Consider the following 57671-nt stretch of genomic DNA (forward strand, 5'->3'; position numbering starts at 1 on the left):
CAAAACCCCCTCCCCCACCGCCTCCCCCCCCACTATTTCGGCCGGGGGGGGGGGGGGCGCCGGGGGCGCGGCCCCCCCCCCCCCCCCCCGGCGGGGGGGGGGGCGGCCCCCCCCCCCGGCCCCCCCCCCCCCCCCCCGCGGGAGGCACTACGCGTCGAGCGAGGTCATCACGTGCTTGATCCGTGTGTAGTCCTCGAACCCGTACGCCGACAGGTCCTTGCCGTACCCGGACTTCTTGAACCCGCCGTGCGGCATCTCCGCCACCAGCGGAATGTGGGTGTTGATCCACACACAGCCGAAGTCCAGCGCCTTGGACATCCGCATCGCCCGCGCGTGGTCCTTCGTCCAGACCGACGAAGCCAGCGCGAACTCCACGCCGTTCGCGTACTCGACCGCCTGCTCCTCGTCGCGGAACGGCTGGACGGTGATGACCGGCCCGAACACCTCGTTCTGGACGATCTCGTCGTCCTGCTTCAGCCCGGAGACCACGGTCGGCGCGTAGAAGTAGCCCTTGTCGCCCACCCGGTGGCCGCCCGCCTCCACCTTGGCATGCGCCGGGAGGCGGTCGATGAAGCCGGTGACCTGCTTCAGCTGGTTGGCGTTGTTGAGCGGGCCGTACAGCACGTCCTCGTCGTCCGGCTGGCCCGTCTTCGTGTCCTTCGCCGCCTTCGCGAGCGCCGCCACGAACTCGTCGTGGATCGACTCGTGCACCAGCACACGCGTCGCCGCCGTGCAGTCCTGGCCGGCGTTGAAGTAGCCGGCGACGGAGATGTCCTCGACGGCCTTGGCGATGTCGGTGTCCTCGAACACGACGACCGGGGCCTTGCCGCCCAGCTCCAGGTGGACACGCTTGACGTCCTTGGCCGCCGACTCGGCGACCTGCATGCCGGCCCTTACCGAGCCGGTGATGGACGCCATGGCCGGGGTCGGGTGCTCGACCATCATGCGGCCGCTGTCGCGGTCGCCGCACAGCACGTTGAAGACACCTTTGGGCACGACCGAGCCGATGATCTCGGCCATCAGCACGGTGGACGCCGGGGTGGTGTCCGAGGGCTTGAGGACGACCGTGTTGCCCGCGGCCAGCGCCGGGGCGAACTTCCAGACGGCCATCATCATCGGGTAGTTCCACGGCGCGACCTGTGCGCACACACCGACCGGCTCGCGGCGGATGATCGAGGTCATCCCCTCCATGTACTCACCGGCGGAGCGGCCCTCGAGCATCCGCGCCGCACCAGCGAAGAAGCGGATCTGGTCGATCATCGGCGGGATCTCTTCGGTGCGGGTGAGCTCCAGCGGCTTGCCGGTGTTCTCCGACTCGGCCGCGATCAGCTCCTCGGCACGCTCCTCGAAGGCATCCGCGATCTTCAGCAGGACCTTCTGGCGCTCCGCCGGAGTGGTGTCGCGCCAGGCCGGGAAGGCGGCGGCAGCGGCGGCCATGGCGGCGTCGACATCCGCCTGGCCGGACAGCGGTGAGGTCGCGTAGGCCTCGCCGGTGGCCGGGTTGACCACCTCGATGGTCCGCCCGTCCGCGGCGTCCCGGAACTCTCCGTCGATGTAGTTGCGCAGACGACGCAGTTCGGTGGTCACAGCCACTCCTCCTGTCAGATGTCCAACGGGTGAGATGTCCAAGGGGTGAGACACCTCAACTCACCCCAACCATACGTCCTTGAGGGTAGTCCGCCAGGCGACGCTTTCGACAGACCAGACGCCCCGTAGCTACGGAATCAGTGAGATTGGGAAGGTCGAACAACGAATTTCATCGCAGATGGGTTGCGGGATGGCCGACTCCAGTGCACAGTGTGCTCGTGGCCAGTCGAAGCGCAGAGTCCAGGACCGGAAACAGCTCGTCGCCGACGATCGACGCCGTCTCCCTGGCGATCATCGAGCAGTTGCAGGAGGACGGGCGCCGCCCGTACGCCGCGATAGGCAAGGCCGTCGGCCTTTCCGAGGCAGCGGTCCGCCAGCGCGTCCAGAAGCTGCTCGACCAGGGCGTCATGCAGATCGTTGCCGTCACGGACCCGCTCACCGTGGGTCTGCGCCGGCAGGCGATGGTCGGGATCAACGTCGAGGGCGATCTCGACCCGGTGGCCGACGCGCTGAGCGCCATGTCCGAGGTCGAGTACGTCGTGATGACGGCGGGCTCGTTCGACCTCATCGTGGAGATCGTCTGCGAGGACGACGACCACCTGCTTGAAGTGATCAACCGGCGCATCCGCACCCTGCCCGGTGTGCGCTCCACCCAGAGCTTCGTCTACCTCAAGCTGAAGAAGCAGACCTATATGTGGGGAACCCGATAGCCGTGAGCAAGGACCGCAGCGACCTCTCCCAGTCCGCCTACGACCACCTGTGGATGCACTTCACCCGCATGTCGTCGTACGAGAACGCACCCGTCCCCACCATCGTGCGGGGTGAGGGCACCTATATCTACGACGACAAGGGCAAGCGCTATCTCGACGGGCTCGCGGGCCTGTTCGTGGTACAGGCAGGCCACGGTCGCAAGGAACTCGCCGAAGCCGCCGCGAAGCAGGCTCAGGAGCTGGCCTTCTTCCCGGTGTGGTCGTACGCCCACCCGAAGGCCGTCGAGCTGGCGGAGCGCCTCGCCGTCGAAGCCCCCGGCGACCTGAACAAGGTCTTCTTCACCACCGGCGGCGGCGAGGCGGTGGAGACCGCATGGAAGCTCGCGAAGCAGTACTTCAAGCTCGTGGGCAAGCCGACCAAGTACAAGGTCATCTCCCGCGCCGTCGCCTACCACGGCACCCCGCAGGGCGCCCTGTCCATCACCGGGCTGCCGGGGCTCAAGGCCCCGTTCGAGCCGCTGGTGCCCGGCGCGCACAAGGTGCCCAACACCAACATCTACCGCGCCCCGCTGTTCGGCGACGACCCGGAGGCCTTCGGCCGCTGGGCCGCCGACCAGATCGAGCAGGAGATCCTCTTCGAAGGCCCCGACACCGTCGCCGCGGTCTTCCTGGAGCCTGTGCAGAACGCGGGCGGCTGCTTCCCGCCCCCGCCCGGCTACTTCCAGCGGGTCCGCGAGATCTGCGACCGGTACGACGTGCTGCTGGTGTCGGACGAGGTCATCTGCGCCTTCGGCCGCCTCGGCAAGACGTTCGCCTGTGACAAGTTCGGCTATGTGCCGGACATGATCACCTGCGCCAAGGGCATGACATCGGGCTACTCCCCGATCGGCGCCTGCATCGTCTCCGACCGGCTGGCCGAGCCGTTCTACAAGGGCGACAACACCTTCCTGCACGGCTACACCTTCGGTGGCCACCCGGTCTCCGCGGCCGTCGCGCTCGCCAACCTCGATCTGTTCGAGCGCGAGAAGCTGAACCAGCATGTGCTCGACCAGGAGAGCGCCTTCCTGAGCACCCTTCAGAAGCTGCACGACCTGCCGATCGTCGGTGATGTGCGCGGAAGCGGCTTCTTCTACGGCATCGAGCTGGTCAAGGACAAGAACACCAAGGAGAGCTTCAACGAGGAGGAGACCGAGCGCGTGCTCTACGGCTTCCTCTCCAAGGCGCTGTTCGACGCGGGTCTCTACTGCCGCGCCGACGACCGCGGCGACCCGGTCATCCAGCTCGCGCCGCCGCTGATCTCCGACCAGTCGACCTTCGACGAGATCGAGCAGGTGCTGCGGTCCGTTCTCACGGAGGCCTGGACCAAGCTGTAATCCCCGAAATCCCACTTTTCGCGGCCCGGATGAGCCTGTTCGAGTGAGAACAGGTGCACCCGGGCCGCGTGCCGTCCGCGCACCCGGTTCCGAGTGCCTACGGTGCTGTGACGTATCGGCCTCGACGTCCTTTCCCCCGTACGGGGGAAGGACCACGGATCTGAACCGAGGTGTACGCCATGGTGGCTCCGCCGGACAACGACGTGCTCTGGGCGCGCTCCCTGCACCACTCCCTCGGCGGCTCGCCCGCCCTGCGCGGGGTCTCGCTCGGGGTGCGCGACTGCGAGATCCTCGCCGTGACCGGCCCGCGCGGCAGCGGCAAGACCACCCTGCTGCGCTGCCTTTCGGGCCAGCTCGTCCCGAAAGAGGGCGAGGTGTGGTTCAACAGCACCCCCGTCCACACCATGAGCGCGCTCGCCCGCGAGCGGCTGCGCCGGGACCGCTTCAGCTGGCTCGGCACGGAGCCCCAGCTGGTCCCCGAGCTCAACGTCTGGGAGAACGCCGCCCTGCCGCTGATGCTGCGCGGCTGTTCCCATCGCAAGGCCAAGAGCGCCGCCATGGAATGGCTGGAGCGGCTCGACCTCGGCCCGCTCGCCCGCAAGCGGCCCCGCGCGCTGCCGCACGCCCAGCGCCAGCGGGTCGCCATGGCCCGTGCCCTCGTCGCCGCCCCTACGGTGCTGTTCGCCGACGAACCCACGGCCGCCCTGCACGTCACGGACCGGGCCCAGGTGCTGCGTACGCTCACCACAGCCGCACGCTCCCACCGGATCACCCTCGTTCTCGCCACGCACGACGCGGAGGTGGCGACGTTGGCCGACCATATGGTCGCACTGGTCGACGGCCGTCGTGTCGCGCCCGCGGACGGCTCCGGTACGGAAGGCCGGGCGGCGTGCTCTCTCTCCGTCTAGCCCGTGGCGCCCACGCCCTGGTGCAGCTGCGGCGGCTGCTCGTCGCCGCGGCGTCGGGCGGTGTCGGGTTCCTCTTGCTGTGCACTCTGGCGGACGCGGCGGCCCGGTCGGAGCCTTCCCCTGAACCGGTGGCGCGACTGCTGTGGTGCCTGCTGCCGCTCGCCGCGACGGTGCAGTTCGCTGTGGCGGTGGCCCGTACGGATCCCACCACCCGGCCACGGCCCGGGCTGTCCGCAGTCGGTCTCGGCCCCGCCCGGCTGACCGTGCTGGCCGCGGTGTCGACCGCCGTCTCCTGCACGCTCGGCAGCGCGCTGGCCCTGCTGGTGTTCCTGCATTTGCGGGGGGATCTGACGGGGCTTCCGTTCGACGGGGCGGCGGGGCCCCTGCTCGCGGCCGGACAGCCGCTGCCGCTGGGAGCGGTGCTCACCCTGCTCGCCCTCGTACCCTTCGCGGCCTCGGCAGCGGCGGCACTAGCGCTGCGCCCGCGCGGTACGAAGCGGGAGGAGAGCTTCGAGTTCGAGGGCGGCGAGCCCCGTTCGGAGGCCACGCCCGCCGGGCTGCCCTGGGGTGTGGCGCTCACCGCCGCGGGACTCACGCTGCGGTCGTACACGGGCCCCGTCGCGACCGTCGACGCGGGCACTCATGCCCCGGCCGGAGTGATGGCGGGCTGGGCCCTGACCGTACTGGGACTGGCGGTGGCAGGGCCGGGGATCGTCTATGTGTGCGGGATCGCGGTCCAGTCGCTGCGGCCCGGAGCGGTACGGCTGCTCGCCGGACGGGCCCTGATGGCGGACGCCGTCCGGATCGGACGGCCCCTCGGGCTGCTCTGCGCGGTGTCCTCCGCCGTCGTCGCCGTGACCGTACTCGCCCAGGGCGCGAACTGGCCGCGTCCGTTCGGCGAGCTGACCGGTCTCGGCGCCACGCTCGTACTGGCCTGCACCGTGGCGACGCTGCTCACCTCGGCCCTGGAGGCCAGACACGCCCGCGCGGTCATCAGGTCCGGGCTGCGGGGCCTCGGGGCCCGGTGCTCGACTCTGCGCGCGTCGGCGGTGCTGCGGACGGTGGTTCTGCTCGCCGTGTTCGCACCGCTCACCTGGGTGGTGGCGCAGCTCGCGACGATGCCGCTGCGGCCCTGACCCCGGTCGGGGCTGCGCCCAGGCTGAGCCCTATCGTGTGCGGATGGCGCTGGGACAAAGGCACAAGCTGGGGTCGTCCCACGACGACGACCGTGAGATAGAGACCATCGAGGAATTCGACCAGGTGGTCGGCCGCAGCACCCTCGCGGGCCGGCGCGTCCAGTCCGTCGATCTGACCCAGCGCACCTTCGCGCTCCTGTCCAGCGACACCAGCGGTGCCGTGTTCCTCGGCTGCGCCATGGAACCGGACGCGTGCACCAAGGTGCGCGGTGATGGCGCGCTGGTCTTCGCGCCGATTCCCGATCTGCCCTTCGACCCGTACCGCGGGCTGCTGTACTCCCCCGACGAGCTCTTCGCCGGGCTCGCCGAGGCCGGTTACGAGGGCACTCCCGACGCCTTCGCGTACGAGTGGTTCCAGCAGACCAAGGACGACCGCGACATCTACGCCTCGATGCTCCGGGCGATCCATGACGACGCCGTATCCGACGCCCTCGACGAACTCGTCGCCGATGTCCCGGTCGTGGGCGTGATGGGCGGGCACGCGATGCACCGCGGCACCGACGCGTACACGGGCGCCGCCCGGCTCGGGCGCGCCTTGTCCCGCAGCGGACTGCTGGTCGCCACCGGTGGCGGACCGGGTGCGATGGAAGCGGCGAACCTGGGCGGATACGCGGCTCCGTTCGAGGACGAGATGCTCGACGAGTCCCTTGAACTGCTGGCCAAGGCACCCTCGTTCACCCCATCCGTCTCGGACTGGGCGTCGGCGGCCTTCGATGTCCGCTCGCGCTGGCCGCGGGGCGGCGACTCGATCGGCATCCCCACCTGGTTCTACGGCCACGAGCCGCCGAACCCCTTCGCGGGCCATATCGCCAAGTTCTTCGCCAACGCCACGCGCGAGGACGGGCTGCTCGCCCGCTCCACCGCGGGCGTGGTGTTCCTGCCGGGCGCCGCGGGCACCCTCCAGGAGATCTTCGACAAGGCGACCCCGAACTACTACGAATCCCGCGGGGAGCCCACCCCTATGGTGCTGGTGGACCGCGCCCACTGGACGGAGCGGCTCCCCGCCTGGCCCCTGCTGCGGTCACTGGCCGCGGGCCGCTCGATGGAGTCCCGCATCGCCCTCGTCGACTCGGTGGACGAGGTGCCCGAAGCCTTGGCCGCCGTGCGGGCCGGATAGCCGGAAGCAACTTCCGGGCCCCGGCTCACGTCTGGCAGTCGGAACATACGGGGCCGCACAGCCGCCCCGCCGACCAGCGTGAAAAGGGGGCCCTCGGTGCTCATAGGACTGCTGACCGCCGTGGCGGCGTCGATCTGCTACGGAACGGGGTCGGTGCTGCAAGCCGTGGGCTCCCGCAAGTCCGCCCGGCGGGAGGCCGCCGGGGGTGTCACCCAGCACGGCGGCCCGAGCCTCTCGTCGACCGCTAAGGCCGCGATGACCTGGGAGTTCATCGTGGGCACGATCCTGGACTTCGTCGGGTTCGGGCTGGGGGCGGTGGCGGCGCGGCTGCTGCCGCTGTTCCTGTCGCAGACGATCATCAGCGCCAATCTGGTGATCACCGCGGTGCTGAGCATCCGGCTGCTCGGAATCCGGCTGACACGCGCCGAGTGGACGTCCATCGCCGTGGTCTGCTCCGCCCTCATCCTGCTGGCCTCGGCTGCCGGTCCGGAGGGGAGCGGACACACCCCCGTCGCCACCCACTGGTGGCTGCTGGCGATCTCGCTGCTGCTGATCGTGGGCGGCACCGTCGTGGTGCGGCTGCTCGGCGCCAGGGCCGCGATCCTCGCGGGGCTGCTGTCGGGGATGGGCTTCGGTGCCCTCGGCGTCGGTGTGCGGGTGCTGAACGGTATCGACCCGTTCGACCCGGTCGCTCTCGTCTGCGACCCGGCGTTCTACGCGATCCTGATCGCGGGCACCGGCGGTATGTATCTGCACACGGTGGCGCTCCAGATCGGTTCGGTCAACGGGGCCACGGCAGCCCTGGTGGTGGGCGAGACCGTGCTGCCCGGCGCGGTCGGCGTGCTCTGGCTCAACGACACCTCCCGTGCGGGGTTCGGCTGGCTGGCGGTCGCCGGCTTCGTGCTGGCCGTGGCGGGGGCGGTGGCGGTGGCCTGGTTCGGACGGCCGGAGACCGAGGACCTCGTTCCCGTGTCCCTTCCCGATCGGGAGCCCGCCGGAGTCCGGTGAGACCGTCCGCCCGGGTGACACCGACTCGGGGAGCGTCCGGGCCGCTGAGACCGACTCAGGGAGCGTCCGGGCCGGGAGCGGGAAGCAGCACCACGTCGTCCGCGGTGAAGCCGGCGCCGACGCGGGTCCCCGGCTCGGGGGCGTCGGTCAGGCGGCACTCGGCTTCCAGCGCGGGACCGCTCGCGGGCCGCAGCCGTACGGCGGCGTGCGTACCCCGGAAGGTGCGGGAGACCACCTCGCAGTCCAGGCCGTCCCCCGGGCCGGCCAGCCGGACACCGGCGGGGCGGACCAGCAGAGCACACGGTCCCTGGGGAGAGCCGTCCGGTACCGGAATCCTCCCCCAGGGGGTGTCGGCGGCCTGGCCGTTCACCTCGCCGGACACGATGTTGTCGAAGCCGAGGAACCGTGCGACGAACGAGGAGGCGGGGCGCTGCCACACCTCGCGCGGGGTGCCGCTCTGGGCGATGACCCCGTCCCTCATGATCACGACACGGTCGGCGAGCGCGAAGGCCTCGCCCTGGTCGTGCGTCACGGCGAGCACGGTGGTGCCAAGTTGCCCGAAGAGAGAGCGCAGTTCCACGACGAGCCGTTCCCTGAGCGTACGGTCGAGCTGGCCCAGGGGTTCGTCGAGCATCAGCAGCCTCGGCCGCGGGGCGAGCGCCCGGGCAAGGGCGACCCGCTGCTGCTCACCACCCGACAGGGAGGCGACGGCCCGCTGCCCGGCGCCCGGGAGTCCCACCAGGTCGAGCAGCTCCGCCAGCCGGCGCTGCTGCTCCGCGCGGGGCACGCCGTGCATACGCAGGCCGAAGGTGACGTTCCCGGCGACATCGCGCTGCGGGAAGAGCTGATGGTCCTGGAACATCAGCCCGACCCCGCGCCGGTGCACGGGTACACCCGTCTGGTCCGCTCCGCCGAGCAGGACCCGGCCGCCGGACAGCGGCTGGAGTCCGGCGACGGCACGAAGAAGCGTGGACTTGCCGCAGCCGCTCGGACCCAGGACACAGACGATCTCCTGGTCGGCGACTTCGAGGTCCACCGTGTCGAGCGCCGCCCGCTGCCCGAACCGTACGGTCGCGGCCTCCAGCGTCAGCATCAGAACTCCCCTGCGGAACGGTCGGGCCGGATGTGTTCGAGCAGCAGCAGCGCCGCCGCGCAGACCAGCATGAGGATGGTGGACAGCGCCATCGCCTGCCCGTAGTTGAGCTCGCCCGGGCGGCCGAGCAACCTGGCCACGGCGACCGGCAGGGTGGGGTTGTCGGCGCGGGCGATGAAGACGGTCGCCCCGAACTCACCGAGTGAGACGGCGAAGGCGAAGCCCGCGGCCACCAGCAGCGCCCGGCGCACCAGCGGCAGATCGACCTCGCGCCAGGCCCGCAGGGGCGAGGCGCCGAGAACGGCCGCCGCCTCGCGCAGCCGTACGTCCACGGCGCGCAGCACCGGCAGCATCGTACGCACCACGAAGGGCACCCCGACCAGGGCCTGGGCCAGCGGCACCAGGATCCAGGTGGACCGCAGATCGAACGGCGGCTCGTCGAGGGTGATCAGAAAGCCGAAGCCGACGGTGACGGCGGAAACCCCGAGCGGCAGCATCAGCAGGGCGTCGAAGCCGCGGATCAGCCGTCCGGCCCTGCGGGTCAGGGCTGCTGCCGCCAGCCCGCCGATCAGCAGGGCGATGGCCGTGGCGGCGAGCGCGTACTGCAAGGAGTTCCAGACCGCCTCCAGTGGCGGCACCAGGAAGGTGCCGCCACTGGCCTCCGCCGACCGGAGGGCTTCGTAGAAGGCGAAGCCGTAGCCGCCCGGTCCGTCCAGGGACCGTTCGACCAGTACGCCCAGCGGGACCAGGATCAGCAGCGCGACGGTGGCGAGTACGCCCGCGAACATCGCCCACTGGCCCACACCACGCGGCCGGTGCGCGGTCAGCGCGGGGTCGACCAGCTTCAGGGCCGTCTCACGCCGCCGTACGGTCCACGCGTGCACGCCGAGGATGGCGCCGACGGCGGCGAACTGGAGCAGTGTCAGCACCGCGGCCGTCGGCAGGTCGAGCCGGTCGGCCGTCTGCCGGTAGATCTCCACCTCGACCGTCGAGTAGGCGGGGCCGCCCAGGATCTGGACGATGCCGAAGGAGGTGAAGGTGAACAGGAACACCATGAGCGCCGCCGCGGCCACGGCCGGTGTGAGCGCGGGCAGGGTGACCTTCCGCCAGGCGGCGAACCGTCCGGCGCCCAGCACCCGCGCGGCCTCTTCCTGGCGCGGGTCGAGCTGCGACCACAGTCCCCCCACGGTCCGTACGACCACGGCGTAGTTGAAGAAGACATGCGCGAGGAGGATCGCCCACACGGTGGTGTCGAGGCGCACGCCCCACAGCTCGTCGAGCAGCCCGCCGCGCCCCAGCAGCGCCAGGAAGGCGGTACCGACCACCACGGTCGGCAGCACGAACGGCACGGTGACGACCGCGCGCAGCAGTTGTCTGCCCGGGAAGTCGAAGCGGGCGAAGACGTAGGCGCCGGGCAGTGCCAACAGCAGGGTGAGGCCGGTGGAGGCCAGCGCCTGCCACAGGGTGAACCAGAGGACGTCCAGGATGTCCGGTCGGCTCAGCACCTCGCCGATGTGGCCGAAACGCCAGACGCCGTCCGGTCGGAGCCCGCGGCCGACGATCCCGGCCACCGGGTACGCGAAGAAGACCGCGAAGAACGCGACGGGCACCGCCATCAGGGCGAGCCGCGCCGCGTCCCCCCCTCGCGTCCCGGGCGGCCCGGGCGACTCGGGTGTCCTGGGGAGCTCGTCTACTTCAGGACGAGTGAGGACCACGACTGGATCCACTGGTCGCGGTTGTCGGCGATCTTCTGGGGTGCCATGGTCTCCGGCTTGTCGACCACGGCACCGAACTGCGTGAAGAGCGCGGGCAGTTTGGCGTCGTTCACGACCGGGTTGACGAACATGTTGAGCGGCATGTCCTCCTGGAACTTCTTGCTGATCAGGAAGTCCAGCAGGGCCTTGCCCCCGGCCTCGTTCTTCGCCCCCTTGAGCAGACCCGCGGCCTCGGTCTGGCGGAAGCAGGTGCCGGTGGCGACTCCGGTGGGCGCCTCCTTGGGCTGCGGCTCGGAGTAGAGCACCTCGACCGGCGGGCTGGAGGCGTACGAGACGACGAGCGGCCGGTCGCCCTTGGCCTTCTTGCCGCCTGCGGAACCGGAGAACTCCTGGTTGTAGGCGAGCTCCCAGCTGTCGACGACCTTGACCCCGTTGGCCTTGAGCTTGGCCCAGTAGTCCGGCCAGTCCTTGTCCCCGTACGTGGCGGCGGTGCCGAGCAGGAAGCCGAGGCCCGGCGACGAGCGTTCGGCGTTCTCGACCACGAGGAGGTTCTTGTAGGCGGGCTTCGCCAGATCGTCGAAGGTCTGCGGCGGGGCCAGCTTCTTGTCGGCGAAGTACTTCTTGTCGTAGTTGACGCAGATGTCGCCGGTGTCGACGGGCGTGACCCGGTGCTCGTCCTTGTCGAGCTGCCGGTCCTCGGGGACACGGTCCAGGCCCTTGGCCTCGTACGGCGTGAAGACGCCGTTGTCGAGGGCCCGCGACAGGGTGGTGTTGTCGACGCCGAAGAACACGTCGCCCTGAGGGGATCCCTTGGTGAGGATCTCCTTGTTGAGGGCCTCGACGGCGTCGCCGCTCTTCAGCACCTTGACCGTGTAGCCGGTCTGCCGGGTGAACTCCTTGAGCACCGCCGGGGTGGCGGCGAAGGAATCATGGCTGACGAGCGTCACGGTCTTGGATGCCCCTGAACCGCTGTCCTCGGACTCCCCGCCGCAGGCCGTGAGCGTGCCGGCGCCGAGGGCCGCGACCAGGGCCGCGACCGTGATCTTCTTGGTGGTGCTCACTGAGCTTCCTCCTGGAGTGACCAGGAAGAGACGCGGCCCTGCCACGTCGGCGGATCCCGGGGATCCGGAGCCGGGCAGGGCGCAACAGCTTGAGTCTCGTCCGAACTTCCTACCCGGAATGACCCGGGCGAGGTTCAGAGGGTCTGCGGTCTGACGATCACCGCACTCTCAGCGCTGTGGCGCTCCCCTGTCGGAATATGTGAATGTTCGGGGCCCAGCGTACATGGGCCCCCTGGAGGCCCGGCCCAAGGCTCAGCGCTCGGATGCTGCGAGCTGACCGCAGGCCCCGTCGATCTCCTGCCCCCGGGTGTCGCGCACGGTGACCGGCACCCCATGAGCGGCGATCGCCTCGACGAACGCCTTCTCGTCCTCGGGACGGGAGGCCGTCCACTTGGAACCCGGCGTGGGATTCAGCGGGATCAGGTTGACATGCACCCGCTTACCCTTGAGCAGCCGTCCCAGGAGGTCTCCACGCCATGCCTGGTCGTTGATGTCGCGGATGAGGGCGTACTCGATGGAGATACGGCGGCCCGACTTCTCGGCGTACTCCCAGGCGGCGTCCAGCACCTCCCGCACCTTCCAGCGGGTGTTCACCGGCACGAGGGTGTCGCGCAGCTCGTCGTCGGGAGCGTGCAGGGAGACGGCGAGCCGGCATTTGAAGCCCTCGTCGGCGAACCGCTGCATGGCCGGGACGAGCCCGACGGTGGAGACGGTGATGCCCCGCTGCGAGAGCCCGAGGCCGTCCGGCTCGGGGTCCGTGAGCCGGCGGACGGCTCCCACGACCCGGTTGTAGTTGGCGAGCGGCTCGCCCATGCCCATGAACACGATGTTGCTGAGCCGCGCCGGGCCGCCGGGGACCTCACCATCGCGCAGCGCCCGCATACCGTCGACGATCTGGTGCACGATCTCGGCGGTCGACAGATTGCGGTCGAGGCCCGCCTGGCCGGTCGCACAGAACGGGCAGTTCATACCGCAGCCCGCCTGCGAGGAGATGCACATGGTGACCCGGTCCGGGTAGCGCATCAGCACCGACTCGACCAGCGTGCCGTCATGCAGCCGCCACAGCGTCTTGCGGGTGGTGTCGTCGTCGCAGGAGACATGCCGCACGACGGACATCAGCTCCGGCAGCAGCTCCGCCGCGAGCCGCTCCCGCGACGCGGCGGGGATGTCGGTCCACTGGCCGGGGTCGTGCGCGTACCGCGCGAAGTAGTGCTGCGACAGCTGCTTGGCGCGAAACGGCTTCTCGCCGATCGCAGCCACCGCTTCCTTGCGCTCGGCGGGCGAGAGGTCGGCGAGGTGCCGCGGGGGCTTCTTGGCTCCGCGGGGCGCGATAAAAGTGAGTTCTCCGGGCTTAGGCATGGCCGTACCAGTGTCGCAGATCGAATCCGGTGCCCTGGCTGCACGCTGTGCACGGTCGTCGAACACCGCTGTCGCGCATTCGTCGCTCCGGGGTCAGGCTGGAATTCCGCGCGTCGTAGTCCCGAGGGGTGCGCCCATGACAGCCGTGGCCGATTCCGCAGCGGGCAAGTGGCTCGCGGGCTTCCTGGAGCAGCCGGTCGTGGGGATGGCTCCGTGGATCGTCTTCGCCGTTCTCTCCGGCCCCGGGCGCTTCGAGGTGGCGGTGCTGATCGCCCTTGGTATCTCGGTCGTCTTCGTCGTCCTCGGAAGGGTCCTGCACCCGGGCACCTCGTTCAAGATCCTCGAAGTGGCCGACGTGGTGTTCTTCGCGTCACTGGCGATCATCGGCGTGACCGCCAGTGACGCGACCCACGAGTGGCTGGAGACGTACGCCGACGAGGCGGCCAACGTCGCGCTCGCGCTCATCGCCTTCGGCTCCATGGCGGCCCGGGTTCCCTTCACCGTGCAGTACGCCCGCGAGCAGGTGGACCCCCAGTACTGGAAAACCCCCGCCTTCATGCGGACCAACTACGTGATCACGGCCGTCTGGGGGCTCACGTTCCTGGTAGCGGCCGTCTCGGGCGGCATCGGTGATCTCGTCCTGCGCGAGCCGGACAACATCTGGACCGCGTGGATCTTCCCGGTCCTGGCGATCATCGTCACGATCCGCTTCACCGAGTGGTATCCGGACTACGTACGGGCAAGAGCGCGCGGCAGCGCGAACGTGCCGACGGCGAGCGGTCTGATCTACCCGCTGGTCGGACTGCTGATCCCGCTGGGCGTCGTCGTCCTGATCGTGGAGGACGCGACCTGGCTGGGCATCGCCCTGATCGTCGTCGGCCTGCTGGGGGCCAGGGCCCTGAAGCCCGACTCCACGGAGGAGGAGGCGAAACGCCCCGTCGAATAGGTCCCGGACGCGCCGAGGGGGCTCACCCTGGTCGGCTGGACCGGTGAGCCCCCTCGGTGTGACGACGGCGGATCCTCAGCCGGTGCCCACGAACAGCACGAACAGCAGCCAGGCGACCGGTGCAGTCGGCAGCAGCGAGTCCAGGCGGTCCATGATCCCGCCATGGCCGGGCAGCAGGGTGCCCATGTCCTTGATTCCGAGGTCTCGCTTGATCATCGACTCGCCCAGATCGCCCAGGGTGGCGCTGGCGGCGATCGCGAGACCCAGCAGCAGGCCCTGCCACCAGGTGCCGCTGTCGATCAGCAGCGGCATGCAGAGCGCACCGGCCGCCATCCCGAAGGCCAGAGCGCCGAACAGGCCCTCGCGTGTCTTTCCGGGGCTGATGCGGGGCGCGAGCTTGTGCTTGCCGAATCGCCAGCCGATCGCATAGGCGCCGGTGTCACTGACCACGGTCAGCAGCAGAAACGTGAAAACCCGCTGCGGCCCGTCGTCGGCGGTGAGCATCATCGCCACGAACGTGGCCAGGAACGGCACGTAGAAGGTGGCGAAGAGCCCCGCCGTCACGTCCTTGAGGTAGCCCTCGGGGGACTCGGTCATCCGCCAGACGAGCACGGCCAGCGCGGTGAACGCCGTGGCCACCCACGCGCCCTCCGCACCGCGCACATAGCCGGCCACGACCATCCATGCCCCGCCCACCGCGAGCGGCACCAGGGGCGCGTTGATGCCCTTGCGCTCCTTGAGGCGCGAGGTCAGCTCCCACAGGCCGACGACCACGGCAGCCGCGATCACGGCCACGAAGACGGCCTTGACGATGAAGAGGGATGCGATGATCACCGCGCCGAGCCCCACACCGACACCTATCGCCGCCCGCAGATCCCGGCCGGCACGCTTCTTCTGCGGCGGCTGCGAGGGCTGCGGCGGCTCGGAAGCCGCAGACGGCGGGGGGATGGGCATGGGCTCCTGCGGCATCTCTGCGCGGACCGGGGAGCCACTCCATCGAGCAGCCCCCCGGTAGCGGTCGTCGCGGTCTTCTGCGTCTCTACCTGTGTCGGGAACGTCCGGCACGACGGGCATGGGCCGCGTCTGACGGGCGTCATGCACATCGTATGCGGGACCCGCCGAGGCGGCCCGCTGGTCGGGCGGCCCCCAGTGGTCGGGGCTGTAGCCCGCACTCGGCGGGGCTCCCCAGGAAGAGTCGTTCATCAGACCTCGAGCAGCTCGGCTTCCTTGTGCTTGAGCAGCTCGTCCACCTGCGCCACGTACTTCGCGGTGGTGTCGTCGAGCTCCTTCTCCGCCCGGCGGCCCTCGTCCTCGCCGACCTCGCCGTCCTTGATCAGCTTGTCGATGGCCTCCTTGGCCTTGCGGCGCACGGAACGGATCGAGATCCGGGAGTCCTCGGCCTTGCCCTTGGCGACCTTGATGTACTCGCGGCGGCGCTCCTCGGTGAGCTCGGGGAACACCACTCGGATGATGTTGCCGTCGTTGCTGGGGTTGACGCCCAGGTCGGAGTCCCGGATCGCCTGCTCGATGTTGCGCAGCGCGCTCTTGTCGAACGGGGTCACCACGGCCATCCGCGGCTCGGGCACCGAGAAAGAGGCCAGCTGGTTGATCGGTGTCAGCGCACCGTAGTAGTCGGCCACGATCTTGTTGAACATCGCCGGGTGCGCACGCCCGGTGCGGATCGCGGCGAAGTCCTCCTTGGCGACCACGACGGCCTTCTCCATCTTCTCCTCGGCCTCGAGGAGGGTCTCTTCGATCACCACTTGCTCCTGCGTGTCTTGAGTGGGCCCGGCGTGTACGCGTGACGGTTCACTCTACGAATCCGCGTGACGACTGCGCCCGCGAGTCCGGTTTCCGAGTGCGCGTTACGAGTACGAGGCCGGAGAAACTTGGCGTCGCGTTCCCCTGCACGGTGTCCGACCGGCAGGGCTTTGTCCATCCCGCCCCCCTTGAAGGGAGGGCGGACCGGGTCAGCCCCGGGTGCCCTGGTCGCTCACCAGCGTGCCGATCTTCTCACCCCGGACGGCCCGCGCGATATTGCCCGCGGCGAGCATTTCGAAGACGAGGATGGGCAGCGAGTTGTCACGGCACAGGGTGATGGCGGTGGCGTCGGCGACCTTGAGGTCGCGGGCGATCACCTCGCCGTACTCCAGCGCGTCGAACTTCACCGCGTCCGGGTTGCTCTTGGGGTCGGAGTCGTAGACACCGTCGACACCGTTCTTGCCCATGAGGAGCGCCTCGGCGTCGATCTCCAGGGCGCGCTGGGCCGCGGTGGTGTCGGTGGAGAAGTACGGCATGCCCATACCGGCGCCGAAGATCACGACGCGGCCCTTCTCCAGGTGGCGTACGGCCCGCAGGGGGATGTACGGCTCCGCGACCTGGCCCATGGTGATGGCCGTCTGGACACGCGAGTCGATGCCCTCCTTCTCCAGGAAGTCCTGGAGGGCGAGGCAGTTCATGACGGTGCCGAGCATGCCCATGTAGTCGGAGCGGGCCCGGTCCATACCGCGCTGCTGGAGCTCGGCGCCGCGGAAGAAGTTGCCGCCGCCGATGACGACCGCGATCTCCGCCCCGTCACGGACGACCGCGGCGATCTCCCGTGCGATGGCGTGTACGACGTCGGGGTCGACGCCCAGACCGGTGCCGCCCGAGAAGGCTTCACCGGACAGCTTCAGCATGAAGCGGCCGGCTTTCATGCCGGTGTGGTCGCTTTTGTCGTCGGCTGCCTGGTTGGCGTCCGCGCCCTTGTTCATGGAGATCTCCTCGTGCACATACGAAGAAGGCCATTGCCGATGGGTGCTGGTGTCCCTGCGGCAATGGCCTCCTCGTCAGATCTGCGGTCGTCGTCCGGCGTCTCGCGGCCTACGACTGCTGGGAAAACCCTATCGGGCTCCCGTGTAGCTCGCGTACCGGCTCAGATGCCGACCTTGATGCGCGAGAAGCGCTTCAGGGTGACACCAGCGTCGTCCAGGATCTGCTGGACGGACTTCTTGTTGTCGAGCGCGTACGGCTGGCCAAGGAGGGTGGCGTCCTTGAAGAAGCCGTTGATGCGACCCTCGACGATCTTCGGCAGCGCGGCCTCGGGCTTGCCCTCGGCGCGGGTGGTCTCCTCGGCGACGCGGCGCTCGGACTCGACGACCTCGGCCGGGACGTCCTCGCGGGCGAGGTACTTCGGCGCGAAGGCGGCGATGTGCTGCGCGATGCCCTTGGCGACCTCGGCGTTCGGCTTGTCGAGCTCGACCAGCACACCGATCTGCGGGGGCAGGTCAGGCATGGTGCGGTGCATGTACGCGGTCACGAAGGCACCGGAGTACTGGGCGAAGCGGTCCAGGACGATCTTCTCGCCGAGGTTGGCGTTGGCCTCGTCCACGTACGCCTGGACGGTCTTGCCGGGCTCGATCTCGGAGGCGAGCAGCGCCTCGAGGTCGGCCGGGCTGGTGGCGGCGACATGGGCGGCCAGGGTGTTCGCCACGGCCAGGAACTTCTCACCCTTGGCGACGAAGTCCGTCTCGCACTTCAGCTCGAGGATGACGCCGGAGGTGTTGTCGTCAGCGATCAGGGAGACCACGGCGCCGTTCTCGGCGGAGCGGCCCTCACGCTTGGCGACACCCTTCTGGCCCTTGATGCGCAGCGCCTCGACGGCCTTGTCGACGTTGCCCTCGGCCTCGTCCAGGGCCTTCTTGCAGTCCATCATGCCCGCGCCGGTGAGCTCGCGGAGCTTCTTTACGTCAGCGGCGGTGTAGTTCGCCATGTCTGTGAATCTCTCTGAAGTCGAAGAGTCGAACGATCTACGGGTGAACGGCGGGGGCTTCTTGGGCCCCCGCCGTCAGCTTCCGGACCTGAGGTGTCAGGCCTGCTCGGCGTCCGCGGCCGGAGCCTCGGCAGCGGCCTCGGCCGGCTTCTCGGCCTCAGCAGCAGGAGTCTCGTCGTCGGCCTTCTTCTCGGCCTCGGCGGCCGGAGCCTCGGAGGCCGGGGCCTCGTCGGCCTTCTTCTCGCCCTCGAGCAGGTCGCGCTCCCACTCGGCCAGCGGCTCGCCCGCGGCCTTGTCGCCCGGCTTCGAGTCACCGGTGGCCACGCCGGAGCGGGCGATGAGGCCCTCGGCGACAGCGTCGGCGATCACACGGGTGAGCAGCGTGACGGAGCGGATCGCGTCGTCGTTGCCCGGGATCTTGTAGTCGACCTCGTCGGGGTCGCAGTTGGTGTCGAGGATCGCGACGACCGGGATGTTGAGCTTGCGCGCCTCACCGACGGCAATGTGCTCCTTCTTGGTGTCGACGATCCAGACGGCGCTCGGCACCTTCTGCATCTCGCGGATACCACCAAGGGTCTTCTCCAGCTTGGCCTTCTCACGAGAGAGGACCAGGAGCTCCTTCTTGGTGAGGCCGGAGGCGGCCACATCCTCGAAGTCGATCGCCTCAAGCTCCTTCAGACGCTGAAGGCGCTTGTAGACGGTGGAGAAGTTGGTGAGCATGCCGCCCAGCCAACGCTGGTTGACGTACGGCATCCCGACGCGCGTCGCCTGCTCGGCGATGGCCTCCTGGGCCTGCTTCTTGGTGCCGACGAACATGATGGAACCGCCGTGGGCGACGGTCTCCTTGACGAACTCGTAGGCGCGGTCGATGTACGACAGCGACTGGAGCAGGTCGATGATGTAGATACCGTTGCGCTCGGTGAAGATGAAGCGCTTCATCTTCGGGTTCCAGCGACGGGTCTGGTGACCGAAGTGGACGCCGCTTTCCAGCAGCTCCCGCATCGTGACGACGGCCATGGCCGTATCTCCTTGAGTTTCTCGGTTGTGTCCTGACGCCCCGGCGCGCCGTGCCGCGAGGACCGAGGGGCGCGACCACCGACCGCTGAAAGGGGTGGTGGCGGGGCGTGCGAAGTCGACCCGGTGGCCCGGATCGCCAGAAGAAGTGTACGGGACCCGCGCAGTGCCGGGTGACGGCACTGTCCACAACCGGTCGGTCGTCCACAGATCCCGGCCATGATCAGCGGGGTTGACGCGAATCCGGCACGGTCGCGGCATGAGACGCGTAGCGAAGTCCGTGAGGGTCGCGCTGCTCGCCAGGGTGCTCGCCGTGGTGGTGTTCGTGTGGGTGAGCTTGGTGAGCGCGGGCGCCGAGGCCCGGGCCGGGGCGCCGGGGCCGGAGCCGGCCGGGACCTGGCCGGTGAGGATGTGGGGACAGCCGCGGCCGGTGGTGGTCCGGGGCTTCGAGCCCCCGGCCGGGCCCTATGGGCCCGGGCATCGCGGCGTCGATCTGGCCGCGCCGCCCGGCGCGGAGGTGCGGGCTGTGATGGCGGGGCGCGTTTCGTTCGCGGGGCCGGTGGCGGGGCGGGGGGTGCTGTCGATCGTTCTGGCGGGCAGCGGGGAGCCTCCCCTGCGCACCACCTACGAGCCGGTGCGCCCGCTGGTCCCGCCGGGCACCGAGGTCACCAGGGGGGAGGTGGTGGCCGTCCGCGCCGAGGTGCCTTCGCACTGTGCCCAGGGGTGTCTGCACTGGGGCCTGCGGCGCGGGGACGCCTATCTCGATCCGCTGTCGTTGCTGCCCGCGTCCGAGCTGCGGCGCGGTCCTTCCCGGCTGCTGCCCGTCTTCGGAGTGCCGCTGCCCGGGTCGGGATCCGGGCATCTGATGGCTGCCGCGGCGCGTCCGGCGCGGGCCGGGGCCGACGTGATGCAAGGGGCGGCCCTGGCCGCGGTGGCGGTCTGGTCGCACCGCGCGCTACGGGGCCCGCCGCCGCTCGTACGGGTCAGTCGCCCCGGACGCCCCTCAGAGCCATGGACACCGCGGCTTCGGCGATCTCGGTGGGATCCTCGGCGGCGCCGAGCTCGATACGGCGGACCGCGGCGTCCACGATGCCCTGGAGCAGCATGGCGGCGAGACGGGGCTGCTGGTGACCGAGCTCCTCAAGGGCCTTGACGATCATCGCGACAAGGCCGCCGTGCGCGGCGCGGATCTTCTCGCGGGCGCCGTCGTCCAGTTCGCTCGCGGAGATCGCGACCACGGCCCGGTGACGTCGGTCCCCGACCAGATCGAGCTGGCGGCGGACATAGGCCTCGACCTTGCCTCCGGGCGTCGCGGACCGCTCCATGGCGGTTTCCACCTCGGCGGCCCAGACCGGGAAGTCGACGGCGCACAGCTCCTCGACGACTGCGGCCCGCGAGCGGAAGTACTCGTAGACCGAGGACCTGGCAAGCCCGGTGCGCTCGGCAAGGGCGGGGAAGGTCAGTGCTTCCGTACCGCCTTCGGACAGCAGGGAGCGCGCGGCATCAAGGAGGGCGCCGCGCTGCATGGTCCGGTGCTCGGCCACAGAGGCCGCTCGAATCCTTGGCACGGAACCACTGTACGGGCGGCGTGGTCCCGGCGGACATGGACGAAGAGTATTGGGGCGTGGACCACGGCGACCGCGCGCGAGGCACGTGTCAGCGGCCGACGTCCGCGAGCTTTGCCCGGAGCTGGAGGACCGACTTGGTGTGGATCTGGCTGACCCGGCTCTCGGTGACGCCGAGGACGTTGCCGATCTCGGCGAGGGTGAGGCCCTCGTAGTAGTACAGCGTGACGACGGTCTTCTCACGGTCGGGCAGCGTGTTGATCGCCCGGGCGAGGAGCCGTCTCAGCTCCCGGCCCTCCGCGACCTCGACCGGGTTGTCGGCGGCGGTGTCCTCCAGAGTGTCCATGAGACTGAGCCGCTCACCGCCCTCGCCTCCGACGTGCAGCAGCTCCTCCAGGGCCACCACATTGGCGAGGGACAACTGGCTGAACACCGCGTGCAGTTCTTCGAGCCCGATGCCCATCTCATCGGCGACCTCGCTCTCGGACGGCGTGCGTCTCAGCTGCGCCTCCAGCGTGGCGTAGGCACGCTCCACGGCCCGGGCCTTCTGCCGGACCGAGCGCGGGATCCAGTCCAGCGCCCGGAGTTCGTCGATCATCGCGCCTCTGATGCGGGTGATCGCATATGTCTCGAACTTGATCGCCCGCTCGATGTCGAACTTCTCGATGGCGTCGATGAGTCCGAAGACCCCGGATGAGACGAAGTCGGCCTGCTCCACGTTGGACGGCAGTCCGACGCTCACTCGCCCCGCGACGTACTTCACCAGCGGCGAGTAGTGCAGGATCAGCTGCTCCCGCAGCCGTCCGTCACCGGTGGCCTTGTACGACCGCCACAACTCGTCGAGCGACGAGGGCGCCGGCGGGCGCACAGGGCCACGGGCGGCGGGGGGCACCGCCGCGCGGTCAGACCCGGAGGTGTGCTGGGGCATGCGTTGCCTTGAGCCGTTCTGCTGTGGGGTGTGAGGGGCTGTCGGTGGGTTGGCCGGTGAGGGAACCTGGAGCGTAGCGTGACTGAACGGTTGCGGTGCGCGAACATCGGCGGATCGCGCCTGTGTGGGTAAGGGGCATCGGGCAGACCTTCGATTAGCGCGCCCACCCTCTTCCGCGCCGGTGTCCAGGGGGCCTCGGGGGCACGGCGAAGGTCGTCGGCATCACCCTTTCACCCGAATGCTCCAGGTCAAGCACCGCCTCGCCGGGAGTTCGCCGTCTGGGGCGCGCCCCACGCCAACTGCCAGCCTGAGCCCAGTCGTTCGACGAAGCCGAGCGACTGGAGTTCGTACAGCCTGCCGAGCGCCTCATCCGGGGTGGTCCCCGCCCTGAGGGCGATATCCCGCCCGTTCAGCACGCCTCGTGCCGGGAGCGCCTCCAGGACCCTGGTCTCCTCAGGGCCCAGGAGATCCCGTGCGAGCACCGGGCCGCGCCGGACGGGTGCGAGCTCACCGATGTCCCCGACCATCTCGACCACCTCGTCGGTGTCGGTCACCAGCACCGCCCCCGCACGCAGCAGTTCATGCACTCCCGCGGAGAGTCCGCTGGTCACCGGGCCGGGTACCCCCATGGTGCAGCGTCCGAGCCGCTGGGCGGCGCGGGCAGTGACCAGTGAGCCGCTGCGCAGTTCGGCCTCCACGACGACCGTGCCCCGGGTGAGGGCGGCGATCACCCGGTTTCGCAGCACGAACCGGCTGCGTGTCGGATGGGCGCCCGGCGGCAACTCGCCAACCACCAAGCCCTGTTCGGCGATGCGGCCGATCAGCCCGGCGTGGGAGCGTGGATAGGCGACATCGACCCCGCAGGCGAGCACGGCGACGGTCGCCCCCTCGGACGCCAGGACACCGCGGTGAGCGGCTCCGTCGACCCCGTGGGCCGCTCCCGAGACCATGACCCAGCCGCGCTCGGCAAGCCCTGAACCGAGGCGTGCCGCCATGTGCGCCCCGTAGGGGGTGCAGGCCCGGGCCCCCACCACCGCCACCGACCGCAGGGCCCATTTCCGCAGGTCTGCTCCTCCCCGCAGCCACAGGCCGACCGGTCTGGTGTCTCCGAGGTCATCGAGCTGGGTGGGCCACTCCAGGTCGCCGGGGCAAAGGAAACGGCCGCCGAGCGCCGCCACCGCCTCGAGGTCCTGCTCGGGGCGTGCCGCCTGGGCCCGTATCCGGTATCCCTCGATCCGCTGGTCTCCGGCTCCGGAGCGCGCGAGGTCAGGGCCGCCGCGGGAGCACAGGCGCTCCATGAGCCCCAGCGGACCGTGGTCGCGCAGCCACCGCCCGCCGTGTTCATCACCCGGTTCGACGACCCTGGTCAACGCGATCCGCGCCAGCCGCTCCTCATCGCTCACGCCGGCTGCTGTCCGGGTGCTCATGGCCAGCCTCCGACAGTGGCCGGAACACCCCGGGAGATACCCGTGCGCAGTTGCAGGGCCAGATCGACGTCCTCGGCAGCGGGGCGGTCACGGCCGCGGAGGTCGGCGACGGTCCAGGCGACCCGCAGGACCCGGTCCAGTCCCCGGGCGGTGAGCAGCCCCCGCTCCATGTCCCGCTCGGCCGCGCCGAGCGCGCCGGGCGCCGCGCGCCAGCGGACGCGCAGCTCATGTCCCGGCACCTCGCTGTTCACGGTCCACGGTGTGCCGTCCAGCCGGGCCGCCGCCCTGGACCTCGCCTCCTGGACACGGGTGGCGACCGCCGCACTGGGCTCTCCCCGCCCCTCCCGTCCTTCGCGTCCCAGCAGGTCGAGGCGGCTGACCGGCTCCACCCCCACCCGCAGGTCGACCCGGTCGAGCAGCGGCCCGGACAGCCTCGCCTGATAGCGGCGGATCACCGCGGCGGGGCATTCACAGCCGGTACCCAGCAGGGTGTGCTGTCCGCACGGACAGGGGTTGGCGGCCAGCACCATCAGAAAGCGGGAGGGAAGCCGCACCACACCAGCGCTGCGTGCCACGACCACATGCCCGGACTCCAGCGGCTGGCGAAGCGCGTCGAGGACCTTGGCCGAGAATTCGGGGGCCTCGTCCAGAAAGAGGACCCCACGATGAGCCAGCGAAACGGCCCCGGGTCTCGGCAGGCCCTGCCCGCCTCCCACAAGTGACTGCATCGTCGCGGAGTGGTGGGGCGCGCAGTACGGAGCCGAGCGGACCAGAGGTTCACCCGGGGGGAGGATGCCCGCCACCGAGTGGACGGCCGTGACCTCGAGGGATTCCCGCCTGGTCAGCGGCGGGAGCAGCCCGGGGAGCCGCTCCGCCAGCATGGTCTTGCCCGCTCCTGGCGGGCCCTGGAGGAGCAGATGGTGCGCTCCCGCGGCGGCGACCTCCAGCGCTGTGCGAGCGGTGTGCTGACCGACCACCTCCGCCAGGTCGGGGGTGTGCCCCGCACCGGCCCGCCTGTCGCCCGCCAGCCCCGTGCCGACGCCGGCTCCGGGCACCAGCAGTCCGGCGAGCATCGCGTCGGGCCGTCCCTCGTCCTCCGGCTCCTCCTGAGGCACCGGTTCCTCGCAGAGCACGGCGATCAGCTGGCGCAGGCTGCGCACACCCAGCACGGACACCCCTGGCACCAGCGAGGCCTCACCGGCCGTCTGCTCGGGGACGACCACATGCCGGTATCCGGCTTCGGCCGCCGCGAGAACCGAGGGCAGCACTCCGCGCACCGGCCGGGCCCTCCCGTCGAGGCCCAGCTCGCCGATGAGCACCAGATCGGCGATCGCCGCGGGGTCGATACGCTCCGCCGCGCCGAGCACGGCGCAGGCGACCGCCAGATCGAAACCGCTGCCGCTCTTGGGCACGGAAGCGGGGCTGAGGCCCACGGTGAGCTTCTTCTGCGGCCACTCGGCCCCGGAGTTGACGACGGCCGCCCTGACCCGGTCCCGGCTCTCCACGAGGCTCTTGTCCGGCAGGCCGACCAGGGTGAAGGCCGCGACACCCGGCTCCAGATCGGCCTGGACCTCGACGACCACGCCTTCCACGCCGACCAGCGCCACGGAGCATGTGCGCGCGAACCCCATCAGGCCACCCCCCGCACATGCTCGACGAGCGGCGCACCCCTTCGGGGCACGAGCACCCCGACGAGATCGATCCGCACCCCGCCCTGCGGTGGTGGCGCTCCGCATCGGTGCAGCCAGCAGGCGGCCAGCCGTCTGAGCCGGTCCGCCTTGGCCGGGGTGACCGCGGCCATCGGATGCTGGAAGGGTCCTCCGCCGGAACGGCCCGATGGGCCCGGACCGCCCGGAGGCGCCCCCCTGCGGGTCTTCACCTCGCAGATGACGGTCGCGTCGCCGTCGCGGGCGACGATATCGACCTCACCAGCCCGCCCGCACCGCCAGTTCCTCGCCAGCACGACCATGCCGACCTCGACCAGCCGACGTGCCGCGAGCTCTTCGCCATAGCGTCCCAGTGCCCGTGTCGCGTTCATCCCGGTACCACCTCCGGCACCGACTCTGACGCGTCACTCCCCCGCTGGTGGATCTTGGTGATTCTCGGTGGACAACCGGTTCGCTGTGGATATCCCCATCACCCGGAAGGGTGATGGCTCAGCCGCTCGGAAGCTCGAGGTCGCTCTTGTTCAGCTCCTCGATGTTCACGTCCTTGAAGGTGAGCACCCGGACCTGCTTCACGAACCTCGCGGGCCGGTACATGTCCCAGACCCACGCGTCCGCCATCGAGACCTCGAAGAACACCTCACCCTGCACCGAGTGCACCTGCATCTCGTAGTCGTTGGTGAGGTAGAAGCGTCGTTCCGTCTCGATCACGTATTTGAACAGCCCGACGACGTCTCGGTACTCCCGGTAGAGCTTCAGCTCCATCTCGGTCTCGTACTTCTCGAGGTCCTCGGCGCTCATGGCATGTTCCCCTTCAGCCGTGCGTCTCCCCATTGTGCGCCAGGCTCACGCGCCCCCAGGCAATTTCCGGACCTCAGGCGTGGGTCGTCACCCGGTCACGCGCCTCGGGTGCCTTCCGCTGCCCGAAAAGCCGGGCCACGGGCCCGTAGGCCGCGCCGCCCAGGATCAGCACCGCCCCGGCCGCCACGGCCGCGAGGATCAGCTTCACCGGACCCGGCTGGGAAACCCCACCCGGCAGTGTCGCGAAGCCCTGCGGACGCGCCACGAGTCCGCCGGTCAGTGGCCAGGCCACCGCGTCCACGCGCGCGCTGACGTCGCTGCGTGACACCGCGCCGCGCCCTGCGTCCTGCAGGTGCTCCCGGGAGTCCAGGGAGCCCATGCGCTCGTCACCGAGCAGGAAGAGCTTCCCTTCCGGCACCTCGACGCTGAACTCCGTGGGCGAGGCCTGGCCCTTGGTGAGCAGATAGGGCTCATCGACCGCCTTGCCGTTGACGGTGAGCCTGCCCTGAGCGTCACAGCACGCGACGGTGTCGCCGCCGACCGCGACGACCCGCTTGACCATGGGCGTATCGCCCCACAGCCTGTCGGTGAAGACCACGACATCGCCGCGCCGCACCTCGGAACCGTCGATCCGCTCCGCCAGCACCCGGTCGCCGGGGTGGACCGTCGGCGACATGGAGTCCGTCGGCACCGTGTAGGGCTGGTAGGCGATGGCTCCCCACGCGAACCCTCCGAGGAAGAACACACAGCCGACGGCCACGGCCAGCCCCGACAACACCCTGCCGACACGGCCGTGACCGCCCGCTATGGATCCTGTTCCGCTCATACCAGCGCCTCCCTCCGGAGTCGACAATCGCTGATCTGAGTCGGCACCTTACCCGGCGGTACGGCGATCAGTCAGCCTCCGCCTGCGGCGGATCACCAGCGGAAGTGCGCCCGCGACACCGATGGCACCGGGTGCCACGGTCGTCGCCGCCGCGGCGAGGCCCGGCTGGTCAAAGGTGTCCGGCACCGGCAGTGTCGACCAGCGGTCGATCGGCCAGGCCACCACCACGGCCCGCCCTACGACCTTGTCCACCGGCACGAAGCCCTTGTTGGCGTCCTCCATGTGGTAGCGGGAGTCCCGGGAGTTCTGCCGGTGGTCGCCCATCACCCAGATCCTGCCCTCGGGCACCTTCAACGGCCCGAACGGCGCGTCGTCGCACGGCGTGTTCCCCGGATAGATGTACGGCTCGTCCAGCGCCTTCCCATTCACCTTCACCGGACCACCCGCCTTGCACTCCACCGTGTCACCACCCACCGCGATCGTCCGCTTGATCAGATCCTTCTCCTCGGACGACGGCATCAGACCGATGAAACTCAGAAACTGCTGCACCGCATTCGGCTCAGGAGTCGGCTCCCCGTCCAGCCACCCACCCGGATCATGGAACACCACCACCTCACCCCGCTCCGGCTCCCCGCCGAACCACGGAGTCAGCTTGTCCACCAACACCCGATCACCACGCTGAAGCGTGTCCTGCATCGAATCGGACGGAATCGAGAACGCCTGCACCAGAAACGTCTTGATCAACAACGCCAGCAACAACGCGATACCGACCAGCAGCGGCAGCTCCTTCCAGAACGAACGCTGCTTCCTGACCTGAGGGCCGTCCCCATCGGGGTGATCTACGGGACCTGCGGATCCTGCGGGATCGGAGGCAGACTCGGCGGGCTGCTCGGGCCTCTGCTCGGGGTCTCCATGTCCAGACTGTGCACCGACGGCCACGTCGCTCACATCCACTCCTCTATCTGCTGCGCCAACGCCTGCCCCTGGGCACTGCCGATCACAGGCCCATTACTCCGAACAACGAGCGGGAGTTCCGCACGGCTACTGCCATTCTCCGATCGCCTGCCGACCGGCGGCTCACGGTGCGCAGCCCCACCCGCCGTGCGCCCCATCGGCAAGCGCCCCCCGGTCGCTCAGCGTGCTCGCCGGGCGGCCGGGGGGCGCTTCGTCAGCTTCGTCATCCGTCAGCATTGTCAAGCGGGTCCTTCTGGCACCCGCGAGCGGGACCGGCCTCCATCATCGCGCAACGGAGCGCCCGGGGCCGCCCGGCGCGTCCGCGTGTCAGCGGCCGGATGCGCTGTCCGGCGCCGACAGTGTCGACCAGCGGTCGATCGGCCAGGCCACCACCACGGCCCGCCCCACGACCTTGTCCACCGGCACGAAGCCTGCGTACGGCCCGTTCTGGTTGTAGCGGGAATCAAGAGAGCTCTGCCGGTGGTCGCCCATCACCCAGATCCTGCCCTCGGGCACCTTCAACGGCCCGAACGGCGCGTCGTCGCACGGCGTGTTCCCCGGATAGATGTACGGCTCGTCCAGCGCCTTCCCGTTCACCTTCACCGGACCACCCGCCTTGCACTCCACCGTGTCACCACCCACCGCGATCGTCCGCTTGATCAGATCCTTCTCCTCGGACGACGGCATCAGACCGATGAAACCCAGAAACTGCTGCACCGCATTCGGCTCAGGAGTCGGCTCCCCGTCCAGCCACCCACCCGGATCATGGAACACCACCACCTCACCCCGCTCCGGCTCCCCGCCGAACCACGGAGTCAGCTTGTCCACCAACACCCGATCACCACGCTGAAGCGTGTCCTGCATCGATTCCGACGGAATCGAGAACGCCTGCACCAGAAACGTCTTGATCAACAACGCCAGCAACAACGCGATACCGACCAGCAGCGGCAGCTCCTTCCAGAACGAACGCTGCTTCCTGACCGGGACGATCTGCCCGTCATCCTCAGCGGGGCGTTCCTCGGGTCCTGCGGACGCTGCGGGCTCTGCCGGTCCCCCGGACCGCTCGTCTCGCCCGGGTCCAGATCGTGCGTCGACCGCCACGTCCCCCACATCCACTCCTCGCTCCGCGCCACGCCCCGTGCCGGAGACGGTGCAGCCCCACCACCCCCATCGCCAGCGGAAGTTCCGTGGCGTCCGGGAGGCCGAGCATCGCGTTCAGATTCTGAGTGGACACACTATGCGACGGGCTTGTGGCGGTGGTCGCGGCACCCCGCGCGTCGGGTACCGACGCGTAGGTCCCGCGTTGTTCGAGGCCCTTCCAGTGGTCGAAGGGCCAGGCGATCACGACGGCCCGTCCGATGACCCCGTCCAGGGACACCGTGCCGTCATAGGCCTCGTTCAGATGGGCCCGCGAGTCGGCCGAGTTGGACCGGTGGTCGCCCATCACGAAGAGCCGTCCGTCGGGGACCCGCACCTCGAAGCGCAGTGTCGACGGCCCGCTGTCGGGGTGGAGATAGGGCTCGTTCAACGGGACGCCGTTGACCGTGACCCGGCCGTTCGTGTCGCAGCACTTGACGGTGTCACCACCGACACCGACGACTCGCTTGATCAGATCCTGCTCGTCCTCCGAGGGGAGCAGCCCGATGAAGGTCAGCACCTGCTTGACCTGCTTGAGCACCACCGGATCGTCCTTGACGGGTGTCTGCTCCTGCTGGAGCCAGCCCCCCGGGTCCCTGAACACCACGACATCGCCGCGCGCCGGCTTCTTGCCGAACCACGGGGTCAGCTTGTCCACAAGCACCCGGTCGTCGATCTGGATCGTCTGCTCCATCGAGCCCGACGGGATCACGAACGCCTGCACGAGGAAGGTCTTGAGCCCGAGCGCGATCATCAACGCGACCACGATCAGGATCGGTATCTCCTTGACGGCTGAGCGCCGGCGCCGCCGCTTCACCTTGCGGGCGAGCCTGCGCCGCTCCGCACGCCCCGGCAGGGTCCGGGTGCCGTTGGTGGGGCGGGAACCGGTCGGCAACCGGGTATCGGCCCGGTGGCTCGCACGCCGTCCGCGGTTACCCATGGGCACCGCCGGGGGGCACGGAGTCGAAGTTCATGGTCGGCTCCAGCGACGACCAGCGTCCGGCCGGCCAGCCGATCCAGTCCACCCGGCCGATCACCTTGTCCAGCGGCACCATGCCGCCGCCGGGATCTCCCAGGTGGTCCCGGGAATCACGGGACTTGCCGCGGTGGTCCCCCAGCACGAAGAGCGTGCCCTCGGGTACGACGATGTCGAACGGCACGCGGGAGGGGGCGTCGTCGGGATGGACGTAGTACTCGTCGATCGCCATGCCGTTCACCTCGAGCCTCCCCCCTTTACCGCAGCACTTGACGCGGTCGCCGCCCACGCCGACCACGCGCTTCACGAAATCGGTCTCGGCCGGTTCGGCGAGCCCCAGTGCGGCCGCGGTGCCCTGCACCAGCCCGGCGAGCGCATTGCGGTCCCCCGCCTCCTGGACGAACGACCCGGTGCCGTCGAAGACGACGACATCCCCGCGCCGGGGCTCGGATCCGAAACGGTACGCCAGCTTGTTCACCACCACCCGGTCGCCGACCTGGAGTCCGGGTTCCATCGAGGTGCTGGGGATCAGGAAGGGCTGGACCACGAAGTGGCTCAGCAGCAGCAGGAGGACACCGGCGACGACGCCGAGACCGGCCGCACGGCGCAGGGTGAGCCGGCGCAGGAATCCGGAAGCTCGCGCGGGTATACGCACGGAGCGCGACCGCTGCTCCGGCAGGGACTCGTCGGTCCCCTGGGCGGATGAGCGGTCGCGCTCCGTGTGCTGTACGTCGGTGTCCATCGGTGCCAGATGCTATCCGGCCGCGATAAAGACCGTATGAGGCCTCAGCTTGGCGCGGTGTGAGCCTGAGCTCACCTGTCGCGCTTCTCCTTGATCTTCGCGGCCTTGCCGCGCAGCTCACGCAGGTAGTACAGCTTGGCGCGGCGGACGTCACCACGGGTGACGAGCTCGATCTTCTCGAAGATCGGGCTGTGCACCGGGAAGGTGCGCTCGACACCGACGGAGAACGAGACCTTGCGGACCGTGAAGGTCTCGCTGACGCCGGAGCCCTGGCGGCGGATGACGACACCCTTGAACTGCTGGATACGGGAGCGGTTGCCCTCGATGACGCGAACGTGGACGTTCACGGTGTCACCGGGACGGAAAGCCGGGACGTCGGTCCGCAGCGAGGCGGAGTTGACGACGTCGAGCACGTGCGACATGTTCGTCTGCTTTCTTCGCCAATGCCACAGGTCATCAGCGGTATGAAGAAGATGGGATGGAGGCCGTCACGTCGGAGCGGGCGCCGTGTCCCCCTGTGGCAGGGGACGCACGTCGGACGTACGGCAGCGGCCTATTGTTCCACGGCCGGTGGCCTGCGCCAAAATCCGCCGTCGGACGAGGGTGCCCAGCCCAGGATGGAGAGGATCTCCCGGTCCTTCTTGTCGAACAGCGACGGGTCGCAGCGCTCGATCAGGTCCGGCCGGTTCGCGGCCGTCCTGCGGAAGGCCTCGTCACGGCGCCAGCGCGCGATCTTCCCGTGGTGACCGCTGAGCAGCACGTCCGGAATGCCACGACCGCGCCACTCGGGTGGCTTGGTGTAGACGGGGCCTTCCAGCAGATTGGCCATGGCGCCGGGCGCGAAGGAGTCGTCCCGGTGGGACTCTGCGTTGCCGAGCACTCCCGGCAGCAGCCGGGCCACCGCCTCGGTGATGACGAGGACGGCCGCCTCGCCGCCGGCGAGCACGTAGTCGCCGATGGAGACCTCGAGGACCGGTATGCGAGTGGCGTAGTCGTCCATGACCCGGCGGTCGATGCCCTCGTACCGGGCCGGGGTGAAGATCAGCCAGGGCCGCTGGGAGAGCTCGACGGCGAGTTCCTGGGTGAAGGGCCGCCCGCTGGGGGTGGGGACGACGATGACCGGGCCGTGTGCCCCGGCCTCGTAGCCGTCGGCGACGGCCTGGTCGAGGGCGTCCCCCCAGGGTTCGGTCTTCATGACCATGCCGGGACCGCCGCCGTACGGGGTGTCGTCGACGGTGTTGTGCCGGTCGTAGGTCCAGTTCCGAAGATCGTGCACGTGGACATCGAGCCGCCCCCGGGCCCGGGCCTTGCCGACCAGTGAGACGTTCAGCGGTTCCAGGTACTCGGGGAAGATCGTGACGACGTCGAGTCGCATCAGGCCCCGTCCTCGTCCTCGCCGTGCGGGGCCCCGCCCTCGTCGCGGCTCGAAGCGATCTCGGCGCGGTCGTCGATCAGCCCCGGAGGCGGGGTGATGACGGCCTTCTGTTCCTCGAGATCGATCTCGGCGACGATCTCCTCCACGAAGGGGATCATCACCTCGGTGCCGTCGGGCCTCTCGACGATGAAGAGGTCCTGCGAGGGCAGGTGGGAGATCTCGGTGATCCGGCCCACCTCGGTGCCGTCGGCGAGCACCACATCGAGGTCCATCAGCTGGTGGTCATAGAACTCATCGGGCTCGTCAGGGCGTTCGTCCGGGTCGACCTCGGCGATGAGCAGGGTGTTGCGCAGGGCCTCGGCGCCGTTGCGGTCCCGTACGCCCTCGAAGCGCAGCAGCAGCCGGCCGCTGTGCACCCGCCCCGTCTCGATCGTCAGCGGTCCCGCCGACGCCGGGTCGGTGTGAAGTACGGCTCCGGGCCCGAGCCTCAGCTCCGGCTCGTCGGTGCGGACTTCGACGGTGACCTCGCCCTTGACGCCATGGGCACGGCCGATCCGTGCGACTACCAGCTGCACGCTCAATGCTCCTGTCATACGACGACGGGCCGGGGAGGACAGTAGCCCTCCCCGGCCCGTGCCGGTGATCAACTGATCAGCGGACCTGGTCCACGTCAACGAGGTCGACACGGACACCACGGCCACCAATGGCACCCACGACGGTGCGCAGGGCACGAGCGGTGCGGCCGTTGCGACCGATCACCTTGCCGAGGTCATCGGGGTGCACCCGGACCTCCAGCACGCGCCCGCGACGCAGGTTGCGCGAGGCGACCTGCACATCGTCGGGATTGTCGACGATGCCCTTCACGAGGTGCTCGAGAGCCTCCTCGAGCATGCTCAGGCCTCGGTCGACTCGGCGGGGGCCTCAGCCTCGTCCGCCTTCTTCTCGGACTTCTTGGCCTTCTGCGTGATGGCCTCGCCCTTGTTCTCGTCACCCTCGAGGGCCTTGGCGAAGTCGTCGAAGGAACGACGCTTGTCTTCCTTCGTCGCCGGGACGAGCAGCGGCTTCTCAGGGGCGGGCAGCCCCTTGTGCTTCTGCCAGTCGCCGGTGAGCTTCAGGATCGCGAGGACCGGCTCGGTCGGCTGGGCGCCGACGGACAGCCAGTACTGGGCGCGCTCCGAGTCGACCTCGATGCGCGACGGGTTGTACGTCGGGTGGTACAGACCGATCTCCTCGATGGCCCGGCCGTCACGGCGGGTACGGGAGTCGGCGACGACGATGCGGTAGTGAGGCGAACGGATCTTGCCCAGACGCTTCAGCTTGATCTTGACTGCCACGGGAGTGGGTTCTCCTGATTTTGACGTGGTTGGGCACAGCGAGTTGCCGCGTGGGGTTGCGGTACCCGATGGCCCGACGGACGCGTCAGCCGGAGGAGAGAGGGGTCCTATGCGACTGTCGAGTACAGCTGGCCATTCTGCCACACCCATGACGCGGGGGCGGACCACGGTCCGGTCCGCCCGCGCGAAGCACTCACGCCGCATGACGCGCGAGCACTGGGAGGCTCGGGTACCCGGGTGCCGAGCCGCTCAGCCGGCCGCGGCCACCGCTTCGGGGATGCGGAAGGGTTTGCCGCAGCCTCCGCACACGATCGGAGCCTGGGCGAGGACCGATGGCACCACCCTCACATTGCGCCCGCAGTCGCATACGGCCTTGACCCGTACACCTCCACCCGACGAGCCGTGCCGGGCGGCCGGACCCCGGAAGGTGCGCTTGGTGTCGGAAGCCGTCGCAACCGTGTGCGCGGCGAGGGCCCGCTGGAGCCGCTCGATGGTCGGCCGGTACCGCCGCTTCGCCTCCACGTTGAGCGTGACCAGCGAGAAGCCGCTGCTCGGATGTGGCTCCTCCGGGTGGTCCAGACCCATCTCCTCGGCGATCGCCAGGAACCGGCGGTTGTGATAGCGACCGGCGCGGGAGGTGTCGCGGACACCTCGGGCGGCGGCGATGCCGTGGACTGCCTCATGGAGCAGTCGCTCGAAGGAGAGCTCGTGGCCGCACGCCGACGAGGACTCTCCGATCAGGGACTCGGGCGCGGCGAGATCCGGCAGCTCGGGGTGGTACCGCTGAATGTCGGCCCACGCCTGCGCCAGCTCTGCGGCGAGAACAGGTGGTGTCGTGCTCACGTCGTGACAACGAGCCGGAGGCCTCTCGGGTTCCATTCCGGGCCATCCCAAATAATTTGCACTTACCCGTCAGTTGGCATTGATGCGTCCTGACGAGGGCGGGTGCGCTGAACTGCGGAGAAGTCACGCAGCTCACAACAAGCCGGTACGTAGTGGAGCGTCGGCGAAATACACGCCGAAGACACGCGTCACGGCACGTAGCCACGGCGGCGCCCCGGGAACCCGGGGCGCGGACGCGGCTCGGGGGGCGGAGCTCCGGGCTCGGCCCGCTCGACCGGACACGCCTACCCGACCGGTACACCCGCTCGGCAGCCGCGCCCTTCAGTAGGCACGCGCGACGATCGCGAGCGTACCCGGGGCGTCGTCGGCCTCCGGCACCGACCCGTCATCGCCGACCAGACACCGCACGGACACGGCCTGCTCGGCGAGCAGCGCCTCCCCGCCCGTACCCAGGACGGCCCAGGGGACACGCGCCCAGCCGCCCGCGAGCACCGCCTCGGCCGCCTCCTCGATCGTCGCCACGTCCGTGGTCCGGGCCTCGCGGCGCTCCCGTGACTGGCGCAGCAGCAGCGCCTGGTCCTCCTCGAGCACGGTGGGCAGCAGTCCCGCGAGCGCGTCGATCGCCACGGGCTCCTTGCCTCCGGGAATGCGCCGGGCGAGCATCGCCGTGCCGTTCTCCAGATCGCGCGGCCCGATCTCGACGCGCACCGGCACGCCCTTGAGCTCCCAGTCCACGGCCCGCCGCCCGAAAGGGGTGTCGGTGCGGTCGTCGACCTGGACCCGGATCCCGGCGGCCGCCAGCCGGTCGCCGAGCTCCCGCACCTGGGCGAGCACCGCCTCGTCGTCCTTGATGGCGAGCACGACGGCCTGCACCGGCGCCAGCCGGGGCGGCACACGCAGCCCGTTGTCGTCGCCGTGCGACATGATCAGCCCGCCGACCATCCGGGTGGAGCAGCCCCAGGAGGTCTGCCAGGCGAGTTCCTGCTTGCCGTCCTTCGACAGATAGGTGGTGTTGAAGGCCTTGGAGAAGTTGGTGCCGAGCTCATGGCTCGTGCCCATCTGCAAGGCCTTGCCGTCGCCCATCATGCCTTCGAGCGTCAGGGTGTTGATGGCCCCTGCGAAGCGTTCCCGGGGCGTCTTGCGCCCGAGCACCACGTCGATGCCGAGCACGTTCACCATGAAGTCGGCGTAGACCTCGCGGTGGATTCGGGCGGCGTAGTCGCGCGCCTCCTCGCAGGTGGCGTGGGCGGTGTGGCCCTCCTGCCAGAGGAACTCGGTGGTGCGCAGGAAGACCCTCGGGCGCATCTCCCAGCGCACCACGTTCGCCCACTGGTTGATGAGCAGCGGCAGGTCGCGGTAGCTCTGCACCCACTTGGAGAAGTAGTCATTGATGATCGTCTCCGAGGTGGGGCGGACGACGACCGGCTCCTCCAGTTCCTTGCCCCCGCCGTGGGTGACGACCGCGAGCTCGGGGGCGAAGCCTTCGACGTGCTCGGCTTCCCTGGTCAGATACGACTGCGGGATGAAGAGCGGGAAGTACGCGTTGGAGGCCCCGGCCTCCTTGATGCGGACGTCCATCTCCTGCTGCATCCGCTCCCAGAGCCCGTAGCCGTACGGGCGGATCACCATCGTGCCCCGCACCGGGCCGTTGTCGGCGAGCTCGGCCTTGTTGATCAGGTCCTGGTACCAGCGGGGGAAGTCCTCGGCCTGCGGCGTGAGGACGGGTGCCTTTGCCATGGCGGGAATCGTACGGCGGCCCCACTCTGGTTGGGGAATCGCTGCGAGCCTGGGGGCGTACGACCGGAGCGCGCCGAGGCTTTGCGGCGCGACCTCTGGACGTAAGGACGGATGCGGAGTTCTCTGGCATACGGGGGCGCATGAGCGCACGCACACGGGGGGCTGTCAATCAGGGCACGGCTGACCTCTCGGTGGATTGGGGCGCTTTTCGATGGGACACACGCTCGTCCGGCACCACCCCGTCACAGCCTTCGCACGCCCGGCCGGTGACCCGGCGCGGGCCCGCGACTGGGCCGAGATCCAGGAACGGATGCTGGTGCCCCTCTACGAGGCGGTCTACGAGCATCTGGAGGTCGGCGGGCGTTCCCGGGTCCTGGGGCTCGGCTGCGGTTCGGGGCTGGCCCTGCTGATGGCGGCGAGGCGTGGGGCGCAGGTCACCGGGGTCGACACGGACGGGGCACGCCTGGCACTGGCCCGCAGGCGCCTCAGCCCGGACCCGGGCGACGGCAGGCACGCGTCCCTCGGGGACGGGGTACCCGGCGCGGACATACAGCTGGTCGAGGGCGGCCCCGGTGATGCCGCGGACCCCGCCCGGGCCCGCTTCGACGTGATCACCGCATTTCAGCCGATCGGGTGTACGGCAGGCGACTCGGAAGGGCTCGTCCCCGCACTGGAAGCAGCCGTTCCGCTCGCCGCGCGTGGTAGCGCGGTCGTGCTGGCGGGCTGGGGACCGCCCGAGCGTTGTGCGACCGCGACGGTGCTGCGGGTCGCGAGCCGGCTGACCGAACGGCTGCGGACGGCCGGTGGCTGGCGGCCGCCCCGGCGGGACGACCTGGAGGAGGTGGCGACCAGGGCCGGTCTCAACCCGGACGGCTCGGGACGGGTCGCCTGCCCGTTCGGCTACGCGGACACGGACAGCGCGGCGCGGGGGCTGCTGTCGACCGGGCTGTTTGACGCGGCGATACGGGCGACGGACCAGAAGCAGGTCGAGAAGGAGATCGCGGAGGCGCTGCACCCGTATGTGCGGTCCGACGGCACCGTCTGGATGCCCAATGTGTTCCGGTATCTGATCGCCAGGACACCGTGAGGGGTACGCCCGTCCCCGGAGAGCCGCTCAGCTTGGAAGGGTGCGGTACACCCGGACGGCCTACTCCGCCCCGTTGCTCTTGGTGAGCCGCGTGATGCCCGCCGCCCGGTACGCCTCTTCCTCCTCAAGGGTCTCGTTGGCCAGCAGGGCCGCGGCGAGGGCGTCCAGCCGGGCGCGGTTGTCCCGCAGCTGCCGGCAGGCGCTCTCGTAGCACTCGTCGGCGATCCGGCGCATCTCGTGGTCCACCGCGTCCAGCGTCGCCGGGGCGGCCGCGAGCCCGTACGCCTCCTGTGCGTGGCCCGGGATCGCGGTGAAGCGGCCCACGCGATCACTCATGCCCCAGCGGCCGACCATGCCCCGCAGCAGCTGGGTTACCTGGTCCAGATCGCTCTCGGAGCCGGTGGTGACCACCCCGAAGACCACGTGCTCGGCCGCCATTCCGCCCAGTGCTCCGACGATGCGCCCACGCAGGTACTCCTCCGTGAAGGCGTAGCGATCGGCATCGGGCGTGGACAGGGTGACGCCCAGCGCACGGCCGCGCGGCACGATCGTGATCTTGCGAACGGGGTCAGCGCCGGGCTGGAGCATGCCGAGCAGTGCGTGGCCGCTCTCGTGGTACGCGGTCCTGCGGCGCTCGTCCTCGGGCATCACCAGCGGCCGTTCCGCGCCGAGCTGCACCTTCTCCAGGGCCGCGGAGAGATCTCCCTGGGTGACCTCCCGCTGCCTGCGCTTGACCGCGAGCAGCGCGGCCTCGTTGGCGAGGTTGGCCAGTTCGGCACCTGTCATTCCCGGGGTCGTGCGGGCCACTTGGGCGAGGTCGACCCCGTCGGCCAGCGGGATCTCCCGGGTGTGGATCCGCAGGATCGCCTCACGGCCACGCCGGTCGGGCGGGCTGACCTGCACGATCCGGTCGAAACGGCCGGGGCGGGTGAGGGCCGGGTCGAGCACGTCGGCACGGTTGGTGGCGGCCAGCACGACCACACCCTCCGAGCCGGTGAAGCCGTCCATCTCGGTCAGGATCTGGTTGAGGGTCTGTTCCCGCTCGTCATGGCCGCCGATGCCCGCGCCCCCGGAGCGCACCCGGCCGATGGTGTCGATCTCGTCGATGAAGACGATGGCCGGCGCGACCTTGCGGGCCTCGGCGAAGAGTTCCCGTACCCGGGACGCCCCCACACCCACGATCATCTCGATGAACTCGGACGCGGACGCGGAGAAGAACGGCACCCCTGCCTCTCCCGCCACGGCCCGCGCGAGCAGGGTCTTCCCGGTGCCCGGCGGTCCGGCGAGCAGTACGCCGCCGGGCATGCGGGCGCCCATGTCCCGGTATGCCTGGGGGTTCTTGAGGAAGCCGACGACATCGTCGAGCTCCCCGGCGACCTCGTCGATCCCGGCCACGTCGTCGAAGGTGGTGCGCCTGCCCGCGGTCAGCTCGACGGGCCGGGGCGGCGCCTTGCGGCCGAGAGGCCCGCCGATACCGGTGCCCATCCGCCGTGCGGCGAGTACCCAGATGAGGACCAGCACGAGGATCGGGGCGAGTGAGATCAGCAGATTGACGAGGAATCCGCGCTGGGCGACGACGGGTTCCGCCGTGACGACCACACCCTTCCGGGTGAGTTCCTGCCAGAGTTTGTCATCGGTGAACGAGGGCCTCTGGGTGCTGAACTTGGTGTAGTCCCCGTCTCCGTCAGGCAGCGGCCGGGGCTTCTTCAGCTCGCCCTGGATGGCGTCGCCCTTGGCGTAGATTCTGGCGACGTTGCCCGCCGTGACCTGCTTGCTGAATTCGGTGTACGAGAGGGTGGGCTGCTCTTCCTCCCCGATGAACGTCAGTGCCAGGAACGCGGCGGCGAACACCACGAGCGCGGCCACCGCCAGGCCGATCCAGCCCCCGGGCGGCCGGCGCTTCGGCGGCGGAGCGCCCTCGGACCGCCAGGGCTGGTCGGTGCGGTCGCGCGGCGGTACGGAATTGGCCACGTGCCCATGACCGCACAGCTCACCGGGGGGTGCCACCGGGACGGGCACATGGCCGAGGGCCCCGCGGTCGGTACGACCGCGGGGCCCTCTGGCACCGCTCCACGGGGGCGGCCTGTCAGCCCATGAACTTCTTGAACTCGTCCGGGAGCTCGAAGTCCTTGCCCGCGCCGCCCGGCGGGAGGCCGAACGCACCGCCCTCAGCGGCCTGCTCGCGACGGGCCGCGGCGGCCTGCTCCTCGGCCTTGCGCTTCATCGGGTTGCCGCTCTTGCGCTTGCCCTTGGCCTGTTTCTGCTGCTTCTTCTGGCGGCCGGGGCCGCCACCCATGCCGGGGATCCCCGGCATGCCGGGCATACCGCCGCCCTGCGCCATCCTCGACATCATCTTGCGGGCCTCGAAGAACCGCTCGACCAGGCCCTTGACCGCGCTGACGTCGACACCGGAACCCTTGGCGATACGGGCGCGGCGCGAGCCGTTGATGATCGTCGGTTCCTGGCGCTCGGCCGGCGTCATCGACTTGATGATCGCCGCCGTGCGGTCCACGTCGCGTTCGTCGATGTTGTTGATCTGGTCCTTGATCTGACCCATGCCGGGCAGCATGCCGAGCAGCTTGGAGATGGAGCCCATCTTCCTGACCTGCTCCATCTGGGCCAGGAAGTCGTCGAGCGTGAAGTCCTTGCCCTTGCTGCTCGCCAGCTTGGAGGCCATCTTGGCGGCCTCTTCCTGGCTGAAGGTCTGCTCGGCCTTCTCGATGAGCGAGAGCACATCGCCCATGCCGAGGATGCGGGACGCCATGCGGTCCGGGTGGAACGCGTCGAACTCGTCCAGCTTCTCGCCGTTGGAGGCGAACATGATCTGCTTGCCGGTGACATGCGCGATGGAGAGCGCGGCACCACCGCGCGCGTCGCCGTCCAGCTTGGAGAGCACCACGCCGTCGAAGCCGACGCCGTCACGGAAGGCCTCCGCGGTGTTGACCGCGTCCTGGCCGATCATCGAGTCGACGACGAACAGGACCTCGTCAGGGCTGACCGCGTCCCGGATGTCCGCGGCCTGCTGCATCATCTCCTGGTCGATACCGAGGCGGCCGGCGGTGTCGACCACGACGATGTCGTGGACCTTCGACTTCGCGTACTCGATCGACTCCTTGGCGACCTGGACCGGGTCGCCGACGCCGTTGCCCGGCTGCGGTGCGAACACGGCGACACCGGCCCGCTCGGCGACCACGGCCAGCTGGTTGACGGCGTTGGGGCGCTGGAGGTCACACGCGACGAGCAGCGGCGAATGGCCCTGGCTCTTGAGCCAGAGGCCGAGCTTTCCGGCGAGGGTGGTCTTACCCGCACCCTGGAGACCCGCGAGCATGATCACGGTGGGCGGCTGCTTGGCGAACCGCAGGCGCCGGGTCTCACCGCCGAGGATCCCGATGAGCTCCTCGTTGACGATCTTGATGACCTGCTGGGCGGGGTTCAGCGCCTGGGACACCTCGGAGCCCAGAGCGCGCTCCTTGACGTCCTTGATGAAGGAGCGGACGACGGGCAGCGCGACGTCGGCCTCGAGCAGCGCGATACGGATCTCGCGTGCTGTGGCGTCGATGTCCGCCTCGGACAACCTGCCCTTGCCCCGGAGGTTCTTGAATGTCGCGGCAAGGCGGTCGGAAAGGGTATCGAACACGGCGGTCGCGGATCCTCGGGTCTCGGGGGCAGGTGGGCAGATGTCCCCCAAGGGTATCCGTACGGGCGAGTGGGGTCTGCCCCCCGCCCCGGGACCGTACGCACGCCCCCGAGGGGCAGGCGGTCAGGCGCGCAGCGCGGCCTCCAGCGTCCTGGCGACCTCCGCGGCCTCCCCCGAGGGCAGCGGGGCGCCTTCGGGACCCGTGACATAGAAGGCGTCCACCGCGTTCGCGCCCAGCGTGGACACATGCGCGCTGCGCACCCGTACCGCCGCCGACTCCAGTGCCCGACCGATGCGGTGCAGCAGCCCGGGCACGTCCTGGGCCCGCACCTCGATCACGGTGGCGAACCGGGAGGCCGCCGAGGCCACGGTGACCCGGGCCGGGGGCGCGGTGGCACCGCGCCTGCGCGGGTACGCCGCCTCGCGCTCGGCCAGTCTGGACCGGATGTCCAGCGAGCCGTCGAGGGCGCGTACGAGATCGGCCCGCAGCCGTGCGGCCTGCGGCAGCGAGCCGTAGGCCGCCGCCACCCGCCAGTCGAGTACGAGGACGGATCCGGAACCGACCTCGCTCGGCAGTTCGATGGCCCTGAGGTCGGCGGCACGCACGGTGAGCCGGTGCAGGGCGAGGACACCCGCGACGGCGGGCAGCACCCCCGGCTGGTCGGGCACGGCGATCAGGAGTTCAACGCCGACCGGCTCGGGCTCACCTTCGTGCTGGGGGGCCTCGGCCTGGGCATGCAGGGCGAGCACGGGACCACCCGTGCGCAGCGCCTCCACGGCGAGCCGTTCCTGCTCGGCGGTGGGCGCCGCGGGCTCCGGTTCCTCGGGGGCCTGCCCGGCGAGCACCCCTGCGACCCGTTTCACCAGGTCGGCGACGAGCGAGCCGCGCCAGGCGGACCAGGCGGCGGGTCCGGTGGCGAGTGCGTCGGCCTCGGTGAGCGCGTGCAGCAGTTCCAGCGTGCCCGGTGAGCCGACAGCGTCGGCGACCGCCCGCAGGGTCGCGGGGTCGTCCAGATCGCGCCGCGTGGCGGTCTCGATGAGCAGCAGATGGTGGCGGACGAGCGCGGCGACGACGGCCACGTCGTGCTTGTCGAAGCCGATCCGCCCGGCCATGTCGCGGGCGATGGTCTCACCGGCGACCGAGTGGTCGCCCGGCCAGCCCTTGCCGATGTCGTGCAGCAGCGCGGCGACCAGGAGCAGGTCTGGGCGGCTGACACGGCGGGTGAGGGCCGCGGCGCGTACGGCGGTCTCGACCAGGTGGCGGTCGACGGTCCAGGTGTGCACGGCATTGCGCTGGGGACGGCAGCGGACCCGCTCCCAGTCCGGGAGCAGCCGGGTGATCAGCCCTTCGGCCTCCAGGGCCTCCCATACGGCGACGGTGGACTCACCGGCGCCGAGCAGCGTGACCAGTTCCTCGCGTGCGTCGGCGGGCCAGGGCACCGGCAGCGGCGCGGCGGCCGTGGCCAGGTGGCGCACGGCGTGCCGGGAGAGCGGCAGCCCGGACTGGGCGGCAGCGGCTGCGGCCCGCAGCGGCAGCACCGGGTCGCGCTCGGGCCTGGCGGTACGGGCGAGGACGGCCTCGCCGTCCATCTCGACCACGCCTTCGGCCAGTGGGGTGCGCTCGGGCTCGGGGCGCCGCCCGCCGAACACGGCGCGCAGCCGGGGGCGTGCGGACCGGGCCTTGAGCACGCGGTTCACCTCGCGCCAGGTGACATCCGAGGCGTACGAAACCGTCCGCGCGGCCTCGTACACCTGCCGCAGCAGGGTGTCGGCGTCGAGTAGGCCGAGCTCTTGAGCCACCTGGTCCTGTTCCTGGAGGGCGAGCCGGTCGGTGGCACGCCCGGTGGTGAGGTGGAGGGCGTCCCGGGTGTCGAGGAGGACCCGTCCCGCGTCGGCGAGGCCCTCACGGGGCGCGTCGGCGAGCCAGGACGCGGCGACGGCCCGCAGGGCGGTGGCGTCCCGCAGTCCCCCGCGGGCCTCCTTTAGGTCGGGTTCCAGCAGGTACTGGAGCTCGCCCTGGCGTGCTGCCCGCTCGCGGCAGAGCTCGTCCAGCTCGGGCAGCCGCTTCACGGCCTGGTTGCGCCAGTCGGCGAGTACGGCGGTGCGCAGGGCGGCCACCAGGCCCAGGTCTCCGGCCACGCCACGGGCGTCGAGCAGTCCGAGCTGCACCTTGAGGTCGTCGCCGGCGGTCTTGCGGGCCTCGCCCGCGGTGCGCACGGAGTGGTCCAGCGCGAGCCCGAGGTCCCAGACCGGGTACCAGATCCGGTCGGCGAGGGAGGCGATCGCCCCGGCGTCGGCGCTGCCGTCGTGCAGGATCAGCAGGTCGAGGTCACTGCGCGGGGACAGCTCGCCGCGTCCGTAGCCGCCGACGGCGACGAGGGCGGCGCCGCGCACCCCGGTGCTCCGCACCGCGGAGCTGAAAAGCGCGGCGAGCCACTCATCGGTCAGCCGGGCCAGGGCCGCACGGCGCGGCGGCCCGGACCGCTCCTTCTCCTGGAGAAGGCGCAGCCGGGCCGCCGCATAGCCGCTGGGTCCCGAGTCTTCCGTTTCCGTGGTCACATCGAGGCTCGTCACCCGGTAGCTCCCGTCTACAGCTCTCGGTCCTGCGGCACTTGGTGCATTGCCCTATATGAGCGTGAGCGCTCCGCAGCAGCCGCTACAGCGCGTCCGGGCCGCGTTCACCGGTCCGCACCCGGACCGCCGTCTCGACGGGGACGCTCCACACCTTGCCGTCCCCGATCTTGCCGGTCCTCGCCGCCTTCACCACCACGTCGATCAGCTCTTCGGCGTCGTCGTCCTCGGCCAGCACCTCGATGCGGATCTTGGGGACGAGGTCGACGGTGTACTCGGCACCACGGTAGACCTCGGTGTGGCCGCGCTGCCGCCCGTAGCCGCTGGCCTCGGTGACGGTGAGCCCCTGGACTCCGAAGGCCTGGAGGGCCTCCTTGATCTCGTCCAGCCGGTGGGGCTTCACGACTGCGGTGATGAGCTTCATGCGTCCACCTTCTTGGTCTTCTTCGTCTGCGGTGCGGCTGCCTCGGTGTCGGCGGGTGCGGGGGCGACGCTCCTGCGCGCGGCGGCCCCGCCGCCCGCTCCGCTGAAGTCGTACGCGGTCTCGGCGTGCTCGACCTGGTCGATGCCGGAGACCTCGTCGTCCTCGGTGACCCGCATGCCGATCGTCTTGTCGAGGGCGAATGCGAGGATCGCGGAGACGATCAGAGAGTAGGCGAGAACCGCGAAGACACCGATGGCCTGCTTGCCGAGCTGCTCGAAGCCGCCGCCGTAGAAGAGGCCCTTGGCGTCGGACTGGACACCTCCGGTGGCGAAGAAGCCCACCAGGAGGGAGCCGATGACACCGCCTACGAGGTGCACGCCCACCACGTCGAGCGAGTCGTCGTAGCCGAGCTTGTACTTGAGGCCGACAGCCATGGCGCACACCAGACCGGCGACGGCGCCGATGCCGATCGCGCCGAGCGGGGAGCAGGAGCCGCCGGACGGGGTGATGGCGACGAGTCCCGCGACCGCGCCGGAGGCAGCGCCCAGGGTGGTGAAGGAACCGTGGCGGATCTTCTCGTAGCCGAGCCAGGCGAGCATCGCGGCGGCGGTGGCGACCTGGGTGTTGACGAACATCACCGCGCCGACGCCGTCGTCGTTGCCGAGCCAGGAGCCCGCGTTGAAGCCGAACCAGCCGAACCACAGGAGCCCTGCGCCGAGCATCACCAGCGGGAGGCTGTGCGGGCGCATCGGGTCCTTCTTGAAGCCGACCCGCTTGCCGATCACGAGGATCACACCGAGCGCGGCTGCGCCGGCGTTGATGTGGACGGCGGTGCCGCCGGCGAAGTCGATCACGCCCAGCTCGAACAGCCAGCCGCCCGCGCCCCAGACCCAGTGCGCGACCGGGAAGTAGACGATGGTGACCCACAGCACGATGAACAGTGCCCAGGCGCTGAACTTCACCCGGTCCGCGAGCGCACCGCTGATCAGGGCGGGTGTGATGATCGCGAACATCAGCTGGAACACGGCGAAGACGTACACCGGGATGGTGTAGCCGTCCCACAGCTCGTTCAGGCCGATGCCGCTCAGTCCGACGTAGTCGGACGACCAGCCGATCAGGGAGCCCGAGTCGGTGCCGAAGGCCAGGCTGAAGCCGTACAGCACCCACAGGATCGTGACGATCCCGAGGCTGATGAAGCTCATCATCAGCATGTTGAGGGTGCTCTTGACCCGGACCATGCCTCCGTAGAAGAAGGCCAGGCCCGGCGTCATGAGCATCACCAGTGCGGAGCAGATGAGCATGAACCCGGTGTTGGCGGCAGACAGCTGGGGGGCGTCTGCGGCAAGCGTGATGCCTGGGGGCATCGGCGTCTCCTCGTCGTCGTACGGCCTGTGCGGGCGGAGCCTGGGCTGGCTGGACAACCGGTGGGCGAGTGTCCGGTGCGGCTGCCTGGGAGTCGGCCGGTTATGCGCCATGAGGTTGGCGCGCCGCGGTTTCCGCCGATGCCGCCCGATGTTTCACCGCAGTGACGAAGCGATCGGGCGTGTTACACGCCGATGAACTGAAGGGTCACGGAAACGTCACGCGAGTACCCTCCACGGCGGAGGAGAAGGGGCCCGGAAGCCTGGGGAGGCTTCCGGGATGCGCCCGGGCGCATGCCGACCGGCCGCGACGCACCCGGTTGACCTGGCGTGGGGGGCCGAGTCGGGCTGTTATGGGTGGCGTCGCGGCCGGGGTTCTGGGGGTCGTGCCAGGTCAGACCGCCTCGGCGGTCTCGGGCAGCTGGGCCGTGAGCACCTCTGTGAGGTGGGCGACCTCGGGGACATCACCGAAGTCCCTGGCCGCCGTGTCGACGGTCTTGCGAAGCCGGGTGTTGACCCGCTCCGACCGTATCCGCTTGGCCACTTTCAGTGCCTGCCCTGCGAGCTGCGTGGACTGCTCGGGCTCCCGCTTCAGCAGATGCACCGTGGCCATGCCGATGAGGTTCAGTGCATACGAGCGCTTGTGCTCGTGGTCCTCGGCGAAGAGCTCGACCGCACGCCGCATGACGGGCTCGGCGAGTGAGGCGTAGCTGGGGCTGCGACCCGCCACATAGGCCAGGTCGCGGTACGAGTGGGCGTTCTCGCCGTTGAGCTCGGCCTCGGAGAAGAATCGGATCCAGTCGGGCTCGGGCTCATTGGTCTCGAGGGCGTCGGCGAAGGTGTCCTCTGCCATGCGGACGGCCCGCTTGGTCTTGCTGGGCTGGCCCATGTTGGCGTAGGCGCGGGCCTCCATCGCATACAGCATGGCCTGGGTGCGCTGGGTGGCGCAGTCACGGCTGCCGTACTGGGCGAGATGGATCAGCTCAAGGGCGTCATCCGGCCTGCCCAGGTGGATCATCTGCCGGCTCATGGACGAGAGGATGAAGGAGCCGAGCGGCTTGTCCCCGGCCTCCTTGGCGGCGTGCAGGGCCAGCACGAAGTACTTCTGGGCGGTGGGCTGGAGACCGATGTCGTAGCTCATCCAGCCGGCGAGCTCAGCCAGTTCGGCGGCGCAGCGGAACAGACGCTTAGCGGTCGGCTCGGGATGAGCCTCCTGGAGCAGGTCGGTCACCTCATGAAGCTGGCCGACAACGGCCTTGCGGCGCAGTCCGCCGCCGCACTGGGCATCCCACTGGCGGAACATCGCGGTGGTGGACTCGAGCAGTTCGAGCTCAGGGCCGGAGAGCGGAGAGAGGCGCTGGGAGCCCGCCGCTGACGGCTGCGGCGCGGCATCGGTGGGCGGGCCGGGCGCCAGCCAGCGCTGCATGGGTTCGATGAGGGCGGGGCCGGCCGAGAGGGCGAGCGAGGTGCCGAGGAAGCCTCGGCGGGCCAGCATCAGGTCACTGCGCGAGAACTCGTTGAGCAGGGAGACGGTCTGGTGGCCGGTCCAGGGCAGGTCCACACCGGACACGGACGGCGACTGATGGGCCGTGCGCAGGCCCAGGTCCTCGACGGCGATGACGCTGCCGAAGCGCTCGGAGAAGAGCTCGGACAGGATGCGCGGAATCGGCTCGCGCGGCTGCTCACCGTCCAGCCAGCGCCGTACCCGGGAGGTGTCCGTGCTGATGTGGGGGGCGCCCATCTGGCGCGCCCTGCGGTTCACCTGCCGCGCCAGCTCGCCCTTGGACCAGCCACTGCGCACGAACCACGAGCTCAGTTGCTCGTTCGGGCGCTTACCGGTGGACGTACCGTCCGCGTCGCTGCCGCCGCTCACTGAAACGCCGCCCCCTATCTGTTGCCGTCTGTTGCCCTGTTGCCGTTGTCACGCGAACCCGTATCAGAGCGCTGTGGGTTACTGCCCCGCCTTCCGGTGGTTGCACCTCTTCGAACGCGAATCCGGGACGAAAAACCGACCTGCCTCCGGCATACCCGCATGGAAGGCGACCGCCCCGGGTTCATGTACTGAAAGTAATCCTACGATCACTGGCTCGGCCATGGCGTTCTCAGAAACGCCACCATTCGCCACCCCTGCGAATGAACCCGCCTGCGGCCAGGCGCGATTCACTTGACATGCGACAACATGCGACAACGGAGCAGTGGGCGGAGCGTTGCGCGCCAGGGCGCACGGAACGGGGCGCACCACCCCCCGCGCCACGAGACGCCTTTGAATCCGGCCGGGACGGCCCGACCTGCGACTCTGCGTCACCAGAACGCTCCACGTCGTAACCACCGACGCGTTCGACCCGTTGGAGGGGGCATGGGCTTCACGATCGGCGGCAGCCGGGTGGTCAGGGAGATCCGGCCCGGGGGTCCCCCCGGCCGAAAGCCGGGCGGCGCTTGGCGCCGCGGGCGGACGACCGAGTGCACGGCGGTGGCCGAGTACACCGGGCTGTGGGGCTGGGACGTGGTCCCGGGCGCGCGGGCATCGGCGGGGCACTGCTCCTGCGGCGAGGCGTCGTGCGCGGCTCCCGGGGCACATCCCCTGGCGTTCGCTCCGGAGGTCCGGGCGGGAGCCACGCTCGACGATGTCACGAGGGCATGGGCCGAGGTGCCCGGAGCGTCGGTGCTGCTGCCGGTGGGACGGGCCTTCGACGTGCTGGATGTCGCGCTCACCGCGGGCCGGCACGCGCTGGTGCGCCTTGAGCGGATGGGTCTCCCCCTCGGGCCGGTGTGCGCGACCCCGACCGGTCGCGCACAGTTCTTCGTGGCCCCGGGTGCGGCGTCCGAACTTCCCGGCCTGCTCTACCGCATGGGCTGGGACGACGCGGACCTCGATCTGCACTGCCTGAGCACCGGCTGCTTCATCACGGCCCCGCCCTCGGACCACGGAGGCCTCGGGCCGGTGCACTGGCTCCGGCCGCCGTCCCTGAACATCACCGCCGCCGCGACCGCCCCGCCCGAGGCCCGGCTCCTGCTGGGCACCCTGGCCTACGTCTGCCACCGCTCAGCGGTCGTATAGCCCGACGACCTGCCGGACAGGACGACGGCCCCGCGTCCGCAGAGGGGGGACGGGCCGTGACGATTCGACCAGCTCCGGCTCGGCGGCGTCCCAAGAGAGGGCGGGGATCGGCGCGAGCATCCGCGATGCCGCCGTCCGGTCTCGGTCAGGGGTGCATTACGGTGGGGCACGAGGGCCTTTCGGTCGGTGTAGACGTCGCAATCCACACCGAACCCGGAAGGCCCTCACCTGTTCAAGACTCCTCAGCCGAGACCTGGCTCACCCGTCCACAACCTCCCAGGACAGAACACCTAGTCCCCGATCAGCGCGTCGACGAACGCCTCCGGCTCGAACGGAGCCAGGTCGTCAGGGCCTTCGCCCAGTCCGATGAGCTTGACCGGTACGCCCAGGTCACGCTGGACCGCGACGACGATGCCGCCCTTGGCGGTGCCGTCCAGCTTGGTGAGCACGATGCCGGTGATGTCGACCACCTCGGCGAAGACGCGGGCCTGCACCAGTCCGTTCTGCCCGGTGGTCGCGTCGAGCACGAGCAGCACCTCGTCGAGCGGGGCGTGCTTCTCCACGACACGCTTGACCTTGCCGAGCTCGTCCATGAGCCCGGTCTTGGTGTGGAGGCGCCCGGCCGTGTCGATCAGCACGACGTCCGCGCCCTCGGCGATGCCCTCCTTGACGGCGTCGTAGGCGATCGACGCCGGGTCACCGCCCTCCGGCCCGCGCACGGTGCGGGCGCCGACCCGCTCGCCCCAGGTCTGGAGCTGGTCGGCAGCCGCCGCACGGAAGGTGTCGGCAGCGCCGAGCACGACGGACCGGCCGTCGGCCACCAGGACACGCGCCAGCTTGCCCGTGGTGGTGGTCTTGCCGGTGCCGTTGACACCGACGACCATCACGATGCCGGGGGTCTCCAGGCCGCTCTCGGTCCTCACCGAGCGTTCGGCGTCCGTGCCCACCAGGCGCAGCAGCTCCTCGCGGAGCAGTGCGCGCAGGTCGTCGGGGGTACGCGTGCCCAGGACCTTCACCCGCTCACGCAGGTGCTCGACCAGCTCCTGCGTCGGCGCGACACCGACGTCGGCCCGCAGGAGGGTGTCCTCGATCTCCTCCCACGTCTCCTCATCGAGGTGCTCGCGCGACAGCAGGGTCAGCAGCCCCTTGCCGAGCGCGTTCTGCGAGCGGGCCAGCCGGGCCCTCAGGCGTACGAGCCGGCCGGCCGCCGGCTCGGGGACCTCGACCTCCAGAACGGCCGGTGCTTCCGGCTCCGCCTCTTCGACGGGAGCCTCGGCGGCTGGAGCCTGGGTTTCGGGGAGTACGACCTCCTCGACGGTGCGGCGGGGTTCCTCCCGAGGTGTCTCCGCCTCCTCGCCGACATGCGGCTCGGCTGGCGGAGCGGTGATGGTCGGCGTGTCCGACGGCGCCGATGGCGGCAGCTGCTTCTTCCTGCGGCTGCTGACCACGAGCCCGCTGATCAGGCCGACGGCGACCAGAGCGATGACTACAGCAAGGATGACGATTTCCATAACCCGTCCAGTATCGGCCACGGTCCGCACGATCAGCGCTCTCGGAGGATCGCACGAGCCTCGCGTCGTAGCGGAAGACTACGCGCGCGGGCCGTCGTCCACGGTGTTCTCATCTGACTGAGCGTCAGCTAGCGTCTCGGCATGGCCTTCACCGTCATACGGTTCAACCTCGTCGACCCAGCGGCGACTCCCGAGCCCCTCGCCGCCCGCTACCGCGCGGCGCTGGAGATGGCCGCGTACGCCGATGACCGCGGCGTTGACACCGTCCAGACCGAGGAGCACCACGGGGTGGCCGACAACTGGCTGCCGTCCCCCTTCACCTTCGCGGGCGCGGTGTTCGGCGCCACGCGGCGGATCGCGGTCACCGTGTCCGCGGTCATCGGCCCGCTGCACGACCCGCTGCGGCTGGCCGAGGACATCGCCGTACTGGACCTGGTCAGCCGGGGACGACTGGTCACGGTCGCAGGAATCGGCTACCGGCCCGAGGAGTACGCGGCCCACGGCGTCGACTGGGAGCGCCGGGGCGCCCTCCAGGACGAGCTCCTGGACACCCTGCTCGCGGCGTGGACCGGGGAGGAGTTCGAGTACCGGGGCCGGACCGTGCGGGTCACTCCGCGGCCGTACACCCAGCCGCACCCGATGCTGCTGGTGGGCGGATCGTCCAGGCCGGCGGCCCGGCGCGCCGCGCGGCTCGGGCTGCCCTTCTTCCCGAGCGCGCATCTGCCCGACCTTGAGGCGTACTACCACCGGCTGCGCGAGGAGTACGGCACGGACGGCTTCTGCATGATGCCTGCGGAGCGGACCGCGCTGCTGCATCTGTCCGAGGACCCGGACGAGACATGGGCACGCCACGGGGAGCACTTCCTGCACGAGGCACGGACCTACGCGTCCTGGCAGTCCCGGGACATCCGCTCCGCGGTGCGCTCGGCCGCGACGACCGTGGACGGGCTGCGGGAGGAGGGGGTTTACAGGGTGGTGACGCCCGAGGAGTGCCTGGCGACGAGCGCCGACAGCCTGGTGCTGCATCCGCTGTGCGGAGGCATGCCGGTGGACGAGGGCTGGCGCAGCGTGCAGCTGTTCTGCGAACAGGTACTGCCCCGGCTCAAGGGCTGAGCCGGGGCAGTACCGCGTTCCGAGGAGAGGGGCAGCGGGGATTAGCCCATCTCCTCCAACGCCTTGCCCTTCGTCTCCGGCACCCACTTCAGGATGAACGGGATCGAGAGCAGAGCGAAGAATGTGTAGATCATGTAGGCGCCCGAGAGGTTCCAGTCCGAGAGGGTCGGGAAGGTCACGGTGATCAGCCAGTTGGCGATCCACTGGGCCGATGCGGCGACGCCCAGCGCCGCGGCGCGGATCCGGCCCGGGAACATCTCACCCAGCAGCACCCACACCACCACGCCCCAGGAGAGGGCGAAGAACAGGACGAAGAAGTTGGCGGCGATCAGCGCGACCGTGCCCTGGAGGCTGGGCAGCGAGACGGCGTCGCCGACCCCGGACTTGTACGAGAAGGCCCAGGCGGCGCACCCGAGCGAGACCGCCATACCGACGGAGCCGATGAGCGCGAGCGGCTTGCGGCCGATCCTGTCGACGAAGATCATCGCGATCACGGTGCCGATGATGTTCACGATGGACGTCTCGAAGGAGTAGAGGAACGAGCTCTCCGGGTTGATACCGACGGACTGCCACAGCGAGGAGCTGTAGTAGAAGATCACGTTGATACCGACGAGCTGCTGGAAGACGGACAGGCCGATGCCGATCCAGACGATCGGCAGGAAGCCGAAGCGTCCACCGAGCAGGTCCTTGAACGTCGGCTTGTGCTCGTGCCGCATGTTCTGCTCGATCTCGGCGACCCGTACGTCGAGATCCACGCCCTTGCCCTCGACGTCGAGGAGGACCTCGCGGGCCTTTTCCTTGCGGCCGACCGAGATCAGGAAGCGCGGCGACTCGGGGATGACGAGCGACAGCAGGCCGTAGAGCACCGACGGGACCACCATCACGCCGAGCATCCACTGCCAGGCCTCGAGTCCGGCGATCTCGCCGCGCTGCTTGCCGTCGGCGAAGCTCAGGATGGCCCAGTTGACCAGCTGTGAGATGGCGATGCCGATGACGATCGCGGCCTGCTGGAACGAGGCGAGCCGGCCGCGGTAGGCGGGCGGGGAGACCTCGGCGATGTAGGCGGGGCCGATGACCGACGCCATGCCGATGGCGACACCGCCGAGCACACGCCACATGGCAAGGTCCCAGAGGGCGAACGGCAGGGCCGAACCGACCGCGCTGATGGTGAACAGGGTCGCGGCGATCTGCATGACCCGGATACGGCCGATGCGGTCGGCGATACGGCCGGCGGTCGCGGCGCCGATGGCACAGCCGATCAGCGCGGCGGCGATGACCTGGGCGAGGACCTCGGAGCCGACATCGAAGCGGTCCCGGATGGCTACGACGGCGCCATTGATCACCGAGCTGTCGTAGCCGAAGAGGAAGCCCCCCATGGCGGCCGCAGCCGCGATGAAGATGACATGGCCGAGATGCTCAGGCCGGGCCTTACGACCTTCGGGCGGCTGCGCCTGCGATGTGCTGGTCACATGAACTCCTGGGGCCGCCCAGCGGCGTCGCCGGGCGTGGGGGGACGAGCACTTCAAGTGGCGCACAAGTTCACATCGCCCACCACTTGAAGGTAAAAGCAACGTTGCAGAGACTATGCGTTCAAGTTTCGAAGTCAAGAGCATCGACTGAATCCACCTAATCGGCAGATCGGACATTGTGGCTTCAAGTTTTGAAGGTTGTGTGAAGCGCAGGTGACCGTGAACGAGCCGGGCAGGGGTCCTGCGCCGGACAGCGGCCTAGCGCAGGCGCTGGCTGATGACCTTGGAGACGCCGTCGCCCTGCATGGACACGCCGTACAGCGCGTCCGCGACCTCCATCGTGCGCTTCTGGTGGGTGATGACGATCAGCTGGGAGCTCTCCTGGAGCTCCTGCATGATGCGGATGAGCCGCTGGAGATTGGTGTCGTCCAGGGCCGCCTCGACCTCGTCCATCACATAGAACGGGCTCGGCCTGGCCTTGAAGATGGACACCAGCATCGCCACCGCCGTCAGGGAACGCTCGCCGCCTGAGAGCAGCGACAGCCGCTTGACCTTCTTGCCCGGCGGACGGGCCTCCACATCGACGCCGGTGGTCAGCATGTTCTCCGGGTTGGTCAGGACGAGCCGCCCCTCACCGCCCGGAAAGAGCCGCGAGAACACACCTTCGAACTCACGCGCGGTATCCCGGTACGCCTCTGTGAACACCTGCTCGACCCGCTCGTCGACCTCCTTCACGAGCTGAAGGAGCTCGGCACGGGTCTTCTTCAGGTCTTCGAGCTGCTCGGACAGGAACTTGTGGCGTTCCTCCAGGGCCGCGAACTCCTCAAGGGCGAGCGGGTTCACCTTTCCGAGCTGCTGGTACGCCCGTTCGGCTGACTTGAGCCGCTTCTCCTGCTCCGCGCGGGCGAACGGCCTCGGCTGGTTGCGCGGATGCTCCGGGTCGTCCGGGAGCTCCTCGCCTTCCGCGGGCGGGGACGGGGGCACGAGCTGGTCGGGCCCGTACTCCGCGACCAGGCCGGCGGGCTCGACACCGAGCTCGTCCAGGGCCTTGGCCTCGAGCTGCTCGATGCGCAGCCGCTTCTCGGCTCCGAGCACCTCTCCGCGGTGCACGGAGTCGGTGAGCTTGTCGAGCTCGCCCTTGAGCTCCCGGCCCTCAGCGCGGGCGCTCGTCAGCTCCTGCTCGCGGGCGGACTTGGCGGCCTCGGCCGCCGCCCGCTCCTGCTCGGCGCGTACGACGGACACCTCCACGTGGGCGAGCAGCTGCCTGGCACCACGGGAGACGGCCTCGGCGACGGCCGCCTCATGACGGAGCCTCGCTCGGCGCTGGTCGGCGCGGGCCCGCGCCTCACGTTCGGCACGGGCCGCGCGGTCGAGCGAATCGGCGCGGCCCGCGAGGCCTTTCACCCGCTCCTCGTGGGTACGGGCCTGGAGACGGGCCTCCATCTCGGTCTGGCGGGCGTTCGCGCCGTCCGCCGCCAGCCGGTCCCGTACCGAGGTGTCGGGCTCCTCGTCCGCTCCCTCCCCGAAGGGGGCACTCTCCTCGGCCACCGCCAGCCGCTCGGCCAGCTCCTCCGCCTCGTACAGCGCCTTCTCCAGCGCCTCTTCGGCGCGGGCCGCCGCTGCGGCCGAGCGCTCGGCCTCGCCCGCAGCGCCCCGGGCCTGGCCGGCGAGCCGCCCCAACTGCTGGGCGACGCCCGACTTCTCCTTCTCGGCCGCACGCCGCCGCTCCCCGAGTTCCTCGACCCGCTGGGTGCACTCCTTGCGCCGCTCCGCCGCTTCCTGCTGCTGCCCTGCCAGCTCGTCGCACCGTACGGCGAGTTCCTCAAGCCCGGCCGCGGCCTCGTCCACGGCTGCCTGGACCTCCAGCAGGCTCGGGGCCCCCGCGGAGCCACCGTGCGCGAAGTGCACCCCGAGCACATCGCCTTCGGCGGTCACAGCGATCAGCCCGGGCCGGTTCCCGACCAGTTCCTCCGCCTCGTCCAGCGTGCCGACGACCACCATGTCCCGTACGAGCCGCTGAATGGCGGGCATCAGCGCCTGGGGCCCACGCAGCAGGTCGGCGATCCGCGGCGGGACTGGGCCCGTCGCCTGGGCCGGAACCAGCCCTTCGGCGTGCGGTACACCGCTCTCCGGGGTGCGGGGCGCCACCAGTCCCTCCACGGATGTGTGCGGTCCTGCGTCCGCCACTCCGCCCGCCTGGCCGCCCGCCTCCGCCTGGCAGCGCACCTCCGCCGGACCGCCCGACGTACCGTGCACCGCGACGGCCTCCATGGCGGCCGGCCCCTGGGCCGGGACCGACAGCAGCAGGGCCGCCCGCCCCGCGTCCTGTTTGCGCAGCAGGCGAAGCGCTTCCGCGGCGCTCGCGGGATCCCGCACCGCGATGGCGTCGGCAGCCGCCCCGAGCGCCGCCGCGACCGGGACCTCGTACCCCGGAGTGACCGTGAGGAGCTCCGCGGCGGGTCCGAGCAGCCCGGTGAGACTGTCCCTGGCCGAAAGCAGTGCGCCCGTGCCGTCCTTGCGGCGCAGGCCCTGGGCCAGCGCCTCGTGGCGGGCGGCCAGGGCCGCGCGTCTGCGCTCGGCCGTCGTGGCGGCTTCGCGGGCCGCCGACAACGCCGTCTCGGCCTCCGCCAGTTCCCGTTTGGCGGCTTCGTGGGCATCGGCCAGGGCGGAGTCGTCCGCGTCCAGCCCGTCCACCTCGGCCTTGAGCTGCTCGTAGTCCTCCTGAGCAGCGGTCGCCCGCTCCCGCGCCTCGTCCCGGGCCACCGCCAGACGGTCGATCTCCGCCTGTGCGGACGCCGCGCGCGAACGGGCCGCGTTGACCTGGCCGTTCAACCGTGCCAGACCCTCGCGCCGGTCGGCGATCGCCCGCGCCACGTCCTTCAGTCTGCGTTCCTCGACGGCGAGTTCGCGCTCCAGTTCGGCACGGTGCGCGACGGTGTCGTCGAGCGCGCGTTCGGCCGCCTCCAACGCGGCCTCCAGCTCCGCCTCCTGCTCGCGGATCCGGGCAGCCTCGCGCTCCATGTCCTCGGGGTCCCGGCCGCGGCGTTCCTCATCGGGTGCCGAGGTGGCGCTCTTCACCCGGGCGTCCGCCAGCGACACGGTGCCCCGCACCCGCTCCGCGAGCTGCGAGAGCTCGTACCAGGTCTGCTGGGCACTCTGGAGGCGCGGTGTCAGGCGCCGCACCTCGTCCTCGAGCTCCGCCTCGCGGGTCTGCGCGGCCTTCAGCTCCCGGTCCGCGGACTCCCTGCGCTGTTTGAGCGCGGCCTCGTCGGCGACCTCGGACTTCAGCGCCTCGCGCATCCGTACGAGGTCGTCGGCGAGCAGCCGCAGCCGGGCATCGCGCAGATCGGCCTGGATGACGGCGGCCCGCCGCGCGACCGCCGCCTGCCGTCCGAGTGGCTTGAGCTGGCGCCGCAGCTCGTCGGTCAGATCCTGTACGCGCGCGAGGTTGGCCTGCATCGCGTCCAGCTTGCGCAGCGCCTTTTCCTTGCGCTTGCGGTGCTTCAGGACACCGGCGGCCTCCTCGATGAACGCACGCCGCCCCATCGGATCGGCGTGCAGTACGGAATCGAGCTGGCCCTGGCCGACGATGACATGCATCTCGCGTCCGATACCGGAGTCCGAGAGCAGTTCCTGGATGTCGAGCAGCCGGCAGGTATCCCCGTTGATCTGGTATTCACTGCCTCCATTGCGGAACATGATCCGCGTAATGGTGACCTCGGCGTATTCGATCGGCAGCGCGCCGTCGGAGTTGTCGATCGTCAGCGAGACCTCGGCCCGGCCGAGCGGCGGGCGCCCGGTGGTCCCGGCGAAGATGACGTCCTCCATCTTGCCGCCGCGCAGCGATTTCGCACCCTGCTCACCCATGACCCAGGACAGCGCGTCCACCACATTCGACTTGCCTGAGCCATTCGGACCCACGACACACGTGATGCCCGGCTCGAAACGCAGCGTCGTGGCGGACGCGAAGGATTTGAACCCGCGGAGGGTCAGGGCCTTGAGGTGCACGCCCGCGGACTCTACCTCGCGGTCGCGGTTTCACCTATGAAGGGGCAGGGCAGATCAGACGGTAAAGCACGGTGAAACGCAAACCAACAGCCGTTCGACACACGGCCGAAGGGGGCCTCGAGAAGAGGGACCGGCGAGGCAAAAAAGAAGGGACGCCGAAGCGTCCCTTGCATACCTACCAGCGAGAGTTTCTCACCTGACCTCGACGGGGGGTTGACATCAGGTGAGCGCCGGCTCGCCCTTGGGTACGTCGATGTCGATGCCTTCAAGCAGCGACTCGCCATGGTGCTGTGCGGCGGCACTCAGCGCGTCGTTCTCGGTCTGGATCCGTACGAGCTCGGATTCCAGATCCTGGACGCGCTGCTGAAGCCGTCGCATCTCGGCGAGAAGTCGCGGGTCGGAACCGCCGACGTAACCGAGAAGCGCCTTTGCCATGATGGATGGTCCTCCACACTGAGTGACCGACCGATGCGGTGTGGGTCGTGAGGGATTTTCGCACCCGCGGTGCTTGGCAGCGCTTGTCATGACTGCGGTTCGTACTGCCAAACAGCTAAGGTGCGCGGGGCTTCCAGCGTCTCACCAAAAAGTTTGACGGTCAACACGATCACGCCCCGTATCGGCGGACATCCCGGGGGCAGGCGGGCGCCGACATCGCGACCGCGGCTCTCCAGCGGGGCCCAGGGGGCGAGGAGATCATCCTTACTGCGGAAGACTGGCACGCAGAGGCCGTTCTTGGCAACCACCAGGCCGTTTCCATCGAACGCATGTGCCGTCGGCATCGCTATGAACACACCGCGCGGCCGTGCGCCCGCCCCTTCCCCGCCCCTTCGTCAGCGGATCGCGAATCCCTCGTAACCACCGCGCGGAAGTCCCCAGATCTCGGTCACGCCATCCACCTTCCCGGGCGTGTCGGACGAGCGGAGCCAGTCCAGAAGACGGTGGCAATTCTCACGTGGGCCCTCTGCCACCACCTGCACCCGACCGTCGTCGAGATTGAGCGCGAAACCCTCGAGAGCGCCGATCTCCATGGCGTTTTCCCTGGTGAACCAGCGAAAGCCCACCCGCTGCACCTGGCCGCGCACCCAGACGGTGAGGCGTGCGTGTTCATTCATGCCCCGGAAGCTAGCCGGTCAATGGCTTGTGCATCACATCGCCCACGTCCGTATTGCCGTACATTGCCACGCATTGACCTCACTCGTACGGGTGAAGTCACACTCGAGTACAGAAAGGGCGACCGGATGGGACGCCACCGCCGGAAGAACCGGGCTGCCGTGCCCGTGCGCACCGGGCTGCTCGCAGCCGTCGCCGCCGTGGCGGTGGCCACCGTGGCCGCGGCCACCGGTGTAGTGCCTGGAGGCAAGGAGTTCCTGCTGGGCGAGAACAGCTCCAGCAGTAGGCAGCTCCAGCTCCGGGAATCCGAGACCGGTCTGTCGGCGACCTATTCCAAGGCGTCGCCGGCGCCCGCAAAGCCGCAGCCGAAGGCCCCGGAGGCGGGGAAGCCCGCCGCACCCCGGAAGAGCACCGCACCGCAGGCGACCCCCCGGCCGACCGCACCGGCGAAGCCGGACGCGACAGCTAAGGCGGATGCGGCAGCGAAGCCGGAGCAGCCTCGGAAGGCGGTCCCGCAGCAGCGGGCCCCCCGGACAGCCGCCCCGCAGGAGTCCACCGCGCGGAAGTCAGCGCCGCAGCAGCACCCGAAGAAGGTGCCCAGCGCCCCGGCGCGCACCCTTGTCCCCGGCCCGGCGACGTCACCCGACTCGCCCGCGCCGGGGGTCTCGGCGGAGACGTCCGCGGCGGTCCCGGGCGAAGCTGCGGCCGAGGCCGAGGTCCTCACGCTCGTCAACGAGGAGCGCGCCAATGTGGGATGCAGCCCGCTGCGCGAGGACGGATCGCTCGACGCCCTGGCCGGCCGGTTCAGCGAGGACATGGCGGCACGCGGCTTCTTCGGCCATGTCGACCCCGATGGCAACGACCCCTGGAAGCGCGCGGCCCGGCTGGGCGTCGGCAACCTCGGTGCGGAGAACCTCGCCCGCGGACCCGGCGACGCCGAGACGGTGGTGCGCCACTGGATGAGCGACGACGTCCAGCGCGCGCACCTACTGAACTGCGACTACCGGACGACGGGTGTCGGGGTGTCCTTCGCGGACGGCGGCCCCTTGTGGACGCAGGACCTCGGCTTCTGACGCTTCCTCCGATTGCCGCTGTGCTCATCGCGGGCGCTGTCCCGCGGTGAGCACCTGCCTTCGGGAAGCGCAGGCGTAGGGTGAGTGGCGTGGCTGACGACC

Annotated in this window: 51 protein-coding genes, 1 pseudogene and 1 riboswitch (1 of these 53 running past the window's edge); of the genes and pseudogenes, 13 read left to right on the top strand and 39 right to left on the bottom strand. The window is 70.0% G+C overall.

Annotated elements, in window-relative coordinates; genetic code table 11:
- Positions 1–147: 147 nt before the first annotated feature.
- A complete protein-coding gene (locus ABZ532_RS25775) occupies positions 148–1587 on the bottom strand; it encodes a gamma-aminobutyraldehyde dehydrogenase (protein ID WP_361288335.1) in 1440 nt (479 codons plus the stop codon).
- A gap of 218 nt (positions 1588–1805) precedes the next feature.
- Here ABZ532_RS25775 and ABZ532_RS25780 point away from each other — a divergent pair, with 218 nt between their 5' ends.
- The 6 genes from ABZ532_RS25780 to ABZ532_RS25805 all read left to right on the top strand — a co-directional run bounded on the left by ABZ532_RS25780 (position 1806) and on the right by ABZ532_RS25805 (position 7899).
- A complete protein-coding gene (locus tag ABZ532_RS25780; protein ID WP_361288339.1) occupies positions 1806–2297 on the top strand; it encodes an Lrp/AsnC family transcriptional regulator in 492 nt (163 codons plus the stop codon).
- Positions 2282–3670 (top strand): aspartate aminotransferase family protein, encoded by a 1389-nt coding sequence (locus ABZ532_RS25785; protein WP_361288342.1) that lies wholly within the window; start codon positions 2282–2284, stop codon positions 3668–3670. Before ABZ532_RS25780 ends, ABZ532_RS25785 begins: the two co-directional genes overlap by 16 nt.
- Positions 3671–3849: 179 nt before the next feature.
- Complete coding sequence (locus ABZ532_RS25790) at positions 3850–4578, top strand: ATP-binding cassette domain-containing protein (RefSeq protein WP_361288345.1); 729 nt, start codon at positions 3850–3852, stop codon at positions 4576–4578.
- Positions 4560–5714: a hypothetical protein gene (locus ABZ532_RS25795; RefSeq protein WP_361288348.1), complete on the top strand. Its 1155-nt coding sequence runs from the start codon at positions 4560–4562 to the stop codon at positions 5712–5714. Before ABZ532_RS25790 ends, ABZ532_RS25795 begins: the two co-directional genes overlap by 19 nt.
- A 43-nt stretch (positions 5715–5757) precedes the next feature.
- On the top strand, positions 5758–6891 hold the full coding sequence (locus ABZ532_RS25800) for an LOG family protein (protein ID WP_361288351.1): 1134 nt from the start codon (positions 5758–5760) through the stop codon (positions 6889–6891).
- A gap of 96 nt (positions 6892–6987) precedes the next feature.
- Entirely contained in the window at positions 6988–7899 is a 912-nt protein-coding gene (locus ABZ532_RS25805; RefSeq protein ID WP_361288354.1) for a hypothetical protein, read from the top strand.
- A gap of 55 nt (positions 7900–7954) precedes the next feature.
- Here ABZ532_RS25805 and ABZ532_RS25810 read toward each other — a convergent pair whose 3' ends face one another.
- From ABZ532_RS25810 to rlmN, 4 genes are all read right to left on the bottom strand, one after another.
- Positions 7955–8992 (bottom strand): ABC transporter ATP-binding protein, encoded by a 1038-nt coding sequence (locus ABZ532_RS25810; protein WP_361288357.1) that lies wholly within the window; start codon positions 8990–8992, stop codon positions 7955–7957.
- The gene (locus tag ABZ532_RS25815) at positions 8992–10608 is read right to left on the bottom strand and encodes an iron ABC transporter permease (protein ID WP_361288360.1); all 1617 of its coding nucleotides are present in this window, start codon (positions 10606–10608) and stop codon (positions 8992–8994) included. The genes ABZ532_RS25810 and ABZ532_RS25815 overlap by 1 nt, the downstream gene beginning before the upstream one ends.
- A gap of 74 nt (positions 10609–10682) precedes the next feature.
- Positions 10683–11768, bottom strand: coding sequence for a thiamine ABC transporter substrate-binding protein (locus tag ABZ532_RS25820; RefSeq protein WP_361288363.1), 1086 nt, complete (start codon positions 11766–11768; stop codon positions 10683–10685).
- Between the two features lie 88 nt (positions 11769–11856).
- Positions 11857–11967: riboswitch (TPP riboswitch) on the bottom strand.
- 53 nt (positions 11968–12020) lie between these two features.
- Positions 12021–13127, bottom strand: coding sequence for a 23S rRNA (adenine(2503)-C(2))-methyltransferase RlmN (rlmN, locus tag ABZ532_RS25825; protein ID WP_361288366.1), 1107 nt, complete (start codon positions 13125–13127; stop codon positions 12021–12023).
- Between the two features lie 136 nt (positions 13128–13263).
- Here rlmN and ABZ532_RS25830 point away from each other — a divergent pair, with 136 nt between their 5' ends.
- A complete protein-coding gene (locus ABZ532_RS25830) occupies positions 13264–14073 on the top strand; it encodes a hypothetical protein (protein ID WP_361288369.1) in 810 nt (269 codons plus the stop codon).
- A 75-nt stretch (positions 14074–14148) separates the two neighbouring features.
- Here ABZ532_RS25830 and ABZ532_RS25835 read toward each other — a convergent pair whose 3' ends face one another.
- From ABZ532_RS25835 to rpsB, 5 genes are all read right to left on the bottom strand, one after another.
- Positions 14149–15276, bottom strand: coding sequence for a phosphatidate cytidylyltransferase (locus tag ABZ532_RS25835; RefSeq protein ID WP_361288372.1), 1128 nt, complete (start codon positions 15274–15276; stop codon positions 14149–14151).
- Complete coding sequence (gene frr / locus ABZ532_RS25840; protein ID WP_361288375.1) at positions 15276–15833, bottom strand: ribosome recycling factor; 558 nt, start codon at positions 15831–15833, stop codon at positions 15276–15278. Before frr ends, ABZ532_RS25835 begins: the two co-directional genes overlap by 1 nt.
- A 210-nt stretch (positions 15834–16043) precedes the next feature.
- Positions 16044–16826 (bottom strand): UMP kinase, encoded by a 783-nt coding sequence (gene pyrH / locus ABZ532_RS25845; protein ID WP_361288378.1) that lies wholly within the window; start codon positions 16824–16826, stop codon positions 16044–16046.
- A 161-nt stretch (positions 16827–16987) separates the two neighbouring features.
- Entirely contained in the window at positions 16988–17824 is an 837-nt protein-coding gene (gene tsf / locus ABZ532_RS25850) for a translation elongation factor Ts (protein WP_361288381.1), read from the bottom strand.
- A 96-nt stretch (positions 17825–17920) separates the two neighbouring features.
- The gene (gene rpsB / locus ABZ532_RS25855) at positions 17921–18841 is read right to left on the bottom strand and encodes a 30S ribosomal protein S2 (protein ID WP_361288384.1); all 921 of its coding nucleotides are present in this window, start codon (positions 18839–18841) and stop codon (positions 17921–17923) included.
- 526 nt (positions 18842–19367) lie between these two features.
- On the opposite strand from rpsB, the pseudogene ABZ532_RS25860 reads away from it, so the two are divergent.
- Positions 19368–19547, top strand: a pseudogene (locus ABZ532_RS25860) (M23 family peptidase); the annotation flags it as partial.
- Between the two features lie 274 nt (positions 19548–19821).
- Here ABZ532_RS25860 and ABZ532_RS25865 read toward each other — a convergent pair.
- From ABZ532_RS25865 to proS, 18 genes are all read right to left on the bottom strand, one after another.
- Positions 19822–20382, bottom strand: coding sequence for a helix-turn-helix domain-containing protein (locus tag ABZ532_RS25865; protein ID WP_361288560.1), 561 nt, complete (start codon positions 20380–20382; stop codon positions 19822–19824).
- A gap of 112 nt (positions 20383–20494) precedes the next feature.
- Complete coding sequence (gene whiG, locus ABZ532_RS25870) at positions 20495–21331, bottom strand: RNA polymerase sigma factor WhiG (protein WP_361288387.1); 837 nt, start codon at positions 21329–21331, stop codon at positions 20495–20497.
- Between the two features lie 248 nt (positions 21332–21579).
- Positions 21580–22758 carry a DNA-processing protein DprA gene (gene dprA / locus ABZ532_RS25875; RefSeq protein ID WP_361288390.1) on the bottom strand — a complete coding sequence of 393 codons (1179 nt, stop codon included), beginning with the start codon at positions 22756–22758 and terminating at the stop codon, positions 21580–21582.
- On the bottom strand, positions 22755–24389 hold the full coding sequence (locus ABZ532_RS25880) for a YifB family Mg chelatase-like AAA ATPase (RefSeq protein WP_361288393.1): 1635 nt from the start codon (positions 24387–24389) through the stop codon (positions 22755–22757). The genes dprA and ABZ532_RS25880 overlap by 4 nt, the downstream gene beginning before the upstream one ends.
- On the bottom strand, positions 24389–24796 hold the full coding sequence (locus ABZ532_RS25885) for a YraN family protein (RefSeq protein WP_361288396.1): 408 nt from the start codon (positions 24794–24796) through the stop codon (positions 24389–24391). The genes ABZ532_RS25880 and ABZ532_RS25885 overlap by 1 nt, the downstream gene beginning before the upstream one ends.
- Positions 24797–24914: 118 nt before the next feature.
- Positions 24915–25223 (bottom strand): DUF2469 domain-containing protein, encoded by a 309-nt coding sequence (locus ABZ532_RS25890; RefSeq protein WP_003993268.1) that lies wholly within the window; start codon positions 25221–25223, stop codon positions 24915–24917.
- Positions 25224–25296: 73 nt separating this feature from the next.
- On the bottom strand, positions 25297–26049 hold the full coding sequence (gene lepB, locus ABZ532_RS25895) for a signal peptidase I (protein WP_361288399.1): 753 nt from the start codon (positions 26047–26049) through the stop codon (positions 25297–25299).
- Positions 26050–26097: 48 nt separating this feature from the next.
- Positions 26098–26988 carry a signal peptidase I gene (gene lepB / locus ABZ532_RS25900; protein WP_361288563.1) on the bottom strand — a complete coding sequence of 297 codons (891 nt, stop codon included), beginning with the start codon at positions 26986–26988 and terminating at the stop codon, positions 26098–26100.
- 342 nt (positions 26989–27330) lie between these two features.
- Positions 27331–28113 carry a signal peptidase I gene (lepB, locus tag ABZ532_RS25905; RefSeq protein WP_361288402.1) on the bottom strand — a complete coding sequence of 261 codons (783 nt, stop codon included), beginning with the start codon at positions 28111–28113 and terminating at the stop codon, positions 27331–27333.
- On the bottom strand, positions 28007–29080 hold the full coding sequence (lepB, locus tag ABZ532_RS25910; protein WP_361288405.1) for a signal peptidase I: 1074 nt from the start codon (positions 29078–29080) through the stop codon (positions 28007–28009). The genes lepB (ABZ532_RS25905) and lepB (ABZ532_RS25910) overlap by 107 nt, the downstream gene beginning before the upstream one ends.
- The gene (gene lepB, locus ABZ532_RS25915) at positions 29073–29858 is read right to left on the bottom strand and encodes a signal peptidase I (RefSeq protein WP_361288408.1); all 786 of its coding nucleotides are present in this window, start codon (positions 29856–29858) and stop codon (positions 29073–29075) included. Before lepB (ABZ532_RS25915) ends, lepB (ABZ532_RS25910) begins: the two co-directional genes overlap by 8 nt.
- 71 nt (positions 29859–29929) lie before the next feature.
- The gene (rplS, locus tag ABZ532_RS25920; protein ID WP_361288411.1) at positions 29930–30280 is read right to left on the bottom strand and encodes a 50S ribosomal protein L19; all 351 of its coding nucleotides are present in this window, start codon (positions 30278–30280) and stop codon (positions 29930–29932) included.
- A 131-nt stretch (positions 30281–30411) separates the two neighbouring features.
- Positions 30412–31233 carry a tRNA (guanosine(37)-N1)-methyltransferase TrmD gene (gene trmD, locus ABZ532_RS25925; protein ID WP_361288414.1) on the bottom strand — a complete coding sequence of 274 codons (822 nt, stop codon included), beginning with the start codon at positions 31231–31233 and terminating at the stop codon, positions 30412–30414.
- Positions 31233–31808 carry a ribosome maturation factor RimM gene (gene rimM, locus ABZ532_RS25930; protein WP_361288417.1) on the bottom strand — a complete coding sequence of 192 codons (576 nt, stop codon included), beginning with the start codon at positions 31806–31808 and terminating at the stop codon, positions 31233–31235. The genes trmD and rimM overlap by 1 nt, the downstream gene beginning before the upstream one ends.
- A gap of 76 nt (positions 31809–31884) precedes the next feature.
- Positions 31885–32124: an RNA-binding protein gene (locus ABZ532_RS25935; protein ID WP_014176063.1), complete on the bottom strand. Its 240-nt coding sequence runs from the start codon at positions 32122–32124 to the stop codon at positions 31885–31887.
- Positions 32125–32126: 2 nt separating this feature from the next.
- On the bottom strand, positions 32127–32567 hold the full coding sequence (rpsP, locus tag ABZ532_RS25940; RefSeq protein WP_361288420.1) for a 30S ribosomal protein S16: 441 nt from the start codon (positions 32565–32567) through the stop codon (positions 32127–32129).
- A gap of 249 nt (positions 32568–32816) precedes the next feature.
- On the bottom strand, positions 32817–33446 hold the full coding sequence (locus ABZ532_RS25945; protein WP_361288423.1) for a hypothetical protein: 630 nt from the start codon (positions 33444–33446) through the stop codon (positions 32817–32819).
- Positions 33447–33731: 285 nt separating this feature from the next.
- Positions 33732–35147, bottom strand: a complete 1416-nt coding sequence (gene proS / locus ABZ532_RS25950) for a proline--tRNA ligase (protein WP_361288426.1) — start codon at positions 35145–35147, stop codon at positions 33732–33734.
- A 211-nt stretch (positions 35148–35358) separates the two neighbouring features.
- Here proS and ABZ532_RS25955 point away from each other — a divergent pair, with 211 nt between their 5' ends.
- Entirely contained in the window at positions 35359–36234 is an 876-nt protein-coding gene (locus tag ABZ532_RS25955) for a methyltransferase domain-containing protein (RefSeq protein ID WP_361288429.1), read from the top strand.
- A gap of 60 nt (positions 36235–36294) precedes the next feature.
- Here ABZ532_RS25955 and ftsH read toward each other — a convergent pair whose 3' ends face one another.
- The 6 genes from ftsH to ABZ532_RS25985 form a co-directional block, all read right to left on the bottom strand.
- Positions 36295–38205 (bottom strand): ATP-dependent zinc metalloprotease FtsH, encoded by a 1911-nt coding sequence (ftsH, locus tag ABZ532_RS25960; protein WP_361288432.1) that lies wholly within the window; start codon positions 38203–38205, stop codon positions 36295–36297.
- Between the two features lie 115 nt (positions 38206–38320).
- On the bottom strand, positions 38321–39871 hold the full coding sequence (ffh, locus tag ABZ532_RS25965) for a signal recognition particle protein (RefSeq protein ID WP_361288434.1): 1551 nt from the start codon (positions 39869–39871) through the stop codon (positions 38321–38323).
- 123 nt (positions 39872–39994) lie between these two features.
- A complete protein-coding gene (locus ABZ532_RS25970) occupies positions 39995–42445 on the bottom strand; it encodes a [protein-PII] uridylyltransferase (protein ID WP_361288437.1) in 2451 nt (816 codons plus the stop codon).
- A gap of 82 nt (positions 42446–42527) precedes the next feature.
- Entirely contained in the window at positions 42528–42866 is a 339-nt protein-coding gene (locus tag ABZ532_RS25975; RefSeq protein WP_361288439.1) for a P-II family nitrogen regulator, read from the bottom strand.
- The gene (locus tag ABZ532_RS25980) at positions 42863–44230 is read right to left on the bottom strand and encodes an ammonium transporter (protein WP_361288442.1); all 1368 of its coding nucleotides are present in this window, start codon (positions 44228–44230) and stop codon (positions 42863–42865) included. Before ABZ532_RS25980 ends, ABZ532_RS25975 begins: the two co-directional genes overlap by 4 nt.
- A gap of 391 nt (positions 44231–44621) precedes the next feature.
- A complete protein-coding gene (locus tag ABZ532_RS25985) occupies positions 44622–46100 on the bottom strand; it encodes a hypothetical protein (protein WP_361288445.1) in 1479 nt (492 codons plus the stop codon).
- A 483-nt stretch (positions 46101–46583) separates the two neighbouring features.
- Here ABZ532_RS25985 and ABZ532_RS25990 point away from each other — a divergent pair, with 483 nt between their 5' ends.
- A complete protein-coding gene (locus ABZ532_RS25990; protein ID WP_361288448.1) occupies positions 46584–47285 on the top strand; it encodes a bifunctional DNA primase/polymerase in 702 nt (233 codons plus the stop codon).
- 290 nt (positions 47286–47575) lie between these two features.
- Here the strand turns inward: ABZ532_RS25990 and ftsY are convergent, their stop codons facing one another.
- Positions 47576–48796 carry a signal recognition particle-docking protein FtsY gene (gene ftsY, locus ABZ532_RS25995; RefSeq protein WP_361288451.1) on the bottom strand — a complete coding sequence of 407 codons (1221 nt, stop codon included), beginning with the start codon at positions 48794–48796 and terminating at the stop codon, positions 47576–47578.
- 141 nt (positions 48797–48937) lie between these two features.
- Here ftsY and ABZ532_RS26000 point away from each other — a divergent pair, with 141 nt between their 5' ends.
- Positions 48938–49909 carry an LLM class flavin-dependent oxidoreductase gene (locus tag ABZ532_RS26000; protein ID WP_361288454.1) on the top strand — a complete coding sequence of 324 codons (972 nt, stop codon included), beginning with the start codon at positions 48938–48940 and terminating at the stop codon, positions 49907–49909.
- A 41-nt stretch (positions 49910–49950) separates the two neighbouring features.
- On the opposite strand, the gene ABZ532_RS26005 is transcribed toward ABZ532_RS26000, so the two are convergent.
- The 4 genes from ABZ532_RS26005 to ABZ532_RS26020 form a co-directional block, all read right to left on the bottom strand.
- Entirely contained in the window at positions 49951–51378 is a 1428-nt protein-coding gene (locus tag ABZ532_RS26005) for a sugar porter family MFS transporter (protein ID WP_361288457.1), read from the bottom strand.
- Between the two features lie 258 nt (positions 51379–51636).
- Entirely contained in the window at positions 51637–55386 is a 3750-nt protein-coding gene (locus tag ABZ532_RS26010; RefSeq protein ID WP_361288460.1) for an AAA family ATPase, read from the bottom strand.
- Between the two features lie 219 nt (positions 55387–55605).
- Positions 55606–55821, bottom strand: coding sequence for a hypothetical protein (locus tag ABZ532_RS26015; protein ID WP_361288463.1), 216 nt, complete (start codon positions 55819–55821; stop codon positions 55606–55608).
- Between the two features lie 395 nt (positions 55822–56216).
- Entirely contained in the window at positions 56217–56498 is a 282-nt protein-coding gene (locus ABZ532_RS26020) for an acylphosphatase (RefSeq protein ID WP_361288466.1), read from the bottom strand.
- A 126-nt stretch (positions 56499–56624) separates the two neighbouring features.
- Here ABZ532_RS26020 and ABZ532_RS26025 point away from each other — a divergent pair, with 126 nt between their 5' ends.
- Both ABZ532_RS26025 and ABZ532_RS26030 read left to right on the top strand, forming a co-directional pair.
- Positions 56625–57569 (top strand): CAP domain-containing protein, encoded by a 945-nt coding sequence (locus ABZ532_RS26025; RefSeq protein WP_361288469.1) that lies wholly within the window; start codon positions 56625–56627, stop codon positions 57567–57569.
- An 89-nt stretch (positions 57570–57658) separates the two neighbouring features.
- Positions 57659–57671: the 5' portion of a helix-turn-helix domain-containing protein gene (locus ABZ532_RS26030; protein WP_361288472.1), read on the top strand. 377 nt of this gene lie beyond the right edge of the window; 13 of the gene's 390 nt are visible here — the first part of the coding sequence; the start codon lies at positions 57659–57661; its stop codon lies beyond the right edge, outside the window.

Source organism: Streptomyces sp. NPDC019396 (assembly GCF_040632375.1).
Lineage (GTDB): Bacteria > Actinomycetota > Actinomycetes > Streptomycetales > Streptomycetaceae > Streptomyces.

Coding starts and splice junctions, on each gene's coding strand:
- ABZ532_RS25790 (WP_361288345.1), top strand. CDS start 3,850: ATGGTGGCTCCGCCGGACAACGACGTGCTCTGGGCGCGCTCCCTGCAC.
- ABZ532_RS25800 (WP_361288351.1), top strand. CDS start 5,758: ATGGCGCTGGGACAAAGGCACAAGCTGGGGTCGTCCCACGACGACGAC.
- ABZ532_RS25810 (WP_361288357.1), bottom strand. CDS start 8,992: ATGCTGACGCTGGAGGCCGCGACCGTACGGTTCGGGCAGCGGGCGGCG.
- ABZ532_RS25815 (WP_361288360.1), bottom strand. CDS start 10,608: ATGGCGGTGCCCGTCGCGTTCTTCGCGGTCTTCTTCGCGTACCCGGTG.
- rlmN (WP_361288366.1), bottom strand. CDS start 13,127: ATGCCTAAGCCCGGAGAACTCACTTTTATCGCGCCCCGCGGAGCCAAG.
- ABZ532_RS25830 (WP_361288369.1), top strand. CDS start 13,264: ATGACAGCCGTGGCCGATTCCGCAGCGGGCAAGTGGCTCGCGGGCTTC.
- ABZ532_RS25835 (WP_361288372.1), bottom strand. CDS start 15,276: ATGAACGACTCTTCCTGGGGAGCCCCGCCGAGTGCGGGCTACAGCCCC.
- pyrH (WP_361288378.1), bottom strand. CDS start 16,826: ATGAACAAGGGCGCGGACGCCAACCAGGCAGCCGACGACAAAAGCGAC.
- tsf (WP_361288381.1), bottom strand. CDS start 17,824: ATGGCGAACTACACCGCCGCTGACGTAAAGAAGCTCCGCGAGCTCACC.
- rpsB (WP_361288384.1), bottom strand. CDS start 18,841: ATGGCCGTCGTCACGATGCGGGAGCTGCTGGAAAGCGGCGTCCACTTC.
- whiG (WP_361288387.1), bottom strand. CDS start 21,331: ATGCCCCAGCACACCTCCGGGTCTGACCGCGCGGCGGTGCCCCCCGCC.
- dprA (WP_361288390.1), bottom strand. CDS start 22,758: ATGAGCACCCGGACAGCAGCCGGCGTGAGCGATGAGGAGCGGCTGGCG.
- ABZ532_RS25880 (WP_361288393.1), bottom strand. CDS start 24,389: ATGGGGTTCGCGCGCACATGCTCCGTGGCGCTGGTCGGCGTGGAAGGC.
- ABZ532_RS25885 (WP_361288396.1), bottom strand. CDS start 24,796: ATGAACGCGACACGGGCACTGGGACGCTATGGCGAAGAGCTCGCGGCA.
- ABZ532_RS25890 (WP_003993268.1), bottom strand. CDS start 25,223: ATGAGCGCCGAGGACCTCGAGAAGTACGAGACCGAGATGGAGCTGAAG.
- lepB (WP_361288399.1), bottom strand. CDS start 26,049: ATGAGCGGAACAGGATCCATAGCGGGCGGTCACGGCCGTGTCGGCAGG.
- lepB (WP_361288405.1), bottom strand. CDS start 29,080: ATGGGTAACCGCGGACGGCGTGCGAGCCACCGGGCCGATACCCGGTTG.
- lepB (WP_361288408.1), bottom strand. CDS start 29,858: ATGGACACCGACGTACAGCACACGGAGCGCGACCGCTCATCCGCCCAG.
- rplS (WP_361288411.1), bottom strand. CDS start 30,280: ATGTCGCACGTGCTCGACGTCGTCAACTCCGCCTCGCTGCGGACCGAC.
- trmD (WP_361288414.1), bottom strand. CDS start 31,233: ATGCGACTCGACGTCGTCACGATCTTCCCCGAGTACCTGGAACCGCTG.
- ABZ532_RS25935 (WP_014176063.1), bottom strand. CDS start 32,124: ATGCTCGAGGAGGCTCTCGAGCACCTCGTGAAGGGCATCGTCGACAAT.
- ABZ532_RS25945 (WP_361288423.1), bottom strand. CDS start 33,446: ATGGAACCCGAGAGGCCTCCGGCTCGTTGTCACGACGTGAGCACGACA.
- proS (WP_361288426.1), bottom strand. CDS start 35,147: ATGGCAAAGGCACCCGTCCTCACGCCGCAGGCCGAGGACTTCCCCCGC.
- ABZ532_RS25955 (WP_361288429.1), top strand. CDS start 35,359: ATGGGACACACGCTCGTCCGGCACCACCCCGTCACAGCCTTCGCACGC.
- ABZ532_RS25975 (WP_361288439.1), bottom strand. CDS start 42,866: ATGAAGCTCATCACCGCAGTCGTGAAGCCCCACCGGCTGGACGAGATC.
- ABZ532_RS25980 (WP_361288442.1), bottom strand. CDS start 44,230: ATGCCCCCAGGCATCACGCTTGCCGCAGACGCCCCCCAGCTGTCTGCC.
- ABZ532_RS25990 (WP_361288448.1), top strand. CDS start 46,584: ATGGGCTTCACGATCGGCGGCAGCCGGGTGGTCAGGGAGATCCGGCCC.
- ftsY (WP_361288451.1), bottom strand. CDS start 48,796: ATGGAAATCGTCATCCTTGCTGTAGTCATCGCTCTGGTCGCCGTCGGC.
- ABZ532_RS26000 (WP_361288454.1), top strand. CDS start 48,938: ATGGCCTTCACCGTCATACGGTTCAACCTCGTCGACCCAGCGGCGACT.
- ABZ532_RS26015 (WP_361288463.1), bottom strand. CDS start 55,821: ATGGCAAAGGCGCTTCTCGGTTACGTCGGCGGTTCCGACCCGCGACTT.
- ABZ532_RS26020 (WP_361288466.1), bottom strand. CDS start 56,498: ATGAATGAACACGCACGCCTCACCGTCTGGGTGCGCGGCCAGGTGCAG.
- ABZ532_RS26025 (WP_361288469.1), top strand. CDS start 56,625: ATGGGACGCCACCGCCGGAAGAACCGGGCTGCCGTGCCCGTGCGCACC.